Origin of the sequence: Chitinophaga eiseniae (assembly GCF_900167135.1) — a bacterium.
GTDB classification, from domain to species: domain Bacteria; phylum Bacteroidota; class Bacteroidia; order Chitinophagales; family Chitinophagaceae; genus Chitinophaga; species Chitinophaga eiseniae.
Window position 1 is genome coordinate 1,341,678 of sequence record NZ_FUWZ01000001.1, and the last position, 57,671, is coordinate 1,399,348.

Here is a 57,671-nt window from a genome sequence, read left to right on the forward strand (position 1 = left end):
TGGACCTGAAAGAGACTAAGCGCTTAAATTCGCTCAAAACGGTAGATAGTGTTTTGGTGGAGGTACAATATAACTATCCCGTGAAAACCGCTGTTGTCTCTCTCGACGGAAAAGGCGACAAAGGGAATTATAAAGGCAGCACCCTGAAAGTGGAACGCATCCAGGACAACTTTGTCCGTGTTTCTATGGAGAAAGAAGCTTACAAAGACTACCTCGAAATAGAAGCGTTTAACAAAGAAGGAAAACTCATCAGCCGCAGCAGCTATACAAAAGCGCCTGAAGGCGGAGAGAAGATCGGCGTACTGCTGAAAGACTACCAAAAAATATTGGAGGGATTTTTAAAGCGGCTGGAGAAAAAAGAATACAAGGACATCGCGGCCCTTCAGAAAGATATCCTGGAAAAGATGCCGGCTGTTACGCCTTTTGATGATGTGGAGGAAGGAAATGTAGATGCTTATTTCTACGGCAATGTGGCGAAGGTTAAAGTACATCTGAAAGACGAAGAGAAGGAAGGAAAGAAGACAATGGTACTGCGTAATCTCGCCCCCAACTATACCGGCCTGCTGCTGGTAGAGGACGAAGCCACCCATAAAGCCGGCTTTATATCCGCCGCTACCGGCCAAACGGTGATTCCCTTTAACTATGAAGGGATACACCAGGTATCGCCATGGTTCTTTGGCACCAAAGATACTTCCGGGTTTCATTACTTCCGCCTGGATACCGCGGCCCAACAGCTGGTGCCCATGAACGAACATGTGGAAGAACTGACGGCAGACCTCGTGAAAGTGTCTCCTAACCGGCAGGAGGAAAGTAAATTCGGTGTAATGACGAACACCGGCCGCCTGCTGCTGCCGATAGAATTTGATGATGTGACTGTTGAACCTGCCACTAACCTGTTACTGGCCAACAAAAACAGGGAGGACTGGCCGCTGGGCGGAATGACCTTCATTTATGATAACACCGGTAAACAAATAGCAGGACCTTATAAAATTGACGGCGGTTTCGACCACGGTCTCATGCTGGTAAAAGATGTCAGTGGTAATGGTTTCTTTATCAATCCTCAGGGCGCGAAGGTCATCGACCTGAAAGGCTATTACAACCCGGAACCCTTTACCGAAGGCCTCGCCTCCATGGAAAACGAAACCGGTAACACCGGGTTCCTGAATACGCAAGGCAAGGTGGCTATTCCTTTTGAGTACCGTTCCGCTACGGCGTTCAACCAGGGCATTTCCATGGTGGTGCGCACCAACAGCAGTAACGTGAACGAAGCGGCGCTGATTAATACTTCCGGTGCAACGGTGGTGCCGTTTGCCGCTTCGCCAGATACCGATACGGATGGTGACGGGCCATCCAGGATCTATACCCTGCAGAACAAAAAGTTCGATGCATGGGGCAAAGAACTAAAGAAATAATGCAATAAGCATAACAGGAAAACGGGTTGCAGCGGCTGCAACCCGTTTTTTTATTGCCCGGGCCTGCCCACAATCATGTAAATGTTTCTGAAAATTGTATAACATATCCCGGGCAGCGTGTAAGATTTTTGCATAAACGCCATCATTGGGTCTTATGCTTAGCAATTATAAGGTTTTCATCAAAGGGATGGTCTGCGACAGATGTATCCTCACCATCAGGGACGCTTTCCGTGACCTTGATATCCCGGTTGTCAACATCAGCCTGGGGGAAGTAACTACGGTGTCTGCCCTGTCGGCCCCGGATATTGTTGCTCTTGGTAAAAGCTTGTCCGTGCTGGGTTTTGAGCTTCTGGAAGACAGGAAAACCAAACTGGTGAGGGATATCAAGATGCTGGTGGAACAGGTGTACTCCGGGAATTATGATTTCCCGGACCGCTTCCGTTTCTCCGACGTGGTGGTCCGTAGGCTCAACAAAGATTATGATACCGTGAGCAGTATATTCTCCGCTGCCGAAGCCACTACGCTGGAAAGATACATTATGGAGTACCGTATAGAAAAAGCAAAGGAACTGCTGGTATATACCGATGAAACACTGGCAGACATGGCCTACCGGCTGGGCTTCAGCAGCGCGGCCCATCTGTCGCGCCAGTTTAAGGCCACCACCGGCCTGAATACTTCCTGGTTTAAAGAAATCCGCAAAACAAAACTATCCCTTTCTCATAACGAAGATTCCCTGTCTTAAACGATATCCTTATGGAAAAAGTCAGCGTAAAAAATATGGTCTGCAGCCGCTGCGTGATGGTGGTGACACAATACGTTGCGCCACTGAATGTCGGATTGCAGCAGGTCACGCTGGGAGAATTGGTTTTTAAAAATAAAATCACGGCAGCACAAAAGGACCTGGTAAGAAATACGTTGATACCCTTCGGGTTTGAAGTGATTGACGATGATAAAATGAGGATGGTGGAACGGATCAAACATATTATCATCAACCTGGTGCATTACCAGGAAGAGGGCATGAACAACAATCTCTCGGAGATCCTGAGTGCCGACCTGCACTGTGTTTACAATTACCTGTCCGGCATTTTTTCGGAAGTCACCGGGAAAACGATCGAAAAATATTACATCGCCCAGAAGATTGAGCGGGCAAAAGAACTGCTGGATTATGACGAGCTGACCTTAAGCGAAATAGCGCACCGGTTGAATTATTCCAGCGTTGCTTACTTAAGCAACCAGTTTAAAAAAGTGGCCGGGCTGGCGCCGAGTGTGTATAAACAACAGAAGAGCGAAAGACGGACATCTCTCGATAAGCTGTAATGAGTCGGGGCGCGCGGCAAGGTAAAGGTTTGGTGTACACCAAACCTTTTTTGTTTCCCTGCGGTGCTATAAAATCTTACAAACCTTTAGGCCTATAGTATAATAGCCAGGGCTGTTGCCGGATCTACTTTTGTGGTCAAAGAAAACAATAAGCATTCACATCAATCAAAATGTTATGTTTCGAATTCCCATTCATCCGATCCTGCTCTCACTGGCTGTTTCAGCAAGTTTTCTTGCTGCCTGCAGCAGCGGTAAGTCTGCACCGCAGCAAGCTGCTGCGGCGCCTTCACCAGCGGTCCCCGTTGATATAGTGCTGGCACAGGAGGAGACATTGAACCAGCATGAAAGCATTACCGGCACCACCCTTCCTTTCAGGGAAGTCACTATCAGAAGCGAAGTCCCCCAGCGTATCCTGCACGTAGGCTTTCAGGACGGGGCGCATGTAGCCCAGGGACAGCTTTTATATAAACTCAATGATGCTGACCTGCAGGCGCGGCTGAAACAGCTTTCAGCAGAGCTGCAGCTGGCGGCGCTCAATGAAAAGCGGCTGGCAGACCTGCTTAAGACCGAAGCGGTCAGGCAGCAGGAATACGACGAAGTAGCTACGAAGCTGAATATGTTGCAGGCACAGAAGGAAATACTGCAGGCTGAGCTGGCGAAAACAGCCATCCATGCGCCTTTCTCCGGCAACATCGGCATCACCAGAATGGTGGCTGGCGCTTATGTAACGCCGAACGTGGAGCTGGTCAGCCTGCAAGACCTTGCACAGATCAAAATCAACTTCGCGGTACCGGAGAAATACCTGCCGCTGATTAAGGCCGGCAGCACGGTGCATTTCATAACGGGACTGTCTGCCGATCAGTATACCGCTACCATCAAAGCCACAGAACCCGGTGTGGATGCCGATAACAGGAGCATCCTCGTGCAGGCGGTGGCAGCCAATCCCGGCGGCAGGCTGAAAGGAGGGCTGTCTGCCAGAATATTCTTCTCCACCACCGGTACAGACACCAAAGGCATTACCATCCCTACGGAAGCGCTGATACCCGGGGGCAACGGTTACGCTGTTTTCGTGAAGAAAGGCGGCGCGGCTAAAATGTCGCCGGTAACTATCAGCAGCAGAACGGAGACACATGCCGTGATCACCTCCGGCCTGGCTGACGGGGACAGTGTGATCGTTTCCAACATCCTCCGGTTGGGCGATGGCGCACCGGTACAGGCTGTGGCATCCAAATAAGACTTCAAATCACTTACGATCATGAACTTACCAACACTAAGCATAAAAAAACCTGTACTGGGAGGCGTCTTCTCCGTCCTGATCATTATCATGGGACTGGTAGGATGGAAGAACCTGGGTATCCGGGAGTTTCCGCTGACGGAAGCGCCGGTCATCTCAGTCGTCACTTTCTATCCCGGCGCCAGCCCCGATGTGATCGCATCAAAGATCACCCGGCCCATAGAAGAATCCCTGGCAGAAGCGGGCGGTGTGCGTACCATCTCCTCTGAATCAAGGGAGCAGGCCAGCGTTATCTCCGTGGAATTCAACCGCGACGTAGACCTGGAAGATGCCTTAAACGATGTGCGCGACAAGGTCGCGAAATCCCGTAACCAGCTGCCGGCAGACGTAGACCCGCCTATCGTGGAGAAAGCCAGTTCTGCGGACAACCTGGTGGCTTTTCTCGAAGTGGAAAGCGATACCAAAGATATTAAAGAAGTGAGCCACCTCGCTGCCACGGTTATCAAAGACCGTATGCAGTCTATTCCGGGCATCAACCGGGTAGCCGTGGTAGGGGAGCATAAATATGCCATGCGCCTGCGTTTCGACCCGGTAAAACTGGCCGCCTACCGGCTGACGCCGGAAGATATCCGCCACGCCCTGCTCCGGGAGAATATGGACCTGCCCTCCGGAAAAATCGAAGGCAGCACCACGGAACTGAGCGTCCGTACCATGGGACGGCTCACCACCACTGCCGAGTTCAATGAGATGATCATCAAACAATCCGGCACTTCCGTTGTCCGCCTGAAAGACATCGGGTTTGCAGAACTGGGAGAACTCAACGAACGCACGGCCATCATCAATGAAACCGGCAATGCCAACCGTATCGGCGTAGGTATCGCCATCCAGATACAGCGCGGCGCCAACGCCATCGAAGTGGTGGATGAATTCTACCGCCGCCTGGAACAGCTCCGTAAAGAAATCCCGAAAGACTACCGGCTGATCGTTGGTTTCGATTTCACCAAACCGGTCCGCGAGTCCATCAAAGAAGTGGAAGAGACGCTGTTCATCGCGTTCGCGCTGGTGGTACTCATCATTTTCCTGTTCCTGAGAGACTGGCGTTCTACCATTATCCCGGTGCTGGCCATCCCGGTATCGATCCTGTCCGCGTTCTTCATCATGTACATCGCCGGCTTCTCCATCAACGTACTGACGCTGCTGGGGCTGGTGCTGGCCATCGGACTGGTGGTAGACGACGCGATCGTAGTACTGGAAAATATTTACAAGAAAGTAGAAGAAGGCATGACACCGATACAGGCGGCCTTTAAAGGATCAAAAGAAATTTACTTTGCGGTCATCTCCACTACTATCACACTGGCAGCGGTGTTCCTGCCCATCGTGTTCATGGGTGGTATCAGCGGGCAGCTGTTCAAAGAGTTTGCCATCGTGGTATCCGGTTCAGTACTGGTATCTGCGTTTGTGGCCCTCACGTTATCGCCCATGCTGAGCGCTTACCTGTTGAAAAGACAGGAACGCCCCAATTGGTTCCAGCGTAGCACAGAGCCGTTTTTTATCCGGATGAATAACGGTTACGCCTGGTTGTTGAAACGTTTTATGAAAGTGCGTTGGATGGCCTGGGTGGTGCTGCTGGCAGGTGGCGCCGTGATTTACTTCGTCGGCAAAAAACTGCCTTCCGAGCTGGCGCCGGTGGAAGACCGCTCCAATATGAGCCTGATCGCGATAGCGCCGGAAGGCGTGTCGTTCGACTATATGAAAAAACAGATGACGGAAGTAGGCAAGTATGTCAATGATTCCACGGAAGGTCTTTACCAGACCTACTCCATGGTGGCTGTTTCTTTCATCCCTGCACCGGCGCCTACCAGTTTCGCCGTGCAGAGTATCTATCTGAAAGAGCCTAAAGACCGTAAGGCATCCGTTCAGGACCTGTATAATAAATACGCTGCTGCCTCCGGCAATTTCAGGGGACTGTTATTGTTCCCTTATCTGCCACCGACCATCGGCACCCGCTACGGCGGCGGTATGCCGCTGCAGTTCGTATTGCAGGGTCCCACGCTGGACACGGTGTCGGCAGCGTTGGATAAATTCCTGCAGGCAGCGCGGCAAAGCCCCAAGCTGATGTTTGTGGATGCCGACCTGAAAATCAATAAACCGGAACTGCAGATCAGCATCGACCGGCAGAAAGCGGCGCTGATGGGCGTATCCATCCAGGAAGTGGCAAAAGCGCTGCAGCTTTCACTGTCAGGGCAACGGTATGGTTATTTCCTGCGCAACGACCGGCAATATGAAGTGATCGGTCAGCTGGAGCGGGAAAACAGAAGTAAGATCAGCGATCTTAAAACCATCTATGTAAAATCCACCGGGGGAGAAATGATTTCGCTGGATAACCTGGTGACTATCAAAGAGAGCATCAGTCCTGCTTCCATCTACCGGTACGACCAGTATACTTCTGCCACCGTATCAGCGGGACTGGCGCCGGGGGTAAGTCTTGCCGAAGGAATTGACGAGATGAAACGCATTCAGCAGGACGTGCTGGGCAGTAATTTCAAAACTTCTCTGGCGGGGCAGTCGAGAGACTATGAAGAGAGCCAGGGTAATATCACCTTTACGCTGATACTGGCGCTACTGCTCATCTACATGATCCTCGCCGCGCAGTTTGAGAGCCTCCGCGATCCGCTGATCATCATGCTGACGGTCCCCGTGGCCGTGACGGGCGCTTTGCTGAGCCTCGACTGGTTCAGCCAGAGCCTGAATGTGTTCAGCCAGATCGGTATTATCACGCTGGTGGGACTGATCACGAAGAACGGGATTCTGATCGTGGAATTCGCCAACCATCTGAAAGACACCGGCCTTTCGAAATTCGATGCCGCCATCCAGGCGGCGGAGCAGCGTTTTCGTCCCATCTTAATGACTTCCCTGGCGATGATATTCGGCGCATTGCCGATTGCGATGACGCACAACAGCCGTCAGTCGCTGGGTATCGTCATCGCAGGCGGGCTGATCTTCGCCGGTATCCTCACGCTGTTCATTATTCCCGCCGTGTATTCTTACCTGTCCGGCAGCAAGCGCCGGAAAGTGATGGAGGAAGAACCGGACCCGGTGGTGACCACCGAAGAAGTGGAATATGCCGGTTGATCTTAAAAAACAACATCATGAAACGAAGTAATCTCATCATACTGCTGTTACTGATTGCCCTTCACGGCAGTGCGCAGACAGCCAAACGAATCAGTCTCCCCGAAGCATTGTCGATTGCGGCAACGGGCAACCGGCAGCTGCAGATACAGGCGCTGGAAGAAGCTTACCGGAAGGAGGTCACCAGGGAAACCAGGAGCAGGCTGTTGCCCAATGTGGCGGCGGGCGCCAGCTACCAGCGGTATTTCGACCGGCAGGTCATCTTCCTGCCCGGTTCTTTTGCAGGCACCGCCAAGCCGGTACAGGACGTGGCCGTAGGCGGCAAAAATGCGTTTAACGGTCTGGTGACCGCCAGTCAGCCTATCCTCAACGAAGGGGCGTGGCGGCAGACAAAGGCCGCCGCTTATGACGAAAAAATACAGCGGGAGAAAACGGCCGATCTGAAAGGCAACCTCGGCACACAGATATCCATCGCCTACTTTGACATGCTGCTGATGCAATCGCAGCTGGCGCTTCACCGGCAAAGCCTGGAGCGCAACGAAAAGGCGCTGAAGGACACCCGTTCTTTATTTGCACAGGGTCGCAGCCTGAAGCAGGACACCCTCCGTGCTTTTATTGCCGTGGAAAACTTGCGGTCATCGATCTCTTACCTGCACAACAACCTGGAGGTGGCAGGCATACAACTGAAAAGGCTGATCGGGATGGATGACAGCACCACGCTGGAGCTGTCGGATACCCTCGCTGCTGAAATGCCTGTTGCCGGTGCATATGCGCTGGAAGATGCCATGGCTACGGCAGCATCGCGCCGCAATGATATGGCCGTGCAAAAACTGCTGACCGAAAAGAGCGTGCTGGACATTGCGGTGGCCAAAGCCGAAAGACTGCCGCAGATCACGGCAGTAGGGCAGTACCAGCTGCAGGCGCAGGCAGATAACTTCCGTCAGGGCCAGTATGTGTGGCCGCCCACTTCTTTTGTCGGACTGCAGATCGCGATGCCCATTTTTACCGGCAACCGGCTTAAAGCCAAAATCAGCCAGGCCGGCGTCCGGAAACAACAGGAGCTGATTGGGCAGGATGATCTCCGGCAGTCCGTCAGAGCAGAGCTGGCGTCGTTGCTGTCTCAATGGAAAGAAGCCAATGAGCAGCTGCGTATACAGCAAAGGACGGTAGAGCTGGCACAGATCAGTTACGGTATGATGGATGACCGTTACCGGAACGGCCTCAGCACCCGGCTGGAATTAACGGATGCCGAGCTGGCGCTCACACAGGCCAGACTCAATCATCTGCAGGCGATCTATCTCCACAAAGTGGTCCATGTACGGCTGCAACGGGCACAGGGACTGCTGCAGCTGCCGTAATACATTCACACAAAAACATTCGATCATATGATTTCAGAAACAATGGTTGTTCCCATACAGGCTGCCTACAAAAAAAGGTGGGCAGCCCTTTTTGTACTCTGCATGGCGGAATTTATTGTCATCATGGACACGTCTATCATCGGGGTGGCGCTGCCAGCTATTAAGCGTGATCTTGGTTACTCTCAGTCGGGGCTGCAATGGATCTTCAATGCTTACGTGATTTTCTTTGGCGGTTTCCTGCTGCTGGGCGGACGGCTGTCCGATTTGTTTGGCGCCCGTAAGATATTTATGTGGGGCTTTGCTATTCTCTCCGTCGCCTCGCTGCTGGCGGGCGTAGCGTGGTCTGAAGCTTCGCTGAACGTGGGCAGGGCGTTGCAGGGCTTGGGTTCAGCTCTGATAGCGCCGTCGGCGCTGACGCTGGTGCTGACGAAATTCACCGACCCGAAAGAGCTGAACAAAGCGCTCGGTTTTTGGGGTGCTTCTGCTGCCGCCGGAGGCTCGGCGGGCGTGTTTCTAGGGGGCGCTATCACACAGTGGCTGTCATGGCATTGGGTGTTCCTGATCAACATTCCTATCGGTTTGATTGTGCTGGCGCTCAGCCCTTCGCTTTTGCTGAAAGGCGCGCACCGTAAAGGTAGCATCGACCTCGGTGGCGCTGTACTGGCCACTGCGGCGTTTGTACTGATGGTGTACGCTATCGTGGCAGCGGAGGGCGCCGGCTGGCAATCGGTACAGACATGGGGTTTGCTTGCATTGTCGGTAGTACTGCTGATCGCTTTTGTCGCGTTACAGAAGAAACGGAAAGAACCGCTGATGCCATTATCCATTTTTAAGGCGTTTAATCTTTCTGCCGGCAACATCGTGATGGCGCTGATGGCGGCAGCCTGGATACCCTTATGGTTTTTTCTGAACCTGTATTTACAGCAGGTGCTTCACTTTCCGGCTTTCAATAGCGGACTGGCATTGCTGCCGATGACGATCACCATTATGCTGTTTATGGTGATCATCACCGGAAAGCTGATGGCGAAGTTTGGTATTAAGCCTAACCTGGTGGGTGGTTTGCTGGCGTTGGCGGCGGCGTTGTTTCTTTTCAGCATGGCGCCGGTCAACGGTAGCTTTATGACGCATGTATTGCCGGCATCGTTGTTAGGCGCCGTGGGCATGTCGCTGGCTTACATCCCGGGAACGGTGGCATCCATATCCGGCGCAAAGCCGGAGGAGTCAGGGCTGGCATCCGGTCTCGTTAACACCAGTTACCAGATCGGTTCCGCATTGGGACTGGCAGTTATGGTAGCGATATCCTCGGTGAAAACCAGTGTGCTGAAAGTAGGGGAGATGAGCGACGTGGAAGCATTGAACGGCGGCTTTCAGACAGCGTTTCTGGCCGCGGCAGTGGTGAGTCTGGCAGGAGCGCTGGTGGCTGCCGGTGCGATAAAAAAGGCGCCGCAGGCGTAACGATAAAAATGCTTGCCTTACAGGCAAAACGACGGAAGCGAAAAGGGCTGTCTTTTTTAAGACAGCCTATGCTATGTTTGGATGTGAATAAAAGAGCTTAGTAGTTCGCCTTCAAAAACACCCTTATCCTTTCTGCGATTTCCACCACATATTCTTCCAATGCAAAGTGACCTGTAGGGTAAAAATGTATTTCACTGTCAGGCATGTCTTTTTTGAAGGCAAGTGCTCCGGGCTTCAGGAACACGGGATCGTTTTCTCCCCAGACGATCAGCACTTTCGGTGCGAGTTTCCGCAGGGTTTGTTGCCATTGCGGATATTCCGCGATATTGAAACGATAGTCGTATTTCAGCTGGTACTGGATCTCCTTGTTGCCGGGCCTGTCCATCAGTAGTTGATCGAGCTGGTAGGCCTCCGGGGCTATCTTTGACGGATCGCTGACACCGTGGAGGTATTCAAACTTCGTGTAGTCCAGTTCGAATGCCTGGTAGACTTTAGCACGGGAGGCTTCCGTGTTTTCGTCGATGTTTTTACGGTAGGACTTCAGGATGTCGCTGAGTCCTTCTGCGTAAAGGTTGCCGTTTTGTATGATCAGGTGTTCGAGGATAGCGGGATTGCGCTGGATGATACGCATGCCTACCGGCGCGCCGTAGTCGAAAAAATACATGCTGCATTGCTGAACGCCTTTCAGCTGAAGGAATTTTTCGATGTAGCGGGAGTAGTTGTCGAACGTATAGTCGAATGCTGACATCGGTGGCATATCGCTGAACCCGAAGCCCGGGTAATCCGGCGCGAGCAGGTGAAAGTCGTCTTTCAGCAGCGGGATGAGCGTCCTGAAGTTATGGGAGGAGGAGGGAAACCCATGCAGCAATAGCAGCGCGGGTTTTGCGGGATCGCCGGCCTCCCGGTAAAAGATGTTGATACCGTCGACTTTGATGGTCCGGTGATACACCGGGTATTCTTTGGCATTGGCAGAAAGTGTGCTGATCATAAACAGGGAGATTAAAAAAGGCTGAAAGGATAAGGAGTGTTTCATGTGAGGGGGGTTATCATACGGTAGGCAAAGATTTGCCGGCGACTTTTTTATGGAGGAACGTTCTGATGGTGGCGGCAATTTCATCACCATGTGTTTCCAGGGCGAAGTGGCCGGTATCGAATAAATGATATTCGAGGTTCTTCACGTCTTTTTTATAGGCTTCTGCGCCGGCTACCGGGAAAATGTAGTCGTTCTTGCCATATACGATCAGCATTTCGGGGTTGTAGGTGCGGAAGTATTCCTGCCATTTGGGATACAGGGCAACATTATGCTGATAGTCGTAAAACAGCTGAAGCTGTATGTCGTTATTACCGGGGCGCAGGATGTGACGCAGGTCATGTTCCCAGTTATCCGGGCTCACGAGGGCTGCGTCGGCAACGCCGTTGGTGTACTGCCATTTCAGGCCGTCGATGCTGTGGAAGCCTTCCAGGGCATGCGTTGTCGCTTTGTCGTCTTTGTTTTTCCAGTAGGCTTTGATGGGGTCCCAGAACTGCTCCAGTCCTTCGTCGTAGGCGCAGCCGTTTTGTACGATCAGCGAATCGATTTTTTCTGGATGGGCGGAGGCGATACGGTATCCTACAGGGGCGCCATAGTCCATCACATACAGGCTGTAGCGTTCCAGGCCAAGTTGTTCCAGTAAACCTTCCACGATGCCGGCGAAGCTGTCGAAAGAGTAGTTGAAGTCGGCCATGGGTGGTTGCGCACTTCTGCCAAATCCCGGGTAGTCGGGAGCGATCAGGTAGAAGTCATCTGCCAGCTGCTGCAGCAGGTGGCGGTACATATGGGAAGAGGTGGGGTATCCATGCAGTAATACCAGGGCTGGTTTACCTTTCTGACCAGCTTCCCTGTAGAAGATCTCAATTCCGTTTATCAGGGTGGTGTTGTGTCTTACGGTATTCATGATATTTTGTTTTAAGTTTAATTTATTTTATTACCGAACGTTCTGTAAAATTATGATGAAAAAAATTTTACTCGTTGATGAAAAGCTGTTTCAGATCTGTCAGCGCTTTATGAAACTGGGTCGGATCGCCCAGGCCTTTGGCCAGTACCAGGCTGCCTTGCACCTGGATAAGCGACTGTCTTGCTTTGGCTTTAGCCTGTGCGGTGCTGAGGCCCATTTCAACGCCAAGTACGGTAAAAGCATCGAGCCATAGATGCATGGCCTTACTGATTTCATCGCCCAGCACTACCAGGCCTGAATCGAGGGAAAGCGCATTAAGGATACAGGTCTTTTCACCATTGTGATACACCTGCCGGATGTGTTGTATAGCCCTTTGTAATTTAGTCGCAGGTGCTACGCCCTTCTCTGTCAGCACCAGGTAGATGTTTTCCCGGATCCATTCGTGTATAAAAAGAAGCACGGTAATGGCGATTTCGTTTTTTCCGCCGGGAAACCGGTGGTAGAGACTCGCTTTCTGCAGGCCGCTGGCTTTGGCCAGATCGTTGAGACTGGCGCCCTCAAACCCTTTGGATTGAAGTACGGACATCAGTCCTTCTATCAGCCTTGCATCATCTATTTTTTGCGGTCTCATGGAACAAAGGTAGGGGAATATTTTTAATTACCAAACGTTCGGTAAAATAATTCCAGGAAATATTTTTCACCTGGAGGGATAAACGATGTGCTATTTAAATTGCTGAAAGATAATATATATTTACCCGGATATTTTAAGCGCTTTAAACAGTGAGGATAAATATGCCCTGCCCGCCGAAGGAGAAATTTCCGGAGCTCCGGCGATCGCCTGGGAAGATTTAATAATGGTCTGATGGAAGTTCAGTTTTATAAGCCGTTGCATGAAACATTGAAGCAATACATTGAAGGCTTTTACTTTATAAAGAAGAGAGAAATCACTGCGCCGGTAAAATACCAGACTTTCCCGAATAACTACTGCATCGCTGCCGTTTACCAGCATACGGACCTGGAACTGACGCAAAACAGCATTACCGTGTCGGCCGCTAAACACGATAATATCAGCGCCAGCCTGGTGAGCCGGTATGTAAGGCCTATTGAGATCGTACAATATGCGGTGACGGATGAAATTACCATTTATTTCAAGCCGCTGGGGATAAACCAGTTTATTGACGATGTCCGGCAGTTGTTCAAAGAAGGCATTACCCGTTTTAATCCTTTTGTGGACTACCGGGATACCATGAATACCATTTTTAATACCCCTGACAGACATTCCCAGATCAGCCAGCTGGAAAGCTACTGGCTTTCAAAATTAATAATGAAAGATTTTTCCTTCATGGAACAGCTCCTCGCGGATGTCGTGTCAGATGTAAAAATTAGTGACATCGCGCGAAAGCACAGTATATCGAGACAATATCTGAACAGGGTTTTTGTCAGCCACATAGGAAAGTCGCCCGCAGAGTTCAGGAAAATACACCGGTTCAGAAACTCGATTGCTGAAAAACAAAAAGCAGGTAGCCTGACAGCATTATCCCATCTTACGCAGTTCTACGACCAGTCTCATTTCATCCGGGATTTTAAGGGTTTTACGCATTTTACACCCTCCGATTTTTTCAGTAAAGTAGATACCGAAAAGGAGAATGTATGGTTCGTTTTTTAGCCTGGTTTACATTTGTACAATTCTACTTCCTCACATTGCTGTTTCTTTGTACTAAAATATTAGTATATGAAATTGTATGTAGCCCTGTCTATAGCGCTGATGTGCCTCACCGGCGGTGTGAATGCGCAGCAACAGAAAGAGACACTGTTGATTGGCGTATTCCATTTTAATAACCCGGGCGCTGATCTGGCCAAATCAGAGGATTTTGATGTAATGAGTAAAAAATCCCAACAGGAGCTGGCACAGATAACAGATCATATCAGGAAGTTCCGGCCCGATAAAATATTTGTGGAATGGGACTATAATGATCAAATGGCGTTGGATACGCTATATGACCTGTACCAGAAAGACGCTTATTTTGACTATGTACAGACTAAGTTTCCGAAAAGTAAATTCTATCTGCAGAATGAAATATTTCAGCTGGCTTTCAGGGCGGGTAAAAAGGCCGGCCTGCAAAAGATACATGCGATAGATTACCAGATGGACTGGCCATATGACAGTCTGCAATCAGCCATAAAAAAGGCTGGTCAAACGACTTTGCAACAGGAGATAGACGCGCAGATAAAGCAGGTTGGCGAAGAGGATAACGCTCTGAGAAAGAAACTTTCCCTTACGCAGCTGCTACTGGAGAAGAACACCGCGGCTAACAGGAACGCTAATCTGGGGCTCTACATCACCCTGCTGAACAAAGGCGGCGCTTTGCATGACTTTACCGGCGCCGACGTGGTAAACGCCTGGTATAAACGGAACCTTTATATGTATTCGCTGGTGCAGAAACTCACCGAAGCAAAAGATGAACGGGTGATGATCGTGGTCGGCGCCGGCCATGCAGCTGTCTTTAAGCACTTCATTGACATGGACCAGCGAAGCAAAGTCGTTGAACTCAGTGAGGTACTGAAAAACTAACGTAGCTGTTATTGAAGGAAGTCACCGTCAATGATCAGCAGTTTTACCCCGGATTCCGTGCTGGAGCGATGATTACTCAGGTCATCGGAAACGACGTAGGTCATACCCTGGTTTAATACGAACTGTTCTCCGTTATCCAGTTCGCTGACGAAGCTGCCTTCCAGGCAATGTACAATATGTCCCTTGCTGCACCAGTGGTCCGCAAGGTATCCCGGAGAATAGGTGACGATCCGCAGGCGTAAGCCCGGTAGTTGGAGGGTTTGCCATAAGGCGCTGCCGGTGATGCCGGGATGGGTGGTGGGGGAGATGGTGCTCCAGTCGATGCACTGAAAAGGATGTTTCATCATATAAAAATACAAAAGTCCGGCTGTCATACAGCCAGACTTTAACACCGGGGCCTTTTATTGGCGTGTACCTGGTTCCCCGTGCCGGATATTTTGATACAGGTCTTCACTCATACCGGATTTCCAATACACCGTGGCGCTTACATTTGTTGCGCCGCCGGGTCTTTGCTGCCGCAGCGCAATACCATTTTGTTCATCACCTTTGTCGTGATCCTGTTTACCCTGATTGTACAGGGGCTTACATTACCGACGCTGCTCACCAAACTGAATCCACAACATGCGGACCATGACAACGAGCGGGAATTGAACGCGCTGCTCACAGAACGTTCCATACAGTTTCTGGACGGATATTCCGGTAGCGACGGGGTACATGTCAAAATGAAGGAAAAACTGACTAGGACGTATGCGCAGTTGCAAAAGGAGAATGCGCTCACAGCGGAAAGCGACCGGCAGCAGTCGGCATGGTTGAAAGATTATCTCGAAATGGAGTTGAAGGTCATCGCAGATCAGCGGACCGCGTTGATCAGGCTACATAAGGAAGGGAAGTTCTTCCTGGAGGCCATACGCCTAAAGGAAACGGAACTGGATTTCTGGATATCCACTGTTTACCATGAGTTAAGCAGGTTGTGATATCTTTCCTGTAATCCTTTTTTTATGCTTTAAGCCCCAGTTTCCCAGCACGGCTATTACTTCTTTCAACGTTTCCGCATACTCGGTAGGCAGGTATTCCACCACTACCGGCGTCTGATCGGCTTTTACCACTCTTTTCAGCAGTCCGTTCAGTTCCAGTGATTTTAGTTCTGACGATAATACCCTTGCAGAAATACCTTCAATGGCACGCTGTAATTCGTTGAAACGATGATAGCCGGTGACCAGGGCAATCATAATACGCAGCTTCCATTTGCCTCCGAGCACGTAGATCGCATCTTCCACGGAAGCCAGATGGGTGGCACATTCCACCTGGCGTGTATCTGTTTTCTCCATATGCTTAATGCGGTTTAAATAACAAAAAGGTTACTACTAACCTTTGGTATACTACTAACCTTTTGTTAGCGAATGTAGGTAGTTTTGGTTTGTCAAACTGCAAAAAAATATGAAAAAGATACTCCACATTATTTCAAGCCCGAGAACGGAAGCCTCCGTCAGCAGAAAATTAGGAACTGCTATCGTAGAGAAGATAAAAGAAAAGCATGGCGACTGCATCGTGACGGTGCGTGATCTCGCTAAGGCGCCACCGCCTCACCTCGACGAGTCTCACATTCAGTCTTTTTTCACACCCGCTGAAAACCGGACAGCAGAGCAGCTGGATAATATCCGGTATTCAGATGACGCGATCAGAGAGCTGCTGGATGCAGATATCCTGGTTGTAGAAACACCGATGTATAACTTTGCTGTTACTTCTACCCTGAAGGCTTATTTCGACCATATTACCAGGGTGGGCATCACCTTTAAGTATACGGGGAAAGGGTTGTTGCCCGAGGGGTTGCTGAAAGACAAGCAGGGATATATCGCTACTACGTCGGGTGGTATTTATTCGGAAGGTGCGTTGAAAACCTATGATTTTGCGGAACCTTATGTCCGTTCCTTTCTTACTTTAATTGGCGTTGATGTGGCCGGTGTTTTCAGGGCCGAAGGGCAGGCGGTGATAGGGCCCGAGGCGGCGCTGGAGAACGGGGAGGGGAGTATAGCGATAGCGGTGTGAAAGTAACGTTCCTGAGACTTTCTCAGGAACGTTTTGAGCGTTACAGTCCCAGCAATTTTGCCGCATTCCCGCCTGCTATCTTCGCTACTTCCCCGGGAGGCAGCGGAATGCTGTCCAGCAGCTGTCTCCCCGCTTCGTTTGTGCTGAAAGGATAATCAACCGAAAACATCACATTATCGATACCAAAAGTTCCCAGTGCGGCCATCAGCGGTGGTAAGGTAAAAATACCGCTGGTGGTAATGTGCACCTGGTCCCGCAGCGTTTGGCTGACGGAGCGCTGATGGTGACTGTTGCCGGTTACCGGGAATTTTTCATCCAGCCGCGACATCATCATGGGTATCATCTCTCCCATATGGCCGATGATGATTTTTAACCGGGGATACCGGTCCAATGTTCCGGTGGTAATCAAACGTAACACCTGCAGGGCTGTTTCTGTATGCCATCCCCAGCCGCCGCATGCCAGCATGACACCGATGGGTCCGGGGAGATCGTTGTAATACGCGTCTGCCACGCCTGCCGGTGGCGGCCCGGGGTGCAGGTAAAGCGGCATTTGTAGTTGTGCTGCTTTTTGCAGCAGCGGCCCGAATTCCGGCTGGTCTAAAAACCTGCCGTTGGTAAGCCCGTTGATCAGAGCGCCGCAGAAATGATGTTCCGTTTTTGTTCTTTCCAGCTCTTTTGCCGCCAGGGCTGGAGCGGACATGGGCAGGTGTGCGAACGCTTTAAACCGCGTAGGATGGACGCTCATCCTCGCAGCGAGGAGGTCATTATATCTCCCGGCAAACGTCTGGGCTTTCGCGGGCGGCAGACTTTCAGCCCCTCGTCCTACTACGGACAATACCTGCATGTCAATGCCGTTATCGTCCATTGATTTTAACCGCCTATCGCTGGTATCGGCAAGGTATTCCATGGCCTGGCCAGGCAGGGGCCATTGTTGTATTTCTTGGTCAAACTCAGGCAGAACAACGTGCTCTTCTAATGTGATAATACGCATAGCTGATTGGATTGAATGACAAAAATCCAGCTATTCCATGTGTATAACATTGATCGTGATCAAATAATCACATGCCGGATTTTATCCGGCTGAGCGCTTCCTGGGTGATATTAAGATAGTTGGCCACCAACTTATTCGGCAGGCGCAATACCATCTCTGGGTTTTCTTTCAGCAGCAACTGATAACGTTCCCGTGGGTTGAGGGTAATAACATCTTCCAGTCGCTTTGTGTTCGTTAAATAGGCATATTCGAGAAAACCACGATAGAATATTCCCCAAGCGGGGATCGTATCCACCAGGGCGTAAAAATCTTCCCGGTGCATATACAGCAGTTCCGATGGCTCAACAGCCTGCGTGTCTTCTTTGAGTAATGAGCCGTCAATAAAAGACGTCAGTGAAGTGGAGAAAGAATTTTCGAAAGCGAACCGGCGGGTGGCTTCTCTTCCGTCGGGTTTTATATAGTATACCCTGAGGCATCCCTTATTGACAAAAAACATACGCCTCGACGGTTCCCCTGTTCTTCCCACCAGCTCATTCTTTTTCGCTTTCAGCAGATGAAAGCAGGAGAGCACCCGCTGCAATTCAGTATCGGTTAACCGAACCCTGTCGGCAATGTATGTAGTCAGCTGTGCAAGCATGTTAATCATTTATCGTGACGGCTTAATACCGGACCATTTTGGGCGAAGTCCTCTTTTTTCGTCCTGCGCCCACTGTTTTTTAACTGCCGCTTTAAGTTGCTGGTTATACTCCCGCATCTCTTTACTGCTTTGAAATTCTTTGTGTATGCTGGTGATGCGGTTTGTCGAAATAAGAAATACAGCGACGCCCGCCAGCGTCAGGATAATATGAATAAAGATAAGATCATTATCAGACCTTCCTAACGACATCATCGTATTATATCCGCTGAATGCCCCCACTGCTGCTGCAATTGCCGAAAGTACCAGCAACCCTGATGTTGTTGGCGCCTCCGGTTTTACCGGATAAACTACTTCGCTCATATCCACCTCTTCTTCCTGCACTATCTCCGGTTTTATTTCCTCTTTGGGCGAGATCATAAAAAGGGCGCCGCAATAATTGCAACTGGCCATGTCGTTGCGTTCAGGGACCAGTTTGATATCAGAACTGCCACATTGGGCGCAGGTGAGCGTAAGTAATTTCATAAGGATAGCGGATAAAGTTGGTGCTTTCCGGTCTAAAATACTACATTTATCCGGTAAAATATACTGGTTGTAAGTAGGAAGAAATTACTATCTTATCATCTAAAAAACCATATTGTTATGAAATCCCGGACTTCTACGGCTTTGCCAGAAAACCATGAATTGCTCTCCCACGAACTCACTACTGCGGGCTTACCATCGAATGCCAATGAAAATGCTACTAAGCTGAACATCAGTGTTGAGCACGCGCAGACACGCAACTGGCTATGGCTGGCCTGCGCGGTAAGCGTGCACAATTATTTTTCTCCTGATAGCCCGGTTACCCAGTGCCAGGTGGCATCCCAGATAACGGGACAATCCTGTTGCAGCAGCCCGATGCCGGACGCCTGTAACGTGGAGAGAGATCCTAGTGCCGCACTGCGTGCCCTGAATAACCTGAACCGGGTCTGCTCTGCCAGGGATTTTAACTTTTCCGATGTACAGAATGAAATCCTTGCGGGCAGGCCGCTGATTCTGAGTGTCTCCTCCCCGGGTGTTGAGTCTGGACGGGTCATTGTCCTCTTTGGTATTGATGATGCCAGTAACGTGTATGTCATGGACCCTCAAACAGGAACGGCTCGTGCTAACTTCATGGACATAGCGAACTTCTACTGTGAGCTTTCCGGGGAAGTTAGTTTTACGCAGCGGTAGATCGGATAAAAGCAGCTTGTTAACGCCGAAAGTGACACTGCTGGGTGCTGCAGGCTTCTGTTGTCAGACCACGTCGTTACTTTCACCTACCACATGTAGTATAGAGATAATGTCTATTTTGTCAAGTCCACAGTGAAGGGCTTTATCGCCGTACTACGTTTAGAAGTGCTTGAAGCAAAAAATCCTCCACACTGTTGTTTTAGAACACACGTATGACATTCGTTATGGAAAATATTTTTCCAGTCGGAAATTGATTTTCTGGCGAATTGCCATATATCTTGAGGTGTTGTACAAAGTTGCGCATTATAAAGAGATGAATTGATGCCAAAATCCGATAAATAGGTTATAGCTTCTGTAAGCTCGTTTCCGTAGTCGACCGGATCTATCCATAGTTTTTCTATGTTATGAGGCGTATAGCCTTGATGTTCAAGCCCCATAAATGCTACATGTTCTACAAAAGGTAGATTTTTGTAAATAAATCTGGAGAGCTTTAGAAGACGGGGAATCGTTTGCTTATGTAGGACTATCCTTATTTCAAGCCGGATATTATGTTTAGCGAGATTATATAATCCTTGTACCGTTTGATTAAAAGCCCCTTTGGCTTGAACAATATAATCATGTTGTGCATAAAAATCTGAATATAAGGGTATGCCCAACATGAGTCGAGAAAATGACATTGCTCCCAATTTATCAGAAAATGCGGGCCAGGCAAACGACCGCCCGTTGGTTAAACAATGTACTTCCGTGTCCGGGAGATGTATCTGGATTTGTTCTAATAAGCTAAAAAAACGTTCTCCCAAAAGAGTAGGTTCGCCACCGGTAATTCCCAACTCGAAGCAATCTTTAGGAATTAGTGGGATACTTTGCGAATGTATGTTGTATAGATAATCTGTATCATCTCTATTCTTGGGTGGTTGTGAGCACATCAGGCAGTTGCTGTTGCATCGTTCTGTAAATAATAAGAAATTATGGTAGGAGTTTGTCCTATATAGTGTGTTAATCACTCCGTCTGTATTCACAACAACAATATCGCCTTCAGATAGATGCTCAATTTCGGGAATTGAATGCACGCAGGGTTTGTCAAACGGATCAGGTTGGATGCCAGTTGAAAGAATTATCTTGAAGCGCTCAAGATATTTAGGAATATTATTATCTACAATCAGGATTTCAGCATCGCTTTCCGGGTTAAATGTAACCCTGCCTACTATGAGAGTATTTACTCCTGATGGAACGCCTTTTGTTTTTAGTAACATTAGCTTTTACCTGTTATCCAGCTTCTGAATATTTTTTCTTTTTTTTTATCCTCATCCATGGTGAGGATAAGGTACCTGATTATCTCCATATTTCTCTCGCAGAAAGCGCTTGTTGGTCTATGACCAACCAAATCGCCCTGGGTAGTATGATTAAATACCGGATCGGCACCACAGTATGATTGAAAAGCGCATTCAGAGCACCCGGGAAGAGCTTCATTTATCATCACTTCGCTAAGAGTTGAAACTTTGTTACCATAGAATATCTCTTCATACGTATCCTCGCCAAGTGTCCCTAGTTTGAATGTCAGATCATTCATTTCTGCAAGCATTCTGGCTTCATCAGAAGCATAAATGGCGCCGTCGTAGTTAAATACAACTACATTATTTACAAGACCAGCAGGAGATTGTAGATCAACATATCCTACAGGGAATGGAGTGAGCATTTTTTTAAGGATAATGCTGGCGTAGTCTTCACGGATAAAATAGCCATCCAGATTGTACTGAATAATTCTGGCAAGTGCTTTCTTGTAGAAATCCAGGAATCTTGCTGTTTCATATTTATTTTTATCTGTACTTCTGGTTGCGAAACCATACGGACTAATAGGTCTGAGAAATATATTATGAAAACCTAGCCGAACATATTCATCAACAATTTCTTCGGGGTGTTCCAGTGAAAGCGCCGTTGTTGTAACTAATGCTGAAATACCTTCTTCTCCCAACCTTTGACGGCATCTTTCGATCCCCTCAACTACGAGTTGATGGCTGCTTGCATGGGGTTTGTGCCGATTTCTGTTATGAATAAATGCTGGTCCGTCCAGGGACGTAGATATCAAGATGCCGTTATTGAAAAAAAACTGAATCATTTCATCTGTAAGTAACGCAAGATTGGTACATATTACATAGGTAACCTTTTTGTTGTGTTTTTCTGCTTCGATTTTTGTTTTTTCAACTGCATAGACAATACTTTCAAATGCCAGTAGGGCTTCTCCTCCCTGAAATTCCATTGTCACATGGGGGTTGGGAGATTTCATCATGATAGCAATTCCGGCATCGATATGAAATCTTTTCATGTCATATTTGTTTTTGTCAGAGGTTACTCTCGAAACTTGACAATAATGACAAGTATGTTCACATCGCAGGCTTATAACAAAAATGTGCAGTGATGTAAAATAATCCAGAAATGATTTTTTTGTACGATAGCGAGTGGCTAGAACTTCTATAAGTTCTGGAAGTGGGGTGACCGATATAAAAAAGTTAGCGATTAAATCAGCGAATAACTCCTGATCAGAAATATTGTCTGGATTTATTTCTCCCGCAACAATCCTGCCGGTAGTACCCATCGGAATAACTAGAAGGTCGCCAATCTCATTTACAATTACTTCTTTGCCTGGTGAAAGGCGATGAAATTTGAATGGTAATAAATAATAGCGTTGGGGAGATGCTATATAGTGTGAGAATTCTTTGAATTTTCTGGAATTACTATATGGGCTGCTATCTACGGTGATCATACTTTTACAGATTGAGGATTAAATCCCACAGGATCAGTAATTTCCGAAACTGGGCCTTCCTGCTGATCATAGTATATAAATGCTTTAGCGATAATAAGTTCCCTGATGGTTTTAGTCTCATCAGTTATATGTTGTCTTAACTTAAAATCAATGAGATCTTGTTTTAGTTTGAGAAGGATGATAGCCCAGTCCACTTTATCCGGGTGACGAATGGCCTTTAATGATATTTCATACTGAGATGTAGATGATTTTCTAACATCTACTTCAAAGGTATTACTATACCAATAAAGGCATTTTAACAAAACAACCTCAGGATATATTTCTGCATCAATAGCAACCTTTAATATCTTGTCATTTTGCAGGACTTCCATTTGCCTTATTTATTAAAGTGTTAAGTGTTTTATGATCAACAATTCCGTTGGGTCTGAGTTCATTATCCTGTTGGAATTTGATAACAGCGATCTCGGTTTGAAGGCCGAAGTAGCCAGTTACGTATATATCTCTCTTAAATACCATTAATATACGCTGTAACATCTCCACATCCGTTCCTTCACAACCCTTGGAAAGAAGACGATCTCCTAATTTCAGGTGTAGTGAATCGGCAATGGCAGTGGTGCTTCCAGCTTTAGATATTTTAACTGGCGTTGATGCCGCATGTCGGTTATAAAATGAGTTGGTATTCGAAATGGCATTTTTATTTGTAATTCCCGGGTCAGAGGATGTTCTTGTTGAATTTCCTGAAGGTGTTGTATTTTCAACAGGAGATGATGGAATATAAGTAGGGGTTGTTGCAGGCGTATAACTGCTACGAGAACTATAAGATGAGGAATAGTGCGAGCTATGGGAACTATGTGATCTGTGAGAGGAATGAGACCGGTGTGAACTATGCATTAGCACAAAGCTGTTCTCCGGATTTATTACGTTTAACTTGAGGATTAGCTTAGGTTTAAGCACATTTCTGTGAATGTTTTCATAACTGACGTTTTTATCTTCATCTAAGTTGTAGTCCTTAATAATGGCTTCTCCTTTGGTGTGTGAAAATGCACTGAGAGCTGCTGCAATTACTGCGAGACTTTTTTTAGCAAGATTCTGAAACCCAAATCTGTCTTTGTTCATGGGATAGAGTTTGAGGAGGAACAGTAAGAGTTAATAGGCTTGTTACCAAAGGATATGGTCAAATTTTGAGTCCTAAAGGGATGGATTTATAACTAAGTTATGTAATTTTCAGCTATGATACGTGGTTTTATACTTTATTTACGCAAATAGGGATTAAATAAAGATATAATATATCCGGATTGCCTACAAACAAAAAAGGCACCGCTTTCGCGATGCCTTTTAGCAACTTTCAGAACGCCAGTTCTGATCTGTACCGAGAATGAGGAATCATTAGAACCGCTTTTTCACGCAGCTGATTTTGTTTTACAGCTTTATGAAGAGAATAATATTCTATAGCAGTTTTCATGTAATATGTCTGTTGTATATTCAATTAGTATAGAATTATACTTAAAAGGGCTGCAATTTGCTGAAAATAAATGAAATATCATTGTTTTATTTTGATTTATCATAATATATTGATTTGTAGCCTATTATGAAATTTATGTGTATGGCCCTCTCTCATTTCCTCATCAGAGCTTAGTTTTTTGGTAAATAATTGATAATGTGACACTTAAATTAAGTTGGAATATTTTTTCTTGATTTGGAAGAATATTTTTAGGAATAAATTTTGTTGATTTGGAAGAAATACATATATTTGAGTATAATTTGTAAGTAATGATCTTATCACAGAGCCAAGTGGAGAACATAGCACGGCAATATTATCCGAAAATTGCCACCGCTATTACGGCAGCGTTTGCTGATTATATGGAAGTTAGAGCACAGAGGTCTGCTAATGGTGTAGTTGACTTTAAGCCGAGAACCTGTGCATCACTTATTCATGATTTTACTAAAGTGAGGTTGAAAAACGAGATCGGCGAGGACCCGGAGGTCCTTATCGGTGAGTTCAACGGCATTTTTGGAATGCTTATTCAGGGAAGCGTATTTATTAGGTTTAAGAAGTTAAATGATGACCTGTCTACATCAAACGTGCAGACAGGGCAGACAGAGAACTATAACAATCAGGCGAATTTTGCGGGTTTCGGTGGCGAGCCGACGCTGCTTACGGCAGGCTACCGTCCTGATAAATCCTGGACCTCTATCCAAAATATTCATCTTGTTTGCCGTTCAGGGGACGCCATCGTATGGCAAAAAGACCTGACCTCTGAAGTGAAGCAAACCTCCATCTTCACTATGGAAGAAGAAGATCAGACATCAAAAACCGGTCGTGTTTCAGTTAAAAAAGGAATACAAAAGACAGGAACAGACGATAATTGATCTTATTTTCGCGTTTTTAATTTTTAGCTTATGTTGGCCATTAACCCGGAGATGATAAAATTGGCCAGGGAATCTCGGGGACTTAATCAAGGTGATCTTTGTGCTTTGTTAGGAGTGGCGCAAGGAACTATTTCAAAAATTGAGAATGGTCTTATTCAGCCGTCCCCTGAATTAGTACAAAACCTGTGTAACGTCCTAGATTACCCTGCTTCGTTCTTCAGCCAGAGCGAGAATATATATGCGTCCAGTTATATATACTATCGTAGGCGGCTAAGTATGACGAAGAAGAATCTTTCTGTGTCGGAAGCCAAACGAAATATCATCCGTATCGGAATTGAGAAATTATTGAACAGCATCGACCTGCCGGAAACAAATTTGTTTCACTGGGATGTCTCCCAGCACGGCAGTCCGCAGGACGCAGCGCATTTACTTCGTGAGAGGTGGAGGCTGCCGAAGGGAAAAGTTGATAACCTTACCAAAGTAATAGAAGATAACGGTATCATCATTGTTCCTTTTGATTTTGGTGGAGATAAAATCGACGGTATTAGCCAGTATACCGAGAAAAACCATCCACTTATTTTTGTCAACAACAAATTAAGCCCTGACCGCTACCGGCTCACGATAGCCCATGAACTCGGGCACCTTATTCTGCATTTCGGAAACCCGATTGCGGAAGATCGTGATGTGGAAGCCGAGGCATTCATGTTTGCCAGCGAGCTGCTTGTTCCTGCAGATGACTTTAGAAAAAGTTTTGAACATCTGGATTTCAAGGTACTTACCAATCTGAAGTTATATTGGAAAGTGTCTATGGCAGCGCTGGTGATGAAGGCAAAGCAAATAGGAAGCATTACGGAGAATCAGGCAAAGTACCTGTTCGCGCAGCTATCGGCTTTGGGATATAAGTTGCAGGAACCTCCTGAACTCAGTCCGCCGAGGGAGTATCCCATGCTGATAAAAGAAATTCTGCAAGTATACAGAGAACAGTTGGGATATACTGCTGAGGAAATGGGCAGTCTTTTACACCTGCACTATACTGACTTTCAGAATTATTTCAACCTGGATACAGGTAGGCTACGAGTAGTGAGAGGTGCGCATGGTTGATTCTCTGCTTTAAGATTTTGCTGGCGGCCTATCCAATGGATTGACCGCCAGTTTTGTTTATGTTTTCCGGAGAAGTGGGCTTCGTGAGCAGGCCCCTTTGTACGAGAAGGCTTATCCTCCAGGTATAAAATGGATATTGTAAGCCCAAATCTAACGCTGGAGCAATTAGACAATTGTGTGCTAAAAGCTATCAGGAAAAAAGGAAGAGAAGTCTATAAATTTGATTTTGTATTTAAGGTATATCTGGAAGGGAAGTCAAGGCCAATCAAAAGAAAAGTGTCCGATACAATGCAGGAAAGACTCACCTCGCTGGCGTAATGACCAAGACTTACTTGATACATGATAAATATAAAGCCAGTTTTAAATGGACAGCCTAAGATTGCTGCATTTACGATCTAGGGATTTTTCTATGGAATGGTAGTGATGAACTACTAGTTCTTTGTTATAAATGTGAATTTTTGTTAATTTTATATAATTATTGACAATCAACCATTATCGGTAATGGAAGTGCAGCAAGTAGCAGCCAGTTATAAAATCGGTGGATGTGTATACACGGATTTTAGCGGCATACAAATTATAAATAATTTATATTCATTTGCGTCTAAATATAACAATTGCGATATCTATGTAGATTTTTCCGAACTACGATTTATGGATGCAAATCTTTTTGCACTTTTTAATGCCTGTGTTTATCGGCTAAATAAAGAAAAGAAAGTTCGTCTTAGGACAAATTTTGACCATCTATCTCGTAAATTCGATATTTTCTTTAAAAATGGGGCAATTAGGGATAAGCAATATGAATTCGTTGATTCCAATGGGACTACTATTCCTTTTGCCATCTTTTATGGCTCGCAGCAGGATGAATTTTACCAATATGTACAATCTAAGTTGTTACCTAACAATGGTTTCAATCCTATTCCCGAAAATATTAAGGTAAACATTCAAGCCGGATTAAGTGAGATTCATCAGAATATTAGGCATGCTCAGACCGAAGATCCATTATTTATTTGTGGTCAACATTTTCCAACTAAGAAGGAGCTCAAACTGACCTTGGTGGACCTTGGTTGTGGATATTTGGAACCAATTCGTAAGTTTACCTCCGGGGCAATTTCTACAGATATTGAGGCTATCCGGTGGGCTTTAACAGGTTATAATAGCATTGATTTAGCCGAGTTTAAAGGTGGAATGGGATTAAAAGTGATACGTAATTATTGTTCGGGTTCCGGTGGGACTTTTCAGATATGTAGCGGTACCGGCTTTTGGGATAGCTATCAGGAGAGGGGAAACTTTAAACCCAATTACGTTATTGATTCCAGTTTTAAGGGTACTATCACCAATATAATTTTCAAGACCAATTAAAAAAATGCAAAAATTATTCAGACGCAAATACACGGCGTACCTTTTGCTTAAATTTGATATAGTATACCAGTTTTAAGATTTAACATTGTATATTTGCAAAATTTTTAATTATATTGTAAAAATTATACCACTATAAACAATTATCATTCTTTAACTGTTTTTATTAAATACCACCGGATTAAGCCAAACAAAAGCGTCAATTATGAATACTACCCTCCAAATGAGTGAATTACTGAGCAAAAATTATGCTCTGACCCAGGAGGATGCGCTCGCTATGTATTCCCCTGCGTTGCCAATAATTCAAAATCACGAAGAAATTACCATATCGTTTAAGGGTATGGAAACTTGTTCTACTATGTTCTTCAGGTATTTTCTTGGCAGACTCTTCTCTGAGTTTGGTAACCAAGTTAGTGAACTTATTCACTTTGAAGGAATAGAGAACGACTCTATCCGAAATCAACTTGATTTATACCTTGAAAGGGTATTAGGGGACGAAACATATAAAGCCATTTACCTCAATCACATCTAGTTACTTTTTCCCTGTGTACAATATTACTGACATTCAAAAGCAAACGCCGCAAAGCGGCGTTCGTTATTTATTCGATACTAACATCTGGATGGAAATCCTAAGTCCATATTATGATCATGAACCTGATCCTGATTATAATCCCTATATTAATTTTCATGATCGAATAGTGGGGAGCTCTCAAAAAGACGGGATAAAGATTTTGATGCCAGCCATTGTAATGTCTGAGCTCATTGGCAAGCATGTCGCGATTGGATTTGATGAATATCTGAATAATCTGAAAATTAAAGTAACCTTTGAAGGAGCCAAAGAGAGGAAGAAGTACTTTAAGGAAACCTACAGGAAAACGGACCACTATTTAGGTCGCCTTAAAGGGATTTGTGATAGTATAAAAGACTATTATAGGCATTTGGATTTTCTTTCCGATAACTTGCAGAGCTTTAAACTTTCTGACATATTGAAGAATCCACCCCTCCATATGGAGTTTAATGATCATCTACTGGCTCGTATAGCAGGTTTCTACCAATGTCCCTTAATAACACACGATGGAGATTTTTCAGTAGAAGATGTTCCAATATTTACAGCTAACCGGCAGTTGCTTTCACTTGCTAAAGCGGTTAAGGTATAAAGCCGTTAAATGGATAAAACTAAGCAGTTAATTTTATTGTATGATAAATTAACTTACTTTGATTTTTAACTGTTCATCTATATTTCCCCAAAAAGAATTGCTTGTAGAAGCAATCCTTTTAGTTTTTAAACCCGCTTGATTATTATCTTGGGAAAGTAACTTTCCAATATAATGATTTTAAAGATTTATGGGCTGCCGTGGCTTTAATCCTTGCCTATCTTAGTATGCAATTTAGAATGGCTGAAAGTTTTTCTGATATTGGAAAATTGGTAGAAAATCTTGAGACCCTATAAGATAATATGCTTTTTTATATGATTAAAGGTTGAAATTTTTGACGAGCTTTTCAATAATAACTTTATTCTTTTTGTTCGTTTCTTCAAGGGCCTGCTCAACCCCGTCCGTATCTGTTTTTTTTATCTCATACAGAACAAATGTACAACTGTTGAGGATAGAGTAAAGGGATTCCTTTTCTTTGTTGGAACAGTACATAATAAGAAAATTAAGTTTTTCCTCAAGCTCCTTTTTAGAGTTATTCATTGTTATTTCAAATTCAGAAAAAGATGTACCGTTATGCTTATACTTATATGCTTCTTGAATTAAAAGGGTTTTGAAATTTTGATAACAAATCAAAAAACCTTGAAAGGAGCCGGCTTTTTCCTTGTATAGGTATTCAAATTTAATTTCCTTTTTTCGGATGTTGAAGTCAAGGATGACTTTTAGTAAATACCCAATTGCTGCAATCACAACTGTAATCTGAGACCAATTCTTCGATAAAAAGTCAAGAAAGCGCATTTTTATAGTTTTGTTTAGAATTTAGCGGTGCCGGTGGTAATTTGTAGCAATCGTTCGATCTTAGTTCCCAATTCATCAAAAGTCAAGATTTCTACGTCTCTACTGTTCGATCGGATTAATTCAAAGCTAGCTTTCTGGTCTGCATTTAATGAGTTTATAGTGCCAATTAATATTATCGCTTTACTATTAAAGGTCTCGATATCTTTACTCTCTTTTTTCATTGTTAGCATGGCCCACTGTTTCTGAAAGGTGTCACGCTGTTGCAGAACCTGGGCGATACATCCAGAAAGCTCTTTTGACGCACCAAAAACATCTGAGCCGCGATAGGGCCTTGATTCAACTATATCTGTTAAATGTGTTTTTATTTCGAGGAATGCAGCATTTGAGCTTAAATTGTTTTGTATCAAAAAATCTCCAAATTTGCCGTCCTGATTTTGGATTGTTTTCCCTCCTACGTAGGCTTCCCTTTGGTAAAGAATTACAGGCTGTGCAAAAATGGTAGAGAAAACCCAGCTATTGTCTCCGAGATACTCCTGCCATCTTTTCTCAAGTGAATCACCATCCGTTTTAGCTTTCATTAGGCCCCTGAATTTTTCCAATGCTTCAGCAATGTATTGATTGTCGATTATCTCCTTTGTTTTGGAGATATTCGCCAAAGTCATAAAATTGGGAAGAAGGGCTAGTTTTTCAAAGAGGTCTTTTAGAGCTTCCTTATCCAAATCCGAAAATTCCTCCATAGAGTTCTGCCAGAGCGCGAAGGATGTTGCTAATGAGTTAGGGACATACTTTTCACTTGGCTTTTGTATATCCTTGGGGAACAGTGAGCTTAATAGGCGTTGAGAAGTATTGAGCAGTTCTGAACGGTGCTTCTCGTATACCGAACGTAAGGCTCTTGTGAAGAAGCTCATATTTTTCTCATTGAGATATAAAATATGCTCCTTCTTGTCAATTTTCGTTAAACCACCTTTTTCAATTACTATTTCTTCGATGCCTATCTTTTCTTCCAATATTTGTTTTATAGGATTCAGTGATTTGTGTAGACCATACCAGCCATTCTTCCATACGCCGAGAGGCAATTTACCATCAAATCCGAGAAACGTTATTGTTTTAATGTATGTAGTACCTACATCCCCGTCTTTTACGATATAGTGAACCTCTCTATCAGTATTAAAATAAAGTTCCCTGCATCTTTGATCTATTCCCCTTTCTGAATCTCGAAAGTGATAGATTTCCATTGTTTTCGTTGTATGATGTAAATATTCTTCGCGAACAGGTTTGGGAATTGCTTGTGTCGCCTTCTTTTTGGGAGAAGCAGTCGCCGCTTTTCTTACTGCTTTTTTTGCGGATTTAGCCATAATCGTTAAGTTGGGTGCGTAATATCTACCAATACAATATTAAATACACTTAACACATAACAAAGTGGTATCAAGTCGTGCTCAGTAAATAATGATAGATCTAGTTCTTCGAGAAGATAGGGTTGAAATTTTGCGAAAGAATGAATATAAATATATGAATTTTCCAGAAATTTTACTTTTTGACTATTCGTTCTGATAATATTGGATCATTTATTATCCTTTCCAGCTCTGCTGAAATAATATCCTGCACATCCTGTTTAATCTGCAGATAGTTCTGCTGTACTGCATTGTTGTCAAGGTTCCTGACTACCGGCAGGTCCTTATACCTGTCATGTTCTTTCTTCAGGGCAGCGGGGTCGTTCTGTACCCGGCAGTAAAATACCTTCTGTTTAATCTCCTGCCCCGGATTATCTGCAACGATACCGACAAACTCTCCGGAAGATAGCCCCGATATAGTGGAAGCCGGGACGGCAAGGTCCAGCTGCTGAGAATGATTGACGGACGTATCCGAGCTGTTAACGGTAACGCTGGAACGCTCCTGCATGATCTTGCCTATCCGTTCACTCATCTGTTTGGCGGTATCCCCGGAAACCTGCCCGCAGATGATATTGCCGCAAAGATTCATCAGTACATCTGCCATTTCCCGGGAATAATCTTTCCTTACCTGGTCCAGATTCTGGATGACAATGGTAGTTGCTATAAGATTTGATCTGCCAGTACCGACCAGGGCATCAATACCGTTTACTGTCAAAGTGGGGAACTCCTCGAAGTTCACGCCGCACTTGATTTTCCCCTTTTTATTGATCTGTTTTATCAGGCGGTTTATATATAAGGATAATACGGCGCCGTATACGGTCTGCTTTTGTGGGTTGTTTCCCATGCAGAGTATCTGCGGTGCATCGGGGTTGTTGATGTCCAGGCTGAGGTCCGAGCCGGATAGAACAAAATAGAGTTCGGGAGATGACAGGCGGGCCATCGCGATCTTGGCCGCGGCGATCTGCCCTTCCAGCTGCTCCATCACATCGTTTTCAAAAGCGGTTACGAAAGGGCTTATCAATATCTCAATTTCCTTTTCACATCGGAGTAGGGTGAACAGCTTTGAGTACTCCACCTGCATTAGCTCTACAACATGGGGCAGGGTGCAGAACTCTCCATTACGGTACTTCCGCAGATACCATATAATGGCGGTGACAAAAATAATTGGGCTCTCCACGAAGAAGTCCCCACTGCGCTGTAACCACGTCCTGTTCAGCCCCAGGAGGATAGTGCGGGCGCTTTCTGCGGCGTCAGTAATATCGGTCATTCCCGCTGGTTCCAACGGGTTGCACCTGGCAGTCCGGCTGAGATCTTCAAAGATTATGGCATTGAATTGCGGAGGAACTTTATACCGGTGCTTATACCTGAGAAAGTGGTTATAGGCGATCTGCGACAGGTCCGGGAACTTGTAGTCATATATAAATTGGGCGTATCCCTTTTCAATCTGCTGTTTGATGATGTTTTCCAGGATATACCAGGTCTTACCGCTTCCGGGCTGGCCGCACACCAGGCAGCCCCGCATGGGGTTGATCAGGTTTATCCAGGACTTGCGAGTACGGGTCTTGAGCTGATAGGTGGCGGGGATATTGATGGAGAACTCATTGGTGAGCAGGCGCTCTTCCTGCGGGAAGGACTGGCTTTCCTTATTGAAGATATCAGCGTGGTTGATCTTCAGTTTCAGGACACGGGATAGCAGAGTACCTCCGGTTAAGATCAGGATGTAGCCGGCCGCCGTGATACCTATATATAAGGTACCCCGTGTGAGGGCGTCGGCCGGCAGCAGGAAAATCAGGTAGGTGATGAAGTACAGCAGTAGCCCGCAGGTCATATATGCCAGCGCGGTCCCATACTTTATCTTTTCATCTTTTCGCCCTTGTGCTCCCAGCAGGGTGATGCCCAGGAAGCCGAGGGAAATCAGCTTCGATTTATGGAAGTAAGAAAAAAGACCTGTTTTGGAAATATTTTCCAGCAATCGGTCGGTGATCTCCGCTGTCCAGTGCCAGGCGTGAAAGGCACCATAGCAATAATAATAGAAGTGCATCACCAGTACAGCGATGCTGATCAAGCGGGTAAGGTCCAGAATCTTCCGCAGACCTTGTTCGTTCTCTCCTGTGCGCATTTTCCAATCCCTCCATTTCCCTTCTGCACAAGCGCATGGGTGCTTTAATCGTCAACAGATGGGCGTTTCCGCCTCCTTTTCTTCTTATGTTGTTCCGGTCCCTGAAAGTTGTATTCAGGTTGGAACAGTTGTTCTATAAGGTTGCCGGCCACACCTGCCGGTGATTTATCGGGGATAAGAGCTGTGTCCATCTTATGCAGGCTGTTATCAGGTGCTTGCCCGGTCTTCGCAGATGCAGCTTTTTCCGGGGTGGTGTTTTGCCGCTGCTGTGCGGCCTGAGAAGGGCGCTGGCCTTCCTGGTCAGGTGAAGCACATCTTTTTTGCAGGCCGACAGCGCTGTATTGTTTGCCCAGGTCGCTGCCGTTAAAGACACACCTGGTCCGGTGGTCAATAAAGGTGATACCGTAAAGCTGTCCGGCGGCGCTCTGCCTCCTGACGGTGGCAATGCCCTGTTTCTCCAGAGCAGCGATCAGCTGGGGCAGGGAGAGCTGCTTTTTTCCGGCAAGCGCCCAGTCTATGGCCGTCTTCAGTCGCCCTGCGTGGCCTTCTTTTAGCGGCTGGTTTTTCTGAAACTGATTTTCCAAATAGGCCAACGTGGGTTTACTGTGAATGGAACTGGCTTTGATGGGAACGCCTACTTTGTTTCCCTGGGCATCCAGGACACGGTAGAGGAGCCCGCCTTTCTGAAAAACACGGGAATCCTCCTTTCCCCGGTCTGCTGCAACGTTATAGAGGCGCAGGATGGCATTTAGTTCCGGTAGAGAGCTGTATTTATAGGTCTTCAGTACAGCATCCAGCACATTGGTGATACCTCTTTTGGTTTCCACCTGGCCGTAAATCACCTTCTGCGCATTCACAGGCAGAATATCCTGATGCTGCCGCTGCTGGTCTTCGGCCCGCACAAGTCCGTAGCGTGATTCGATGGCTTTGCGTGCTGGTTCTGACTTGTCCCTGCCGATATTATGCAACGGTATACGGCGGCCGTTTGCCTGTATGCAGGAAGTAACAATATGGATATGAGGATGGCCGGCGTCAAAATGTTCGTAGACCAAATAGGGTTGTTTGCCAAAGCCAATGCGCTGCATATAGTCGTCTGCGATGCTGGCCAGCTTTTCAGGAGAGAAGGTTTCGGTCGGATGGAAGTTCAGGGAGATATGAACCGTTTTGTTTGTTGTCCGCTGGTTAAGTGCGTTGAGGTGCTGGAAGCGGTCCAGCTTATCATAGAAATTCATATCCTCTTTTTCCTGCAGGAAATTACCAGCATGTATCAGCCGGGCGTTTCCTTCTTTCACTTTATTCTCGTTATAGTTGAGTACCCGCAGGATGCTTTTGGGTGTTTTTATTTTTGTGACCATTGCTGATAGATTTGGTTCATACGCTGGTTTATCTCCGCTATCTTCTGTAACAGGTCCCGCTGCTGTCTTTCCTGTGAAAGAATCCAGACCAGGTATTCGGGTTGCTCACGCAGGGTATGCAGCTTTTTTACAGCCTGGTTAAAGTTGTTGCCGATGGCGCTTAGCTCATTTTTCATAGTGATCAGCTCTGCCAAAAGGTCATCAGCAGACTGATTACGGTGCTTCACCGTAACGGGTATACGAAGTAAAACTGCCCTGACATATTCACTTAACTTGCGACAGGTGGTTGCTTGAAAGAGCTGAAATATCTGCCGGTATTCAGCCGGCTTCACCCTTATGCTAATCCATTTTCTTTCCTTGATGTCCATAAGTATCCTGTTCTTTTCTTGAAGAAATTCCGAGTTCCGAGGAATTGGGAGGTATACCGCTGCCGACTTTGGAGGCGTGCGGCGAGATTCCGTTGTGCAACAACGGTACATCTCGCCGGGTGCGATCATAGGCACCCTGCCTCGTCTTCCGGAAGTACTGGTAGTCTTGCAGGGCAGCTATCCGCTGTCTGATAGAGATATGGAGGTAGGCTGCCTGGTGGATGGTATCGAACGGCTCTGCCACCCCCTGAAAAAAACTGCCGGGAAGAAAACGGCGGCCGGGAGTATGCAATAAGATAACCGGGTGGGTCTTCGTCCTAAAATCAGGCACTGTAAAGATGGCAGTAGGACTATATAAGAGCTGGCCTCGTCTGTGGTCTGGTATCGTTTTACTGATCATCATAGGTCATCAATTTCAATTTTCACCAATCAGTATATTCTTTGCAAAGCTACTGTTGCACAAGGTGCCGGAGATCACCTGTGTCAATTCTATACAGGCTACCAATGCAGCTTTCCGTTAGTTTTGTAACAGATTTTGTTCACTAAAATGATATGTGATGGATGGAAATGTGCAAACCTTTAATGAGGCGATAGCCGCCGGTCGTGAACCACGTGACTACCTGTTTGACACCGCCCAGCTACCTACCGGTACAGTTCAGGCTTTCCTCGATTTTAAGATATGGACGAAGAGCGGCGCAGGCATTACCTGTTTTTTCCGGGAAGAAAAAACGGGTAAAAAATTTCGGCTGACTGTCTTCCGGCGCAAGGATACAGAAGAATACAAGCTGGCCGACGGGAAAATTGATTTTACGATATGTCGCCTGAACATCCTATATCAACTCACCTCGGACAAAAACAGTAACGGTAATGTGGTACTGCGACAGGCAGAAATGGTAGCTACCGCAGCGGATGGCGTATAAGTAGGGAGCCATTGGCTTCAGGGGATAAATAGGTTTCGTAGTTTCAGTTGTAGATATAGTAGTCCGGGCATTTTTGCCCGGATTTTTATGCCCTCAGGAATACCTATATCGAAATATGCGACCCTTAAATATTTTTACTTTCAGGACGTTGGTCGCTAAAAGAATGTTGCTGTTCGAAAGACAGAATGAAATCTCTGGTGCTGATTTCGCCCGTGAACCAACTACAAAATAACTTATATCTTTCAACAATGGACTTTTGATCGTCGCCGTGTCCAATCTGTATTCTAGGGAACCAGTCATCGGGCGCTAATTTTTTTTCCAGTACTATCTTAGTTGAAGCACTCGAGAGCCTTTGAAAGTCCAAAATGGACGATTTTTTTGCATAGTAGTCCACATCCAAATAGTCAAAAAGGTGCGATAAAAATGCAGCAGTCTGTATATCTCGCCCTCGGCTATCACTAACAGAAAATAATATCGGAAGCAAATTACCCGGAGCTTGTTCCTGCCCCAATCTATCGTACTGCGTCCATAGACAGTACTTACCCATTACACAGACGCTGCTAATTTCGTGAGTAAGATACAGGATATCCCGTGTTGTATTGGCCTTCAGTTTATCGTTGTAGTAGGGCTTGTTATAAAAATCATCAATGTTTTTTGCGATTGTTGATGATTGAACGTAATCAGTGTCGAAAGCAAATAAACCGGTGAATATTGGTAGTTTTGTGCTCCGAAAACCTGGCAGGGAGATCTCATGGAACATTTCCAGTGTCTCAAAGAGCGTAGTGGAATCTAAAGTAGTTTTGACTTCGATTACAGCTCTAACCGCTTCTTGTTGGATTACGACAAGATTTCCTTCATTGAAGGCTATAGGGAAATTTTGAGAATCATAAATAATGATATCCAATTGGCGGGAAAATCCCTGAATAAAGCCAGTTGCGATCGAAAACTTTAACGGTAGGTGTTTTTTTAGGAGATCACGTAACAGCAGTTCACGGTAATTACCAACAGTCTGGTTGTGCGATACAAGAAGATTAATCTTATTGCTTTTAATTTTCAATTCATCTGCTAATGAACAATTATAAATGATATTATTTTCTACTTTTTTTCTCAAATCAGAAAAGGTTAAATATTCTCCCGACTCTAGTCGCTTATATTTATAAAATAGGCTGTTACCTGCGCATGCTTTGAGTATTAATGTTGCATCCGCCGCGTCAATGCCTTCATTTGACGTGAGATGTGCTTCAATATCTCCAATGAGTGCGGTGAATCCATTTCTTTCTAGAAGCAGATCATCTATTAGCGTTGTGATTTTTCTGTAAAGCTCATAAAAAGGTGTTAGCTCGTCGCGATGCTTTCGTATACCTAAAAAAGCTGGGAAAAATGGCTTCGGATAGTCATTCACCGGCTTTTTGACGGGTTTCGCCGTTTCAGAGTCCAGATACCAGCCAAAGAGTTTATCATTTTCTTCCTCGTTTTTATAGGCTTGGATAATCCTGGCATTTTCATAGGTATCGCCAGCTATAAAAAGATCGCCCGGTTTGGGATAGAAGGTGAGTTGCATTTTTGGGAATTATTTAATTGACTATTCTAAATTAACAAACAGTCGGTTTTTTTGAAATTATTTTTAGCCAAATAAAATTTGCTTTGGTTAATTGCATTGAGAAATGAAGATTTAGCGGAGCATACCTTTCCAATATCCACAACGGCCTGTCCCGAAGGGCAGGCCGTTTTTTTAAGCAAAAAACCACTTCATCCCTGGTTGTAAGGATGGAGAAAAAGAATACAGGGGGCTAGGCCCCCGTATCAGGTGTACTAATTCAATATCAAACCATCAGCGCCCTTGCTGGCGAAGGTTTCGCAAAGATTAAAGGCGCTTTGTGTGCGCAGCTGTGCGGTGCCGTTCATAATGGAATTTAGTTTCAGTTCCTGCGTTTTATAGGTACGCACGTTCTGAAAGTACCCGCTGACGGCGTTATAGGTGCCAAAGAGGGTGCCGCGTGTGGTGTCGGTCTGCTGGGTGCTGTCGCTCATAGCATATTCGTAAGCCCGTTCCACGATGTTGTTAAAGGCGGTGGAAAGCTCGTCCATTTTACCGGCCTGTATGTTTTGTAACACCTCTTTGTTGGGTACCATTGCCAGCTGAATCAGTTTTTTTACTTCCGGGTCTGATATACGCACTTTTGCCCAGGTGTTAAAAATATCCTCCAGCTGTGCGGATAGCTTATTGGCAAGGCCCATTACTTTGTGTGCCTGCGCCAGCCGTTCCTTTGCATTGGCGGTATGGCGAATTTTAACACTGTTGGAGTGGCGGCGCATAGCAGCGTTTAAGGTGTTATTGCAGACTATGCGGATAGGTGTAAAGGCTGCGGTAATGCTACCCATGCCATTGTGTGAGGTCGTAAGAAACAGGTACTGTTCTATCAGGTCATCTTTCCCCACTTTAATATAATCCGGTAGTTTGGCGGTGATAAATATCCGTTCACCTTGTCCCAGCGCGCCGGCGGTTTCATAAAATATGCCGTCGCCGCCAACAATGGAATCAAAGAAAGTAAAGGCGTCTGCGTTCTGTACTACCTGATAATCTTTTCCCACTACACCTAACACGGTGTCCGTGTCGGTGCGAACGGTGGCGCAATAGCCGGGCACGTCTATTTCCGGGATGATAATATCAAAATTGTTGTCCTGATCTTTTAGGCTGTTTACCTGGTTTTCTGTATCGTAGGTAAACAGAGGACGTTTTTCTACTTTATAATCCAGTCCGGCAAAACGGATAGCCTCGGCGCTGGTGGGATAGCTTTCCACGATCTGGCCCAATCCGTGCCATGCCTTTTGTTGTACAGAAAAGAAACTATATTGTCCGGTCTGTTCGTTGAAATGAATATTATGTGCCATAAAATACCCCAGTGTTGATTTATTGGCCGCAGGTGGGGACGCTGCGGTATAAGGTGAAATAAATGATGTCATACGGAAGGGGGTACACGCCCGGATACCGGGCGGGTACCGGGAATTAAAAGGGCAGATCATCTGCCACGGATGCAGAAACGGCGGTACTTGCTGCCGCTGGTGGCGCACTCTTTACCGGATGAATTTTTACCGTGTTTACATGCAGGGTAATTTTTGCGCGTGGTTCTCCTGCTACCGAGTAAGCAGCAACGCCGAGCCTGCCGCCCAGCTGCACCAGTGCGCCCTTTTTCAGGCGGTCGGCTACTTTGGTGCTAATCCAGTACGCGCAGGAAATGAAGGTGGTGAGCTTCTTTGTTTCTGTGCTGCCCTTTGGCCGGTAGTAGTCATTAATGGCGATATTAAAATTTACTACCTGCCTATCTCCTGAAATAGTGGCTACTGTTGCGTCTGCGGTTAATCTTCCAATGATTTCCATAACAAATAATTTTGAAGGTGAGTAAATGAGGTACCCGGCTCAATCGACTAAAAGCGTAAGCTGTTCCGGGTTTACACGGTTGGCATAACTGGAATGACTATGTTTTTTTACCAGAAACCAAACGGTAATGTCTTCGTTTAACAGAATGGCCCATGCGGAAAAAAGGGCTTTGGAACGTGTTACACGTCGCTGGCGTTGTATCCGCCATGAAAGCCGCATCAGTCGGGAAAGATGGCTTTGTTGCATAATCGCTATTTTTTATGGTGAGTAATCTTGTATGCTCGGCATCCCGCCTCGCATTCACCCGTAGCGACCAGCCAGTGGGCCGTGAAGGAAGGAGAAAGTTTGAGGAAAAAAAATACGACCGCGGCCACTGAAAAATCATCATGTACGTGGTGGAGATTATTTTTGCTCAACCGCAGGCCAGCCGCAGCGCAGCGGAGGCGCAGACTTTCGTATGAGCTGAACGGCACCCTAATTTTCGGAGGGAAGAATCAGTAAGTATCCCTTTCTTCAGAAAAGGTTAATGGGTAGATGGAAGATGAACGGAGCGTCGCAACGGCTGTCACATGGGTTTACACCCTGCAGGTTCAAAAAAAACCTTGCTTTCGCGGTGGATCTTTGGAATCGAAGGAAAGTCAAGTTATGAGTTTATTGTTTAAATTGCTGGATAGAAATGTATTTTTGGGGCAGGCAGCAACCATAGTAGTGCATGTATTCAACGCTATATGTTTTAGTTTACTTGCCGGTACAGACCCTTTTTACAGAGAATATCTCGAACGACCTACATATATGCTAAAATCCAAAAGAGAAAGATTGATCGATGAGATTTGTGAAAATGTACAACTACAGCGATATCGCACAATAGTTAATGAAATTGTGAATATGATTGAAGCTGATGGTTGTAAGGTTTACACGGATTACTCCCGCACTGCATCGTCTTATTTATCAACTACAGAGCAACCTATTATTAGAATAAGCCTTTTAGGAGTGGATAAACCGTTAAGGGTGATTTGGCGATTGTTGCATGAATATGGGCATCACCTCTCTGGCCCGAGGAAAGCAGAGGATACCGACATAAGCCGTGAAGAACTGGCATGGAAATATGCCGAAGCTACGTTGCGGAAATACCCTGCACTATTGGAAATGAAAATGGAGTTTAAAGAATGCAAAGATCATGATTTAGGAACATACTATGCAAAGTATGCAAAATAAGAGAATGTACATGTGCATTTAAAAATTCGTTTAATTAGGAAATTGTGAGAATATGGTGAATTTAATACTAGATACAAATCAATGGGTTTATCTGGCCAATGCGTTAGACCCACACACTAATCACCTGCAGCCTGGTCATCACTTCAAACTACTACAAAAGATATTGGAGATGGTGGAAGCGCAGGAAATCACTTTATGGAAGACTGACTTAGTACTGGTGGAATGGAATCGGAATAAGGAGCATGCGTATGATCTAACCAAAAAACTCAAGAATCAGCGAACAGATGCTATTACCAAAATGAAGAAGTTGAATGAGGATTTAGGAAAGGATGCCGATACGCACGTTGATTGGCTAATTGATGCAATTAAAAAACATTATACTGCACTGATCAAACAAAATAAGGAACATATTGCGAAGGTTGAATTTCTAGTTTCCAGTGCACGAACCTTTTTTATACGTGACAAGGTTTATTCTGAGGTGACCAGGTGGGCTATTGAAAAGAAAGCTCCTTTCAGAGGAGACAAAAGCAACAGCAATGCCGATGCCGCAATCCTATTTGGAGCAATAGACTATTTCAACCGTATGCGAACAAATGATGAGCCTCCACCTGCAACTGCGTTTGTTTCTGCTAATATCCGCGATTATTGTAGCACGGCGCAGGGTAAAACTCAGACGATTCATGAAGATCTTCAGGATAAGCTCGAAGAAATTGGAATGCAGTTTTTTGTAAGCCTCCCCCAGGCTTTACAACACATAAACGATTCCTTAATGCCGAAAGACGAATGGGAGGAGATAGACCGATTATTTAACAGGCGCTTTGGAGAAATGAAGTGTATGAGTTGTAGTCCCAATGACAGTTTTGCTTTAGACGCTTGTGTAGGGTTTCGTGAACCTGTCATCATTTTTCCAGCGGATTACACGGAGGCTCAAAACGAGGATGAACAGGAGGAAATAGGCGGAAAGGAAGTATCTGGAAACATAGACAGCGCCGTTATCCAAATTGGCTTTTGTGGAAGCTGTAGTATTGCGCATATCAGATGTGCCTGCGGAAATGTGCTTTGCGCAGAAGATAAAGAAGATGAATTGCTCACCTGTAGAGAATGTGAAAGAAAGTATTCGCTTGATTATGATTTTGATTCCTCTGAATTGGATACTGTATGGTTGGTGGTAGATAATGAAAATACCGGCGAAGAGGATGAATGAGTTGGTATGAAGAGTAGAACTGCCATAAGCCCACCAACTGTTGCCCAGGTAAATGCTGTCATTAAAATTAATAACTGGGCTGGTCATGAGATCAGCTCCGCTTGCCATTACGAAGCATCTGTTCATACACCTGGTCAAAGCCCTCGAAAGTATGCACCATCTCGACAAGATATGAGATAGTGCCTTGTTCAGTGATGAACATAGTGGTGATTTGTATCTGCCCTCCAATTCCTACCTGTTCAATTACTGGCAGCTCCCTGTCTTCTGCCACCTGCAGGCCCATCATTTCGATCATCTTCTGTTTAACAAATTCCAGTTCCCCGATCTGCTGTGCCAGATGAATATCCCTGTTCATTACCTCACTGGTGTTTTTTATTTCCGGCTTCAGGAAAAATTCCCGTTCCCCTTTTTCTTCAATGTCAATAGCTGATTTCGTGATAGTGAGACGGAAGTTTCTCAGCCCCTTTTTAACCGTACAATACCCAAACAGGTAGATGGTACCCACATGCTCCCCGGGGCAGGCGCTGGCATCCAAGAACTGTAAAAAGGATTGCTGACAGATACTGATGAGGCTGCCTACATCTTTTGCGACGATCTTTTCATTAGCGAAGGTGTAAAACTGTGCAGCAAGCCCGAGAAATCCCAGAATAGCAAAGCACGACTGCTGTTGAGGGAGATAATAGGTCTTTGAGGTAAAATTACAAGGTATCAGTGCATCTTTTCCCTTTGTATGAGACAGTGTATCTGTGGCAATAACAATGTAGTTTTTCGTTGTATAGGCGATAATAGCAGACATAAATATATTTATATTTTATTTAATTTAATTGATAGGATTAGCCTTGCCGTTCATGGAAAAAAGTGTTAAAACTCCCTCTTTATTATCTAGGTACACATTAATACTGAATTACAAATACAGTATTTTGTTATATTCGTACTGAATGGGTATGGGTACAAATATAAAAAAAGTTAACCTGATCTTGTTTGAATGCCAATAATGGATACCATGCCATTATCTTTCCAATCGACACATCATTGTTCTGTTTGCTGTACCTGTGAGAGTGAGGCGTGATCCTGCGCCAGTAACCAAGTAACCATTAATAGCGTTGAAATGCGTTGTCAATTAACCTCTGCCGCTAACTTTCCAATAAAGTTTGTAAGGGACATTCCTTTGGTGTTTCATTCGATGCAGCTGCCGGCAATCAGGCGTTATGCCGCCCGCTATAAAAAGGGACAAATGTTATTTCAGTGTATCGAGGAAGATAGTGATTGCTCCATCTGGCATAACGTTTTCCGGCTACATGAGACGGATACACTGGTTTCTTCCTGCCAGGGTCCATTACTGTTATTACGGGTTTGCCTTAATGGCCAGTTTCGTTTCAGTGCAGGAGGATTGGGGGACTTTGAGTTGGCGCCAGGGCAGGCGATGTTGTTGTTCCAGCCCCGACCGCAAAGTGATCTGCACCTGGAGGGGGGAGAGGAGTATGCTGTTGTCGATATTGTTATGCCAGGAAAATACATGCAGCACTTTCTGCTGTATTATGCTGTGCTGGCTGATTTTTCAGAGAAGATAACCGATCAGGCAGCGGCATGTCTGACCACTTTCCCTATCCGGCTGCCAGTAACCACACTTCATGGTATAGATAAGCTGTTGAACTGCACCTATATGGGAACTTTGCGCAGCATGTATGTGGATGCCAGGCTTATGGACATTATAACTGAAGTATTGTCTCTGGCTGAGGGTAATGGCAAAAAGGAAGTATCCCTTTCGCAGGATGAGATTGAACGCATCCTGGAAATCAGGAAAATGCTAATAGAAAATATTGATAAGCATTACCGGATAAAAGACCTCTCTAAGATGGCGTATATGAACGAGTATAAGCTAAAGCGCGGTTTTCAGCAGATTGTGGGGGCCAGCATTTTCGACTACCAGCTCAATCACCGGATGCAAGCGGCTCAGGCGCAGTTGCTGGGTACGGAGATGTCGCTGGAAGAGATAACTGAGGCCACCGGTTATCAACATCTTTCCAGCTTCATCAATGCTTTCCGGCAGCACTTTGGAGAGACACCCGCGGCCTTCCGAAAAAATAAGCGACGGTAGAACACTCCTGATTGCAATATTTTGGCTCCCGTTTGCTTATAGCTACAGGCTATAATAAGCAGTAATTTAGTTTTTCGTATATAATGTTTATCGAAAACTCATTTGACCCATGCAGAGGAAATTTTCGCTGGAATGGTTTGAGGTTTTTATTTCCAAAACTTTGCTATCGGCCAACTTAAATACTGCCGCCATTACTGCCAGCTTCATCAGAGAATCTCTTCGGAAAGCCGCCGCAGAGAAGGACCGTATCAGAATGGACCTGCTACGGGAAATGTTCAGTGCTACTAATGAGGAGCAGATGCGTGTATCCGTTAAACGGTACCAGCTTCTGTTGATTCACCTGCTCGACGAACTGCATCACCAGGACGTGGCCAATGGCTATAACAGGCTGCTACGGAAGCTATATAGCTGTATCCGAGAATACCTCAAAGAATTGCTGATGCTTATTGAGAATCATTTTTCCCGGTATTTTGACCTGGAACAGAAAGTACCCGAAAGCTATTTAAGCCTATGCCGGGAGGAGTTGAGTAAGGGCATAACGTCTTTGGAAGAGCGGCTGTATAAGGCTAAGCAGGACGACCGTTTAGTTCAGATACTGATAAATCACCTGTGGGCGTTTGTTAATAGCCACCGGGTACAGATGACCTACAGAGATTTTATGTATGTGAAGGATGCCTGGAATGAGCTGCAACATTCACGCTTATATGAAAAGCATGGCCGCAGCCTGCCGCTGCTGGTGGAGCTGCTGATAAGAATAAATTACAATACCCCTGTGTTTGTATGTTATTTCATCCATGACTACATGGCCGCGCAGTTGAGTACTGTTACTACTACTGATGAAAAGATAGCCATTGTCCACCGGCTGAAAAGCAAGGTGAGAAAAGTAAACAGGCTGCCTAACCTGCGGATGCTGTCTGATCTGCCGGATATAGGAGATCAAATCATGGATATGCTATCAGAAGAATTGTCTTTTCTGCAGCCGGTCGCAGCTACGGTGGTTCATGACAGTTCCGGTAATGAATATAAGGTGCAAACCAATCTCCCTGTTCCTATGCTGGCGGCAATTTTCCGCCTGTTTAAGGAAAGCGGCGTTATCCTCAATTCCAATATAAAAAAGCTGCTGGAATTTATTTCCGCACATTATAGCAGCATGAAACAGGAGAAGATCTCCTACACTCATCTGCATAGTAGCTACTATGATATTGACCAGCGCAATAAGGAACGCCTGTATGATATGCTAATGCAGTTGGCGAAGGAGTGCCGTAAGCTATAGATGTTAATCCGGATTGCAATCAGATTGGAAAATTGTAAATTGCAGAAATGCAGTACAATCCCCTGTTAAAACTGATTTATCCATGAAAAGAACGGTCCCTGTAGCCAAAGTAATTATAGGATATAAAGATGTGCTGGATGCGGAGCCCCCAGCGGATAGAATTTCCTTACTGGATGGCATATGCAGACATATTGTATTGGCTGAGATTGCGGGGCTTAATTACAGAATTAAGCCGAGAACGCAGATGTATCACAATACCTCCTTTGATTTCCAGAAAGATGAGCTTTTATATTTTTGCGGGTTTAATAACGCTATTTATCGGAAGGTGACAGTTCCCATTAGTAAATTTGCGGCGAAGATTCATGCTGAACCACTGATATTCACTCGTCCGGCGTGTTTGTTTGCAATAGAAGAAATACTTCAATCAGATCTCCCGGAGGTGCCTGGCTTTACAATGAGGGATAGCTGGGAAAAGCTGTTTCATTACCTGCTTGCTGTGAACACCCGCATCACCGCATTAAGTGATAAGAAAGAGCCAGAGGAAGACGCAGATCAGGGGGAAGGCAAGTCTTCTGTAGGGACTATTGAGAAATTGAATCCCCGTATGCTTCCTCTTAATGAGTTAGAAGTGGAAACAAATCCCGTCTATACTCCTTATAGAGGATATCGGTTAATGAAATACATTTCTACCCATGCTACGTTGTCTGCACATTTTATTAGGTATATAAAAGAGAAATATGACATGGAGTGGCCCCGGTTTATTTTTGAGATACTGAGCATGTATTTCGCAAATAATGTCGGTGGGGTCAATGATGTGGTAGTAGAAGGCGTAAATAGGAAAATAGATACCTCTTTTATCTTTCACGCAAAGGATGATACAGCTAAGTTCTTGAACACCTTATCTGGTGTAGTGGCAAACGCGAATCCGGAAACGTTGTTATCGATCAAAAAGAATCCGTTATACCTGTATGAGCCAGGTAGTTTCGCTCTTGTTGATCATGTGCTCCTGCTGGACAAAACTTATTATCAGCTTATTAATGATTTTTGGTTTGACGCCATAAAGCCGCTTAAAGGTCCATCCGGGAAGGATTTGTTTACGGTGAAGGATTATCGGGCCACTATTGGTTTGTTCTTTGAGTCGTATCTGAGGGAAATTTTCAGCTATTCCTTTGAAAAGGCAAATTACAATGTGCTGAAAATGTTTGATGATCTGAAAGTGAAGTCGGGAAAGAATGTTGTTGAATTGGCGGATGTATATATGCGTGATAAGAAGCGGATTTTTCTGGCACAGGCAAAAACGACAGGGATATACGATAAGGAGAAGTATTCGGGTAACCTGGATGGATTATATAGAAAAGACCGGGACGAATTTTTCAAGTCATTCGGCCTGGAACAAATAGTATCTTCCATTAAGAGCCTGGAAGACCTGGCTTTGCAAATAGACCCTAAGTTCCCTATCGGCAAGGTATACAAAATTTATCCGGCTATATTAGTCAATGAGAAGGCTATGCAAACTCCTTTAATGGCGCATATTTTTAATAAACGTTTTCAGGAGATGATCAGTGAGCTAAAGAACAATAAGGTAACCATCGCACCCTTAGCAATCATCCATGTGAGTGATCTGGAATACATAGAGGAAGCCTTGCATGATGATCACAGCCAGTTTTTTAAGATATTGGATTATCATAATCGTTTCCCCACTTTTATGCCTCCTTTTTACAATTCCCTGAAGCATTTGAACATTAAGCAGAAACTGGATAACAGGGCAATGAAGCAAATAGAGGAACTCATAGGTATATATAATCCCGGCTCTGATGAAGCTAAAACTGCATAAGCCCCTTTTAGGGTTGGTTGCACGCATCTTTTCAGTTTTAATATCAATTGATAGTGAAATAGTTAACGAGGCTACTACTAGGTGTGGTAGCCTTTTTTGTTGGGCTGGTATCCTTTCTTTGCATCATATGGTTATTGCTTGTAACCGTGCCAATGACAGTATGAAAACCGAAAGATATTACACGTGTAATGCAGGCTATGCCTGTCGCCTGCGTACAGAAGACAGACGTTAACCATTTTAATCACCATCAAAAAACTGCAAGTATGAAAAACGTAAGGTTACTGCTGGTGGGACTGGCGGTTGTAGCAGCGGCCGGAGGTGCCTATGCTACCAGGTCTACCCACGAAGGCGGAGCACGCGCCCTGGCCTGGTTTGAATATCAACCAACGCAGCCAGGAGGTACGACAAACCCCGCTAACTATCACGAGGTGGCTTCTACAGGATGCCTTAATGGCGGCCAGCTATGCGCTATACGGGTGGAGAAGAATATGAGTACAGGACGACCGGAACAAAGCGCGTTGAACGACGTACAGGATGAAATTGATGCAGGGACGGCGATTCCCGGCAAGGTTGTGTTTAGACCGTAAAGAAGATGGCAGGTGCAAGCACCTGCCATTCTTCTATCTGGGGTTTTTGGATATGGATGCTGTATTAAGGACGCTGTTAGGTATTTGCAGCGTGTACCGTAGATCGTTTGGCGGTAATGTATATTGTTGCCCATTCAACTGCCGAGTGATGGTGATTGCTGTCTGAGGGTTTTTATTGAGCCGGCGTAGGTCGGACCAGCGAATGGCCCTGAAGGGCAGCTCTTTTCGCCTCTCCTGTAAAATGCGCAGCAGTACCTGTGTAGCATCGGTCCCGGAAGCCGGCTGAAAAGCAGCAGTACTATACCTGTTGGCTAAAAAACTGTTCAGTACCTTCAGGGCAGTGCTTACGCGGCCCTGCCTGACATGGCATTCTGCCAATGTAAGGAAGACTTCATCTGTAGCAAGGCCAGTGAATAACTGATAGGAATTGCTCCCGTCGTAATTTCCCCGAAACCCCGCGCTGCCATCGGCATTTTCACGAAAGAATAACTGCCGCCGGAGATCTCCATTGTCATACAAGCTATACAAAGCGGTATCTACCTTACAGGTAGCCGGCGCGAGTGCATAGGAATAATTGGCCGCACAATGAAATATTACTTCAGCGTTAAATCTGACGAAGGGCTCATCTGCTGCAGGAGATAGAGAACGATAATCCAGCAGCTGTGCGCCCGCTTCTATGCAGGAATCGGCAAAGCCACCGGCCTTAGTATAATCGTTCATATTCAAATGAACCCGGGATAGCAGGGCAAAGGCAGCAGCTTTACCCGGCCGGGTCTTATATGGAACGGATGCCGGTAGTAGCTCGGCTGCCGCTTCCAGGTCTTCCACTATTTTGCCGTAGGTCTGTGCAACGGTGGCCCGTGTACTGGCTTCGTTAATATCCGCTGCCAGTCGTAGCGGTATGCCTGCATCTGTTGTAGCAGATGCAGGGTCATACGGAGGGGCGAACTGCTGTGCAATCATAAAAAAGACAAAGGAGCGGTAGAACAGTGCAGCGCCTTTAATAGCTCTCCATTGGGCAGCCTGTCCCGATGAAGGAATGATATTATCTAAGGTTTCCAGTACAACGTTTGTTTTGAATACGACCCGGTAAGCGGTGCTCCAGTCCATATCATTGCTGACATCACTTTTCCAGATGTAGTTTTCTTTATCGGTAACTATTGCCAGGCTGGCCCAGCTATCATACGGCAGATAATAGTTGTCCGCCGCTACTTCTCCGGCAATCGGCCAGGAAAGGTTCATGGTGGCAACATCATCCATCATGGCCTGAAGGTCCTGTAAGGTGGCTGGTACCACCATTTTTTTATCAGGCTTGGCGTCCAGGTACTTGCTGCAGCTTATCAGGAATATCAGCAGGGAGAGCACCAGACAAAGGGCTATGATCAGTTTAATACATCTCATAAGACTGAAGTTTAATGTTTAAAAGGAGGTTCTTATACCAATAGATGCACTGCGCGGAGGAATGGCCGCCCCATATTCAGGGTCAAGATGGTTGGCGTTGGCGCGGTATAGGGTACCTATATTATCCAGATACAGGAAACATTGCACCTGACCAAAGAAGGATTTCTTTCCGCTCGCTGCCGGTATGGTGTATTGCAGGCTAATGTCCTTCCAGCGTATGATACCCGCCTTTTCCACCAGCGCAGCAGATTGCAGGTAAAATTCATCCCGGTAGCTGTTGGCGGGGTACATAATCGAAGGGACAGACGTGTTTTTTTCATCGCCCGGCTGCATCCAACGGCGTGCATAGTCGCTATGGCCGTTCCATGTCTGAAAGAGTGCTGAATAATTGATGGAGTTGCGCCGGAAATAGTGTCCCAGCTTAAAGAGGATGTTGGCACTCAGGCTCCATCGCCCATACGATATGGTGGGTCTGAATGCACCGTATACGGGAGGCAGGGACCTGCCACTATACACAAGATCGCTTAAAAGGGATTTACTGCGTATACCGGCATAATCCTTACTGACTTTACCATTCAGCCATCCTTGCGGGTTTCCTTCATTATCCAGCCCTTCCCAACGGTAGCTAAGTATAGCATCGGTTGGTTTGCCCTCCAGTGGGTTTATGCCATTATTGATATAGCTGCTGGCCCTGTTGTACTTGTAATTGTACTGTGTAATGCTATTGGTGTTATAACTAAGCAGGAGGTTGGCTTCAACCTTTATTTTCCTGTTTATTATGGTACTATGCAGGGAAACATCCAGACCGTGGCCCTTTATGGCAGCAGAATTTTTATCCATTGTACTAACGCCGGTGGTTGGGTCAACGGGTGTATTGCCAACCAGGTCCGTGCTTTTCTTCAGGTAAAATTCGATACTGCCGGAAAGAATATCCTTTTTAAACCTGAAGTCCAGTCCCATATTAAACATGGCAGTCTTCTCCCAGCGCAGGCCCGGGTTCGGAGGTGTGCTGATGGTGGCGAAAGGCTCATTTATATAGAAATTGCTACCTGCAGCACCATAGCTCATAATGGTAAGGGCGGACAGCCTGTTGTTTGTGTTGCCACTATAACCATAGGTGATGCGGGCAGCAAGCATAGGGAGCCATGTGGTTTTAAAGAAGTTTTCCTGTGATATGTTCCAGCGCAGGCCGGCGGACCAGAGCGGTACTCCCTTTTGATTGCTTTTTACCCCGAAGAGATTGCTGGCATCTTTACGCGCACTGAGAGACAGTATGTAACGGTTGTCATACGTATAGGTGGCATTGGCATAATAAGACACAAAGCGGTATAGCCGGTCTGTGAAGTCCTGCGGGTTGTATACCTGCTGGTTTCCCTTTAAGTTCTGGAAGGTGGGCAGATAAGATACATAGTCCACGTTACCGAAGGTGAGCAATGCAGGGTCATAGCCGTAGGTACGGTTGCTGTTGTACCTCGACCGGGACTGTTTTATTTCCATACCTGCGAGCGCCACCAGCTCATGCCGGTTGTTCCAGGTACGATTATAGTTCAGTTGGCCTCTGCCGGTATGTGTAAGAAGATCATCGTTAGCCATGTCCAGGATACCACCTTTGGGAATGCCATATCCGGCCTGTCCGTCTTTTACCTGCGTGAAAAGATTTACAAGATTTCGTGCGTAGTAAGTCCCACTGTTATACAGGTTCCACATAGCACCAGCCTGCCTCTCATACTGATAACTTACCTCTGCGGTCAATGAAGGAACAATATGATACTTTGCCCCCAGGTTCAGGCGGTAGGTATGTAGATCATATTTATTGTCCATCTGTTGCAGCTCCTGAAGGGGATAATACTTCCAATCCTGCAGTAGTCCCCGGCCAGCGGTGTCTGTGAAGGTGGTCCGGTAGTCCTTTACCAGGGCCAGGGGAGCGCCGTCCTTGTCGGCAAGCGATGCGTAAGGGTAATACCGGGTTTTGCCGCCGCCTGGGATGATCATTTCCTGACCAGGATTGTTAGCGGCCGTTCTGCTGTAGGTGTAGATAAGACCCAGCCGCAGTTCCAGTCGTTCAGACGGTTTGAATGTATTATCCGATCTCAGCGTTATCCGTTTTGTTCCATTACGGGTAAGGCTGCTTTGCTGATCGTCATAGCCGGCGCTCAGAAAATAGTTGATAAAGGGAGTGCCGCCGCTCAGGCTCACCGCGTGCTGCTGACTGATAGCGGTACGGTACAGAAATTTCCGGAAATCGTTTCGGATATCATTATTACGTAGCGCTGCTATCTGACTGGCAGCCTGATCATGGGAGAGCAGGCCGCTTTTTTCCTTTTGCAGAATTTCTACAACCGGTGATAGTGGAGGGTGTTCCAGTGTGTTGTTAATATCATTATTATAGAAGCCCTTCTGAAAGAGCTGCGTTTCAACATCAATAAAATCAGCTGATGACATTGCGTTATCCCGAAACAAATCCGGTTTTTCTATGATCGTTATATTTGAACTGGCCTCCACTCTTAACGGCTGGCTGAATCTTCCTTTCCGGGTGGTTATGACGAGTACGCCGTTTCCTGCCCGTGCGCCCCATATGGAAGCGGCGGCAGCATCTTTCAGCAGAGTAACACTTTCAATATCATTTGGATTAAGTTGGCCCAGGTCCCCGTCGAAAGGGAAATTATCTACCACTACCAGCGGGGCGTTGTTACCGAACAGGGTACTGCGTCCGCGTACCAGCAGTTGCCTGTCCTTGTTCCTGTTGTCGAAAAGTACGGTAGTGGTACCTTCCAGCCTGGAAAGGAGATCTTCACCGGTGCTGCGGTTGAGCAGGTGCTGATCGGCCTTCTCAAATGAGCCCGTTGCCCGTTCTTTGGGCAGGGACTGATACCCGGTGGAAACCACTACTTCCTGAAGCCCGGTGCGGGCAGGTGACAGGAGAACCGTTAGCGGCGCCGTCATGCGGCTGTTCTTCAAGGCAATAATGGAGGGGATATACCCGACATATGAAACAGACAGGCTATCACCCGTAGCAGAGGCATTGATGGTAAATCTTCCATCCGGCCCCGTATGTGTGGTATATGTTGCTGTTCTATAGCGGATAGTCGCACCAGGCAGCACCTGCCTGGTGTCGGCATCCAGAACCTGTCCATTTATGAGGCTATCTCCTTTCTGCCGGGCGGATGCCGGCAGGAGAATAACAAGTAAAATTAGGTACAGCAACACACCTCGGCATAGGCAGGGCCATAAGTTTAGTTTTTTATTCATAATACTGGAATTTGATGGCGGGCAGCAGCCCAATGGGTTGGTGATTTTCTACGAAGCGGAATTTTCTGTAATGACGAGCAATTCAATTTCCTGGACCTGCTCTTCCAGCACAAACCCGTTTGCCAGCAGCGCTTTGCGGAGGGCAGGCAGGTCGCCGTAGTGCATGTTCAGGGATAGATCAATATTGGAGCTAATGCCGGTTTTATCCACAATGGGCGGTATTCCCACCATATTATTAAGATGGTAGAGCAGTGCGGCAATGGTGGTGTTGCGCGTATATATCAGAGAGCCATCTGACCCTGTCTTTATTTCAGGTACGCCGCCCTTTGAGGCAGGGATGGCCCGCAGCGATGCTGCTTTTAGCAGCAGGCATGATACCTGACGTTTTTCCAAACGGCCGTTGATGTTCAGGTACCGGTTGAGGTCCATAACCATATAGCGCTGTAGCTGCTCCTTGCTGGTAGCCAGAGGACAGCGTAGCTCATAGCAGTGCCCATACAGGTGCTGCCAATCATAGAAATATCCATCTTTAGGAGTATGCCTATACTTAACAGGGGCCGCAACCTCCAGCATCACCCGGTTTCGAGGAAAGTTGATCAGCTTTCCATAAGCCATCAGGTATAGATCAACCACAGACCAGTTGGTAGCGTACCTCCTTACCGTGCCGGCAGTACTGTCTTTATGGATACCGGACATCATTACCAGACCCGGTGCGTAGCCGGTGATAGTGCTATAATACAACGGTGCTTTATCTGCCAGTGGAAGGGCCGGTTTTAAAAAGGCCGCTTTATAGTCATATATTATGTTGTCCTGTTTGATGGGAAGCCGTTCAAACCTTCCGGCTATCGCTGCTAGTATATTCTCCGGTGTTAAATATTCGGAATAAGTGATTGCAGATATAATGCCGGCAGTATCAATCCATACTACATGCGGGATGGCAGCATGTGGAAACAGCCGTTGAAGCAGGGTGTCTTCCGCCAGAATGGGCACAGCCGGGAGGTTGGGCCTGCGGTGAAAAAACTTCCGCACAGTAGCTGTATTTTCCCTGGTAACCGATATGATCTGTATATTGCCAAACTGTTTTTGCAGGCTGTCCAGCTTTGGCAGGGAGGCAATGCAGCTGCTGCAGTTCGTAGTCCAAAAATCCAGTATGAGTAGTTTTCCCTTGAACGAGGTAAGATTCGTTTGTTTGCCGGAGAAATTAATAAGAGGGGCCAGCGGCACGGACGGTACTGGCTGGCCGATTCCCAAAGGAGCCTGGGCTGTTTGCGAATATAGCTGCAGGAATGGCAATAGCATTCCTGCCAGGAAAAGAAATCTTTTCATGATGTACGTTTTTGGTGTGTGAGAGATGTTATCTATGGACGGTCCCGGTTCGGTGATCTGTTACGGATGTTGGGTAATGGTTGATATATCATAGCAGGTGGTTTTTGTTGTCAATGAATGAGCCCAGTGGATAGACATCCACAGGCGGTCCTTCTAATTCTTTCCCTTAAAAAAAGTCTTTCAGCAGGGCGATTGCTCCTGCGGCCTATAAAAAGAGTAAAATGCGCTGCTTGATAACTAAGTGGGGTGAGGTAGGGGCATAAAAAAGACGTGGGTTAGTCCCTACCGATTAACAGGGCTACGACACCCAGGCACCGGATAGAGACGCCCACGCCATAAAAAACGTGGGTTAGTCCTTACCGGCTCTACTGGGCTACGACACCCTGGCACACCGATTAGAAGACGCCCACGTAATAAAAAGACGTGGGTTAGTCCCTACCGTCTCCGAGGCTGCGACACCTGACAACGAATAAGAACGCCCACGCCATAGCGTGAGCGATTTACCTTATTACTCGTTGTCTACCAAGGTCGCAGTTCGGAGACGAGAATAAAAGCAAACGCGCTTAAATTAATTTTATGTAATAAACGGCTAAATTACAAAATCCTATGTTGAGTTCATAAAAGATGACTTTACATCAATAGAATCTATAGATCAAAATTTTAAATATTTCAAATGCAAAATAGCATAATTATATCAATAAACAAAATAATTATAGTGTTCAACAATATTTAAATATCGTTTTGATATTTATATTGTTAATTCTCAATTCGTTACATGCCTTATATTTGTTACAACACAATAGTAAAAGCATGGCAAAAATTGGCAGAAAGCCAGATAGTAACATCCGAATAAATAGAATTGGTGCTGTGTTAGCGGACAAAGGAAAGAAAAATAAGGATTTAGAGCAGCACTTTGGTGTGGCGCAATCAACCGTGTCTAATTGGGTGACTAATAAATCTCAGCCATCTGTTTATGACTTTTATGAGATCGCAAAATTTCTCGGATGCGATATAAGAGAACTATTTGTGTCAACAAAACAATTCATTAAATAAACCTGAAAGATACGAAACCCCAAATTACCTTTGCTTGCTTTTCCGTTATCTGGTTGATAAGTATACGGGATTTTCATTTGGTGTGATAATCATATTAACGTACATTAATTTCTCAATTTAGATACCTCAAGGTAACCTGTATATGTTTGTTAAACTTTAAACCGGAAATTATGAGGATACTATTTATGTCCCTTGTACTTGCCTGTCTCATGGCATGTGGCACAAAAAAACTCACCCGAGAACAAGCTGCGGAACTAATAAAGAAAGCATACCCGAATACAGTTGATTGGAATATTTACACCGCTGACCCGCAAGAGGCTGCCAAAGCCCTCGACACTAAATTGGAGGCAGAAGGTTATATTACTATCCAGCGTAAGCAATCACTGGCAGAAATCGGAAATCCATTTATATTCTTTACAGAAAAATCGAAGCCCTTTCTGCTACCCACGCCGGAAAAAGATAAAGAGCTGAAAATTCAGAAGGTAAAGCTGGCAGAACAACACTTCAACCGGGTAACCGGAATGCAGCTGTTGAAAAATGATAAAAAGGCCATCGTTGAATATACTGTAGTGTATAAAAATGTTAGTCCTTTTGTGCCACTTTCTACCCTTGAGATTGAGCCTGAGCTGAAGCGAAAGGCATATTTTGCCTTGTATGATGATGGATGGCGTATAGTCGATAAGCCTGATATGGATTTCTTGGTTGAATAATAAGGCAGGTTCCAGGAGTGGAACTTGCTGTATATTTAACGTATTAGTCGCTTGTTGCAGCAACAAGAGTGCGGCTGCCTATCTATTTCTAATTTCTAACCCTGAAAAATTATATGTTCTGATCGCGTAATAGTTGCAGGTGGCTGGGGATATCTTCTTCTGAATCGCAGATCAATTTCACCCTATACAATGCTTTCGCGTCTTCCGTCGGAGCTTTGATAGGTTTTCCCGTTCGTATATCGCATGTCCAAAGTATTCCGTTGGACCTTCTGCCGGCAAAAAATAGCTTTCCTCCGTTATTATATCCCAGCATAAAAATGTCCGAGGTAACCTCCATGAAACTGCTGATCGGTATTTCTTCCAGGAAAGCATAGTTTCCCTCCATCATGAACGGAGGCACCTTATCACTGTTGATCTTCATGAAGTGTGTACATCGCTGTATCAATTTTTTTCTTCTTGTAGGCATATAAATAAGTTTGGGTTAATAATTGTCTTACCTGGTAAGCATTCCAGAGCCAAAACCTATGCAATCGTGACTTTGGGAAGAGTTTGTCAACATCTTAAAATATTTATTTGCTTCCCTCTTGGTGCCGGGCATCGGCGTGAGAGGTCTGATTATGATCTTATTATTTTGAACGTGGACCTCCACTTTTTCATCTGCGAAGAACCCCGCATCTTCTAACCACTTACCAGATAGTTCAATGCGCGGAACAAATATGGTTACTGACTTTGCCCTTCCTGATCGGTAGGCCCCAATACTATATTCTCTCACTTCCTTTTTCATATAGAGTAATTAAGTTTTGTTAAAAAATGTTTGTGTATTTCCTTTGGACTTTTTAATCTGTAGGCTGTTTCGCTTTATTATAATAGTGATGTTATCGCCTATCCGAAAACCCGCTTTTGCCAGCCAATGACCCGAGAGGTTAATCCAGGGGACCGTTATGTAACTGTCGATACGCGGAACTGATTTGTAGTGTAGCTTTGCCTTACGTATATTATGCGTGCTCATACTAATCATTTATTATATCAGTCTTATAGGCACTATGAGATAATTTCCCATGTTGCAGGATGATATTGGTAAAGGTTCCCTTTATCTTGCATTCCAGATCAGATACTTTGTCAAACAGCGTTTTGATGTCTTCTTCGGATACGATATAGTCGTTGCAGATGTTGTATCGTCCTTTTACGTAAGACAGGTTCAGTATCTGTAGTAGCCGCAGGTCATTTTCATCATCCTCCTGAAATACCCCGCCTATCTCTTCCGTGAGAAAAAGCGTTGCTTTTAAAAAAGTGTTTAACCTATGGGTATGGGGAGCAAAGCCCATTACAGAAATCAGTAATGCTCTTAATGAATGTTCGGCGACCTGGTGTAAGGAAAATGCCGCCAGTTTTGTATTGCCACATTTACGGTAGTAATCGGCGCCGGAAAGGAAGCCCGGTACAACCGCATATATTCTATCAAATTTATCCACTGCCGTTTTCTTAACATGGTCGACGCCGGTAGGCTCTGGCTTCGGTAATGCTGTGTGCTGAGCGTCGTACTTTATCCGCTCAGTATGGCAAACACGTTCATAGAATAGATGTCCCGTTTTCAAGGCGTTACATACCTCTGTTGCGGGACGTATTAATATATTAACCGGAAATTCCGGTAGGAAGTAACTCTGAATTGATCTTGCGACTTCAGTATGCGGATTTGTGTTATTATGAGTAAGGTATAAAAGGCTGGCGGCATAATCCGACCGATGATGGTGCTTTATCATGAATATTTTATCAATGCCAGGGATGCTGCGTCCTGAATCTATAATGCTCTCATAAATTGGATTATTCTCAAACTCTTTTTCTTCTTCCTCACATGCGATGTTTTCTACACCATCCTTTTTTTCTTCTCCCGGTGGAGAACAGAATAATTTCTTTTCCGACCATAGCGAATGTATCAGGTAGCACGCCTCAATCAGCCTTTCCAGAAGCTCATAAAAGTAGATAATGTTGCTGCGCTCCTTCCGGTTGAGATCTTTTGGGTAGCTTCCTGTTACTGTCGATTTAAGCAATTCCCAGAGGCTATCCCTGTTACCGTAGAGGTAATCGTGTTCAAAGAAATCTTCCAGTACTAAGAATGGATTTTCAATCTCTGGTTCCGTCAACTTATAAGGTTTGTTGAGCCATGTGGGTAATTTTTCTGACCTGTCTAACATAAAAAAGGGTTTTGGGTGATAAATGAGATGCTGGAAGGAAAGAATTGACGGGACTATTTTATTACTCAATCTTACACGTCTGTATGAAGAGATGAATAATTTTTTCCTTTCCTCCACTCCTCAGCTTCATCATGCAGCAGGTCCAGGACAGTTGATAAATACATGCAGAATGCCAATAACCTGATCTTCGCGTTTTCCGGTAGTGGGTTTATTGATGTGGTTTGGGAGAGCGCACAGAGGTCGTCTACCATCATTTTACATTCTGCCTTTGGGAAGATATGGAATAGCGTGTAGAACATATTCCAGGCAAGTCTTTGTTGTTCTTCTTTTTGTTTTCTTTTAAATACTTCGAGTATAATAAATAGTTGTTCATAAGGTTTCATGACCAGTTATTAATAGTAAGGTGCAACAAACATCGTCTGCGCCCGGAGGCGAGCAGAAAAATGAGAATTAAGAAATGCCGGAAAGAATTATGGGGACCTTAACGTAAGCGTGTATACTGTGTTGTGATTCTAAAAATAGCAAAATGATTTTTACGAACAAAAAAAATACATGATTATTTCTGAGCAGGGTAAATCAGAATTTTACAGGTGCCCCGTCCATCTTCAATTATTTTTTTTTAAACGGATTAGTTCTGAAATTATATGTATTGATAGGCAGTACGTTGTCATCCCTACTACTAGGTGTGTAAGGTTTTTTCCGGTTCATTACAGCACATATTTGCAATGTGAACATTCATAGTACCAGAGGCAGACGGGAAATGTGTTGAGTGATGTGTACTTGAAGACATGGGCTGCGTGATGGTGATGAAGTGTGGTTTGAAAATTTACAGCCTATGTTAAGTTCATTCTCATGGGCGAGCTACCTGATGGTGGCCGCCCTTATTATTGGAATTTACTACTGCGTAGTCATTGCCCGTTACTTCAGGCGGGATATTAAGAGACTTTCCCGGCAGAAGACACCGCCGGAGGAACAGGATGATGATACCTATAACCCCCAGCTTTCATTGTTTGACAATACAGAAGTGCAGCCTGACATTGACGCTGATCTGTTTACAGATGCGCTGGGATTATCTGCCCGGATAAGGGAGGTATTGAGTAAAGCCGCCCGTGAGAATTATAGCAAGGCAGGGTTGATATTAATCCTGAAGAAGTTGGTTGCTGAGT

General features: G+C 45.5%; 57 protein-coding genes (2 of these 57 cut by a window edge). 28 read left to right on the forward strand and 29 right to left on the reverse strand.

The features are described from left to right. From B5D63_RS05600 to B5D63_RS05630, 7 genes are all read left to right on the forward strand, one after another. Positions 1-1,412, forward strand: partial view of a WG repeat-containing protein gene (locus B5D63_RS05600; RefSeq protein WP_078667741.1) — the 3' portion only. Its footprint begins 454 nt before the window's first position; the window shows 1,412 of its 1,866 coding nt (coding positions 455-1,866); its start codon lies beyond the left edge, outside the window; the stop codon is at positions 1,410-1,412. Positions 1,413-1,566: 154 nt separating this feature from the next. Next, positions 1,567-2,154: a helix-turn-helix domain-containing protein gene (locus B5D63_RS05605; protein WP_078667742.1), complete on the forward strand. Its 588-nt coding sequence runs from the start codon at positions 1,567-1,569 to the stop codon at positions 2,152-2,154. 11 nt (positions 2,155-2,165) lie between these two features. Further along, positions 2,166-2,729, forward strand: a complete 564-nt coding sequence (locus B5D63_RS05610) for a helix-turn-helix domain-containing protein (RefSeq protein WP_078667743.1) — start codon at positions 2,166-2,168, stop codon at positions 2,727-2,729. A gap of 175 nt (positions 2,730-2,904) precedes the next feature. After that, positions 2,905-3,963: an efflux RND transporter periplasmic adaptor subunit gene (locus B5D63_RS05615; protein ID WP_078667744.1), complete on the forward strand. Its 1,059-nt coding sequence runs from the start codon at positions 2,905-2,907 to the stop codon at positions 3,961-3,963. A gap of 21 nt (positions 3,964-3,984) precedes the next feature. Next, positions 3,985-7,095 (forward strand): efflux RND transporter permease subunit, encoded by a 3,111-nt coding sequence (locus B5D63_RS05620; RefSeq protein WP_078667745.1) that lies wholly within the window; start codon positions 3,985-3,987, stop codon positions 7,093-7,095. A gap of 17 nt (positions 7,096-7,112) precedes the next feature. After that, complete coding sequence (locus B5D63_RS05625) at positions 7,113-8,450, forward strand: TolC family protein (protein ID WP_078667746.1); 1,338 nt, start codon at positions 7,113-7,115, stop codon at positions 8,448-8,450. Between the two features lie 27 nt (positions 8,451-8,477). Beyond that, entirely contained in the window at positions 8,478-9,905 is a 1,428-nt protein-coding gene (locus B5D63_RS05630) for an MFS transporter (RefSeq protein WP_200816921.1), read from the forward strand. A 97-nt stretch (positions 9,906-10,002) separates the two neighbouring features. Here the strand turns inward: B5D63_RS05630 and B5D63_RS05635 are convergent, their stop codons facing one another. The 3 genes from B5D63_RS05635 to B5D63_RS05645 all read right to left on the reverse strand — a co-directional run bounded on the left by B5D63_RS05635 (position 10,003) and on the right by B5D63_RS05645 (position 12,470). After that, complete coding sequence (locus tag B5D63_RS05635) at positions 10,003-10,938, reverse strand: alpha/beta fold hydrolase (RefSeq protein ID WP_200816922.1); 936 nt, start codon at positions 10,936-10,938, stop codon at positions 10,003-10,005. A gap of 13 nt (positions 10,939-10,951) precedes the next feature. Next, positions 10,952-11,839: an alpha/beta fold hydrolase gene (locus B5D63_RS05640; protein ID WP_078667748.1), complete on the reverse strand. Its 888-nt coding sequence runs from the start codon at positions 11,837-11,839 to the stop codon at positions 10,952-10,954. 67 nt (positions 11,840-11,906) lie between these two features. After that, positions 11,907-12,470, reverse strand: a complete 564-nt coding sequence (locus B5D63_RS05645; RefSeq protein ID WP_078667749.1) for a TetR/AcrR family transcriptional regulator — start codon at positions 12,468-12,470, stop codon at positions 11,907-11,909. A 231-nt stretch (positions 12,471-12,701) separates the two neighbouring features. Between B5D63_RS05645 and B5D63_RS05650 the strand changes: the two genes are divergently transcribed. Together B5D63_RS05650 and B5D63_RS05655 are read left to right on the forward strand one after the other, a co-directional pair. After that, positions 12,702-13,505, forward strand: coding sequence for a helix-turn-helix domain-containing protein (locus B5D63_RS05650; protein WP_078667750.1), 804 nt, complete (start codon positions 12,702-12,704; stop codon positions 13,503-13,505). Positions 13,506-13,571: 66 nt separating this feature from the next. Next, positions 13,572-14,411, forward strand: a complete 840-nt coding sequence (locus B5D63_RS05655) for a DUF5694 domain-containing protein (RefSeq protein WP_078667751.1) — start codon at positions 13,572-13,574, stop codon at positions 14,409-14,411. Between the two features lie 8 nt (positions 14,412-14,419). Here B5D63_RS05655 and B5D63_RS05660 read toward each other — a convergent pair whose 3' ends face one another. Beyond that, complete coding sequence (locus B5D63_RS05660; protein WP_235021465.1) at positions 14,420-14,785, reverse strand: DHCW motif cupin fold protein; 366 nt, start codon at positions 14,783-14,785, stop codon at positions 14,420-14,422. A 159-nt stretch (positions 14,786-14,944) separates the two neighbouring features. On the opposite strand from B5D63_RS05660, the gene B5D63_RS05665 reads away from it, so the two are divergent. Beyond that, entirely contained in the window at positions 14,945-15,385 is a 441-nt protein-coding gene (locus B5D63_RS05665; protein ID WP_235021466.1) for a cation:proton antiporter, read from the forward strand. On the opposite strand, the gene B5D63_RS05670 is transcribed toward B5D63_RS05665, so the two are convergent. Continuing rightward, the gene (locus B5D63_RS05670; protein ID WP_078667753.1) at positions 15,371-15,739 is read right to left on the reverse strand and encodes a winged helix-turn-helix transcriptional regulator; all 369 of its coding nucleotides are present in this window, start codon (positions 15,737-15,739) and stop codon (positions 15,371-15,373) included. The two genes, B5D63_RS05665 and B5D63_RS05670, sit on opposite strands and share 15 nt — an antisense overlap. Before the next feature lie 109 nt (positions 15,740-15,848). Here B5D63_RS05670 and B5D63_RS05675 point away from each other — a divergent pair, with 109 nt between their 5' ends. Next, positions 15,849-16,457, forward strand: coding sequence for an FMN-dependent NADH-azoreductase (locus tag B5D63_RS05675; protein WP_078667754.1), 609 nt, complete (start codon positions 15,849-15,851; stop codon positions 16,455-16,457). A gap of 40 nt (positions 16,458-16,497) precedes the next feature. On the opposite strand, the gene B5D63_RS05680 is transcribed toward B5D63_RS05675, so the two are convergent. From B5D63_RS05680 to B5D63_RS05690, 3 genes are all read right to left on the reverse strand, one after another. After that, a complete protein-coding gene (locus B5D63_RS05680; RefSeq protein WP_078667755.1) occupies positions 16,498-17,448 on the reverse strand; it encodes an amidohydrolase family protein in 951 nt (316 codons plus the stop codon). A 67-nt stretch (positions 17,449-17,515) separates the two neighbouring features. Beyond that, on the reverse strand, positions 17,516-18,085 hold the full coding sequence (locus B5D63_RS05685; protein WP_078668558.1) for a Crp/Fnr family transcriptional regulator: 570 nt from the start codon (positions 18,083-18,085) through the stop codon (positions 17,516-17,518). 9 nt (positions 18,086-18,094) lie between these two features. Then, the gene (locus tag B5D63_RS05690) at positions 18,095-18,607 is read right to left on the reverse strand and encodes a hypothetical protein (RefSeq protein ID WP_143312774.1); all 513 of its coding nucleotides are present in this window, start codon (positions 18,605-18,607) and stop codon (positions 18,095-18,097) included. 117 nt (positions 18,608-18,724) lie between these two features. On the opposite strand from B5D63_RS05690, the gene B5D63_RS05695 reads away from it, so the two are divergent. Next, entirely contained in the window at positions 18,725-19,294 is a 570-nt protein-coding gene (locus tag B5D63_RS05695; RefSeq protein WP_078667757.1) for a papain-like cysteine protease family protein, read from the forward strand. Positions 19,295-19,407: 113 nt separating this feature from the next. Here the strand turns inward: B5D63_RS05695 and hxsC are convergent, their stop codons facing one another. Genes hxsC through B5D63_RS05715 form a run of 4 tightly spaced genes read right to left on the reverse strand, consistent with a single transcriptional unit; the run spans position 19,408 to position 23,171 of the window. Then, on the reverse strand, positions 19,408-20,547 hold the full coding sequence (gene hxsC, locus B5D63_RS05700; protein WP_078667758.1) for a His-Xaa-Ser system radical SAM maturase HxsC: 1,140 nt from the start codon (positions 20,545-20,547) through the stop codon (positions 19,408-19,410). Then, positions 20,547-22,055, reverse strand: a complete 1,509-nt coding sequence (hxsB, locus tag B5D63_RS05705) for a His-Xaa-Ser system radical SAM maturase HxsB (protein ID WP_078667759.1) — start codon at positions 22,053-22,055, stop codon at positions 20,547-20,549. Before hxsB ends, hxsC begins: the two co-directional genes overlap by 1 nt. Next, on the reverse strand, positions 22,052-22,426 hold the full coding sequence (gene hxsD / locus B5D63_RS05710) for a His-Xaa-Ser system protein HxsD (RefSeq protein WP_078667760.1): 375 nt from the start codon (positions 22,424-22,426) through the stop codon (positions 22,052-22,054). Before hxsD ends, hxsB begins: the two co-directional genes overlap by 4 nt. After that, complete coding sequence (locus B5D63_RS05715; RefSeq protein ID WP_078667761.1) at positions 22,407-23,171, reverse strand: peptidoglycan-binding domain-containing protein; 765 nt, start codon at positions 23,169-23,171, stop codon at positions 22,407-22,409. Before B5D63_RS05715 ends, hxsD begins: the two co-directional genes overlap by 20 nt. A 654-nt stretch (positions 23,172-23,825) precedes the next feature. Here B5D63_RS05715 and B5D63_RS05720 point away from each other — a divergent pair. The 5 genes from B5D63_RS05720 to B5D63_RS05745 all read left to right on the forward strand — a co-directional run bounded on the left by B5D63_RS05720 (position 23,826) and on the right by B5D63_RS05745 (position 28,039). After that, positions 23,826-24,425 (forward strand): hypothetical protein, encoded by a 600-nt coding sequence (locus tag B5D63_RS05720; RefSeq protein ID WP_078667762.1) that lies wholly within the window; start codon positions 23,826-23,828, stop codon positions 24,423-24,425. Between the two features lie 30 nt (positions 24,426-24,455). Further along, the gene (locus tag B5D63_RS05725) at positions 24,456-25,526 is read left to right on the forward strand and encodes an XRE family transcriptional regulator (protein ID WP_078667763.1); all 1,071 of its coding nucleotides are present in this window, start codon (positions 24,456-24,458) and stop codon (positions 25,524-25,526) included. 501 nt (positions 25,527-26,027) lie between these two features. Then, positions 26,028-26,885, forward strand: a complete 858-nt coding sequence (locus tag B5D63_RS05735; protein ID WP_078667765.1) for a hypothetical protein — start codon at positions 26,028-26,030, stop codon at positions 26,883-26,885. Between the two features lie 202 nt (positions 26,886-27,087). Next, entirely contained in the window at positions 27,088-27,414 is a 327-nt protein-coding gene (locus B5D63_RS05740) for an STAS-like domain-containing protein (RefSeq protein WP_078667766.1), read from the forward strand. 13 nt (positions 27,415-27,427) lie between these two features. Next, positions 27,428-28,039, forward strand: coding sequence for a hypothetical protein (locus B5D63_RS05745; protein WP_143312775.1), 612 nt, complete (start codon positions 27,428-27,430; stop codon positions 28,037-28,039). Positions 28,040-28,354: 315 nt separating this feature from the next. Here B5D63_RS05745 and B5D63_RS05750 read toward each other — a convergent pair whose 3' ends face one another. The 5 genes from B5D63_RS05750 to B5D63_RS05770 all read right to left on the reverse strand — a co-directional run bounded on the left by B5D63_RS05750 (position 28,355) and on the right by B5D63_RS05770 (position 34,193). Then, complete coding sequence (locus tag B5D63_RS05750; protein ID WP_078667768.1) at positions 28,355-28,831, reverse strand: hypothetical protein; 477 nt, start codon at positions 28,829-28,831, stop codon at positions 28,355-28,357. Positions 28,832-28,845: 14 nt separating this feature from the next. Then, entirely contained in the window at positions 28,846-30,186 is a 1,341-nt protein-coding gene (locus tag B5D63_RS05755) for a Shedu immune nuclease family protein (protein ID WP_078667769.1), read from the reverse strand. A gap of 172 nt (positions 30,187-30,358) precedes the next feature. Then, a complete protein-coding gene (gene mobC, locus B5D63_RS05760; RefSeq protein ID WP_078667770.1) occupies positions 30,359-32,341 on the reverse strand; it encodes a conjugal transfer protein MobC in 1,983 nt (660 codons plus the stop codon). A 44-nt stretch (positions 32,342-32,385) separates the two neighbouring features. Then, positions 32,386-33,696, reverse strand: a complete 1,311-nt coding sequence (locus B5D63_RS05765) for a relaxase/mobilization nuclease domain-containing protein (protein WP_078667771.1) — start codon at positions 33,694-33,696, stop codon at positions 32,386-32,388. Then, positions 33,681-34,193 carry a plasmid mobilization protein gene (locus B5D63_RS05770; protein WP_317044756.1) on the reverse strand — a complete coding sequence of 171 codons (513 nt, stop codon included), beginning with the start codon at positions 34,191-34,193 and terminating at the stop codon, positions 33,681-33,683. The genes B5D63_RS05765 and B5D63_RS05770 overlap by 16 nt, the downstream gene beginning before the upstream one ends. On the opposite strand from B5D63_RS05770, the gene B5D63_RS34565 reads away from it, so the two are divergent. Further along, positions 34,141-34,359 carry a hypothetical protein gene (locus B5D63_RS34565; RefSeq protein ID WP_143312776.1) on the forward strand — a complete coding sequence of 73 codons (219 nt, stop codon included), beginning with the start codon at positions 34,141-34,143 and terminating at the stop codon, positions 34,357-34,359. The genes B5D63_RS05770 and B5D63_RS34565 overlap by 53 nt on opposite strands. A gap of 262 nt (positions 34,360-34,621) precedes the next feature. Next, positions 34,622-34,984, forward strand: a complete 363-nt coding sequence (locus B5D63_RS05780; protein ID WP_078667774.1) for a hypothetical protein — start codon at positions 34,622-34,624, stop codon at positions 34,982-34,984. Between the two features lie 124 nt (positions 34,985-35,108). Here the strand turns inward: B5D63_RS05780 and B5D63_RS05785 are convergent, their stop codons facing one another. The 3 genes from B5D63_RS05785 to B5D63_RS05795 form a co-directional block, all read right to left on the reverse strand. After that, positions 35,109-36,545, reverse strand: a complete 1,437-nt coding sequence (locus tag B5D63_RS05785; protein WP_078667775.1) for a DUF6602 domain-containing protein — start codon at positions 36,543-36,545, stop codon at positions 35,109-35,111. Positions 36,546-36,796: 251 nt separating this feature from the next. Next, positions 36,797-37,876: a DUF932 domain-containing protein gene (locus B5D63_RS05790; RefSeq protein WP_078667776.1), complete on the reverse strand. Its 1,080-nt coding sequence runs from the start codon at positions 37,874-37,876 to the stop codon at positions 36,797-36,799. A gap of 115 nt (positions 37,877-37,991) precedes the next feature. After that, on the reverse strand, positions 37,992-38,363 hold the full coding sequence (locus tag B5D63_RS05795) for a single-stranded DNA-binding protein (protein WP_078667777.1): 372 nt from the start codon (positions 38,361-38,363) through the stop codon (positions 37,992-37,994). A gap of 534 nt (positions 38,364-38,897) precedes the next feature. Here B5D63_RS05795 and B5D63_RS05800 point away from each other — a divergent pair. Both B5D63_RS05800 and B5D63_RS05805 read left to right on the forward strand, forming a co-directional pair. Continuing rightward, the gene (locus tag B5D63_RS05800) at positions 38,898-39,578 is read left to right on the forward strand and encodes a hypothetical protein (RefSeq protein WP_078667778.1); all 681 of its coding nucleotides are present in this window, start codon (positions 38,898-38,900) and stop codon (positions 39,576-39,578) included. Positions 39,579-39,630: 52 nt separating this feature from the next. Further along, entirely contained in the window at positions 39,631-40,782 is a 1,152-nt protein-coding gene (locus B5D63_RS05805; RefSeq protein ID WP_078667779.1) for a PIN domain-containing protein, read from the forward strand. A gap of 91 nt (positions 40,783-40,873) precedes the next feature. On the opposite strand, the gene B5D63_RS05810 is transcribed toward B5D63_RS05805, so the two are convergent. After that, the gene (locus tag B5D63_RS05810; protein ID WP_078667780.1) at positions 40,874-41,578 is read right to left on the reverse strand and encodes a hypothetical protein; all 705 of its coding nucleotides are present in this window, start codon (positions 41,576-41,578) and stop codon (positions 40,874-40,876) included. Positions 41,579-42,016: 438 nt separating this feature from the next. On the opposite strand from B5D63_RS05810, the gene B5D63_RS05815 reads away from it, so the two are divergent. From B5D63_RS05815 to B5D63_RS05830, 4 genes are all read left to right on the forward strand, one after another. Next, positions 42,017-42,880 carry a helix-turn-helix transcriptional regulator gene (locus B5D63_RS05815; protein WP_159455903.1) on the forward strand — a complete coding sequence of 288 codons (864 nt, stop codon included), beginning with the start codon at positions 42,017-42,019 and terminating at the stop codon, positions 42,878-42,880. Between the two features lie 109 nt (positions 42,881-42,989). Further along, positions 42,990-44,153, forward strand: a complete 1,164-nt coding sequence (locus tag B5D63_RS05820) for a hypothetical protein (RefSeq protein WP_078667782.1) — start codon at positions 42,990-42,992, stop codon at positions 44,151-44,153. Positions 44,154-44,235: 82 nt separating this feature from the next. Then, positions 44,236-45,987, forward strand: coding sequence for a hypothetical protein (locus B5D63_RS05825; RefSeq protein ID WP_078667783.1), 1,752 nt, complete (start codon positions 44,236-44,238; stop codon positions 45,985-45,987). A gap of 263 nt (positions 45,988-46,250) precedes the next feature. Beyond that, positions 46,251-46,574, forward strand: a complete 324-nt coding sequence (locus tag B5D63_RS05830; protein ID WP_143312777.1) for a hypothetical protein — start codon at positions 46,251-46,253, stop codon at positions 46,572-46,574. 33 nt (positions 46,575-46,607) lie between these two features. On the opposite strand, the gene B5D63_RS05835 is transcribed toward B5D63_RS05830, so the two are convergent. From B5D63_RS05835 to B5D63_RS05845, 3 genes are all read right to left on the reverse strand, one after another. Beyond that, positions 46,608-47,975 carry a RagB/SusD family nutrient uptake outer membrane protein gene (locus B5D63_RS05835; protein ID WP_078667785.1) on the reverse strand — a complete coding sequence of 456 codons (1,368 nt, stop codon included), beginning with the start codon at positions 47,973-47,975 and terminating at the stop codon, positions 46,608-46,610. A gap of 18 nt (positions 47,976-47,993) precedes the next feature. After that, on the reverse strand, positions 47,994-51,182 hold the full coding sequence (locus B5D63_RS05840; protein ID WP_235021467.1) for a SusC/RagA family TonB-linked outer membrane protein: 3,189 nt from the start codon (positions 51,180-51,182) through the stop codon (positions 47,994-47,996). A gap of 90 nt (positions 51,183-51,272) precedes the next feature. After that, a complete protein-coding gene (locus tag B5D63_RS05845; protein ID WP_078667787.1) occupies positions 51,273-52,550 on the reverse strand; it encodes a redoxin domain-containing protein in 1,278 nt (425 codons plus the stop codon). Positions 52,551-53,360: 810 nt separating this feature from the next. Between B5D63_RS05845 and B5D63_RS05850 the strand changes: the two genes are divergently transcribed. Both B5D63_RS05850 and B5D63_RS05855 read left to right on the forward strand, forming a co-directional pair. Next, a complete protein-coding gene (locus tag B5D63_RS05850) occupies positions 53,361-53,603 on the forward strand; it encodes a helix-turn-helix transcriptional regulator (protein WP_078667788.1) in 243 nt (80 codons plus the stop codon). Between the two features lie 170 nt (positions 53,604-53,773). After that, the gene (locus B5D63_RS05855) at positions 53,774-54,313 is read left to right on the forward strand and encodes a hypothetical protein (protein ID WP_078667789.1); all 540 of its coding nucleotides are present in this window, start codon (positions 53,774-53,776) and stop codon (positions 54,311-54,313) included. A 109-nt stretch (positions 54,314-54,422) separates the two neighbouring features. Here B5D63_RS05855 and B5D63_RS05860 read toward each other — a convergent pair whose 3' ends face one another. From B5D63_RS05860 to B5D63_RS05880, 5 genes are all read right to left on the reverse strand, one after another. Next, a complete protein-coding gene (locus tag B5D63_RS05860; protein WP_143312778.1) occupies positions 54,423-54,779 on the reverse strand; it encodes a hypothetical protein in 357 nt (118 codons plus the stop codon). A 27-nt stretch (positions 54,780-54,806) separates the two neighbouring features. Further along, positions 54,807-55,097 carry a SymE family type I addiction module toxin gene (locus B5D63_RS05865; protein ID WP_078667791.1) on the reverse strand — a complete coding sequence of 97 codons (291 nt, stop codon included), beginning with the start codon at positions 55,095-55,097 and terminating at the stop codon, positions 54,807-54,809. Positions 55,098-55,106: 9 nt separating this feature from the next. Further along, a complete protein-coding gene (locus tag B5D63_RS35700; RefSeq protein WP_078667792.1) occupies positions 55,107-55,331 on the reverse strand; it encodes a SymE family type I addiction module toxin in 225 nt (74 codons plus the stop codon). Beyond that, positions 55,324-56,505 carry a HEPN domain-containing protein gene (locus B5D63_RS05875; RefSeq protein WP_143312779.1) on the reverse strand — a complete coding sequence of 394 codons (1,182 nt, stop codon included), beginning with the start codon at positions 56,503-56,505 and terminating at the stop codon, positions 55,324-55,326. Before B5D63_RS05875 ends, B5D63_RS35700 begins: the two co-directional genes overlap by 8 nt. 71 nt (positions 56,506-56,576) lie before the next feature. After that, on the reverse strand, positions 56,577-56,888 hold the full coding sequence (locus B5D63_RS05880; RefSeq protein WP_078667794.1) for a hypothetical protein: 312 nt from the start codon (positions 56,886-56,888) through the stop codon (positions 56,577-56,579). A gap of 452 nt (positions 56,889-57,340) precedes the next feature. Here B5D63_RS05880 and B5D63_RS05885 point away from each other — a divergent pair, with 452 nt between their 5' ends. Next, positions 57,341-57,671: the 5' portion of a hypothetical protein gene (locus B5D63_RS05885; RefSeq protein ID WP_078667795.1), read on the forward strand. 116 nt of this gene lie beyond the right edge of the window; 331 of the gene's 447 nt are visible here — the first part of the coding sequence; its start codon is at positions 57,341-57,343; its stop codon lies off the right edge, out of view.

Coding starts and splice junctions, on each gene's coding strand:
- B5D63_RS05605 (WP_078667742.1), top strand. CDS start 1,567: ATGCTTAGCAATTATAAGGTTTTCATCAAAGGGATGGTCTGCGACAGA.
- B5D63_RS05610 (WP_078667743.1), top strand. CDS start 2,166: ATGGAAAAAGTCAGCGTAAAAAATATGGTCTGCAGCCGCTGCGTGATG.
- B5D63_RS05615 (WP_078667744.1), top strand. CDS start 2,905: ATGTTTCGAATTCCCATTCATCCGATCCTGCTCTCACTGGCTGTTTCA.
- B5D63_RS05620 (WP_078667745.1), top strand. CDS start 3,985: ATGAACTTACCAACACTAAGCATAAAAAAACCTGTACTGGGAGGCGTC.
- B5D63_RS05625 (WP_078667746.1), top strand. CDS start 7,113: ATGAAACGAAGTAATCTCATCATACTGCTGTTACTGATTGCCCTTCAC.
- B5D63_RS05630 (WP_200816921.1), top strand. CDS start 8,478: ATGATTTCAGAAACAATGGTTGTTCCCATACAGGCTGCCTACAAAAAA.
- B5D63_RS05635 (WP_200816922.1), bottom strand. CDS start 10,938: ATGAAACACTCCTTATCCTTTCAGCCTTTTTTAATCTCCCTGTTTATG.
- B5D63_RS05640 (WP_078667748.1), bottom strand. CDS start 11,839: ATGAATACCGTAAGACACAACACCACCCTGATAAACGGAATTGAGATC.
- B5D63_RS05645 (WP_078667749.1), bottom strand. CDS start 12,470: ATGAGACCGCAAAAAATAGATGATGCAAGGCTGATAGAAGGACTGATG.
- B5D63_RS05650 (WP_078667750.1), top strand. CDS start 12,702: ATGGAAGTTCAGTTTTATAAGCCGTTGCATGAAACATTGAAGCAATAC.
- B5D63_RS05655 (WP_078667751.1), top strand. CDS start 13,572: ATGAAATTGTATGTAGCCCTGTCTATAGCGCTGATGTGCCTCACCGGC.
- B5D63_RS05660 (WP_235021465.1), bottom strand. CDS start 14,785: ATGACAGCCGGACTTTTGTATTTTTATATGATGAAACATCCTTTTCAG.
- B5D63_RS05670 (WP_078667753.1), bottom strand. CDS start 15,739: ATGGAGAAAACAGATACACGCCAGGTGGAATGTGCCACCCATCTGGCT.
- B5D63_RS05675 (WP_078667754.1), top strand. CDS start 15,849: ATGAAAAAGATACTCCACATTATTTCAAGCCCGAGAACGGAAGCCTCC.
- B5D63_RS05680 (WP_078667755.1), bottom strand. CDS start 17,448: ATGCGTATTATCACATTAGAAGAGCACGTTGTTCTGCCTGAGTTTGAC.
- B5D63_RS05685 (WP_078668558.1), bottom strand. CDS start 18,085: ATGCTTGCACAGCTGACTACATACATTGCCGACAGGGTTCGGTTAACC.
- B5D63_RS05690 (WP_143312774.1), bottom strand. CDS start 18,607: ATGAAATTACTTACGCTCACCTGCGCCCAATGTGGCAGTTCTGATATC.
- B5D63_RS05695 (WP_078667757.1), top strand. CDS start 18,725: ATGAAATCCCGGACTTCTACGGCTTTGCCAGAAAACCATGAATTGCTC.
- hxsC (WP_078667758.1), bottom strand. CDS start 20,547: ATGTTACTAAAAACAAAAGGCGTTCCATCAGGAGTAAATACTCTCATA.
- hxsB (WP_078667759.1), bottom strand. CDS start 22,055: ATGATCACCGTAGATAGCAGCCCATATAGTAATTCCAGAAAATTCAAA.
- hxsD (WP_078667760.1), bottom strand. CDS start 22,426: ATGGAAGTCCTGCAAAATGACAAGATATTAAAGGTTGCTATTGATGCA.
- B5D63_RS05715 (WP_078667761.1), bottom strand. CDS start 23,171: ATGAACAAAGACAGATTTGGGTTTCAGAATCTTGCTAAAAAAAGTCTC.
- B5D63_RS05720 (WP_078667762.1), top strand. CDS start 23,826: ATGATCTTATCACAGAGCCAAGTGGAGAACATAGCACGGCAATATTAT.
- B5D63_RS05725 (WP_078667763.1), top strand. CDS start 24,456: ATGTTGGCCATTAACCCGGAGATGATAAAATTGGCCAGGGAATCTCGG.
- B5D63_RS05735 (WP_078667765.1), top strand. CDS start 26,028: ATGGAAGTGCAGCAAGTAGCAGCCAGTTATAAAATCGGTGGATGTGTA.
- B5D63_RS05740 (WP_078667766.1), top strand. CDS start 27,088: ATGAATACTACCCTCCAAATGAGTGAATTACTGAGCAAAAATTATGCT.
- B5D63_RS05750 (WP_078667768.1), bottom strand. CDS start 28,831: ATGCGCTTTCTTGACTTTTTATCGAAGAATTGGTCTCAGATTACAGTT.
- B5D63_RS05755 (WP_078667769.1), bottom strand. CDS start 30,186: ATGGCTAAATCCGCAAAAAAAGCAGTAAGAAAAGCGGCGACTGCTTCT.
- mobC (WP_078667770.1), bottom strand. CDS start 32,341: ATGCGCACAGGAGAGAACGAACAAGGTCTGCGGAAGATTCTGGACCTT.
- B5D63_RS05765 (WP_078667771.1), bottom strand. CDS start 33,696: ATGGTCACAAAAATAAAAACACCCAAAAGCATCCTGCGGGTACTCAAC.
- B5D63_RS05770 (WP_317044756.1), bottom strand. CDS start 34,193: ATGATCGCACCCGGCGAGATGTACCGTTGTTGCACAACGGAATCTCGC.
- B5D63_RS05780 (WP_078667774.1), top strand. CDS start 34,622: ATGGATGGAAATGTGCAAACCTTTAATGAGGCGATAGCCGCCGGTCGT.
- B5D63_RS05785 (WP_078667775.1), bottom strand. CDS start 36,545: ATGCAACTCACCTTCTATCCCAAACCGGGCGATCTTTTTATAGCTGGC.
- B5D63_RS05790 (WP_078667776.1), bottom strand. CDS start 37,876: ATGGCACATAATATTCATTTCAACGAACAGACCGGACAATATAGTTTC.
- B5D63_RS05795 (WP_078667777.1), bottom strand. CDS start 38,363: ATGGAAATCATTGGAAGATTAACCGCAGACGCAACAGTAGCCACTATT.
- B5D63_RS05800 (WP_078667778.1), top strand. CDS start 38,898: ATGGAAGATGAACGGAGCGTCGCAACGGCTGTCACATGGGTTTACACC.
- B5D63_RS05805 (WP_078667779.1), top strand. CDS start 39,631: ATGGTGAATTTAATACTAGATACAAATCAATGGGTTTATCTGGCCAAT.
- B5D63_RS05810 (WP_078667780.1), bottom strand. CDS start 41,578: ATGTCTGCTATTATCGCCTATACAACGAAAAACTACATTGTTATTGCC.
- B5D63_RS05815 (WP_159455903.1), top strand. CDS start 42,017: ATGTTATTTCAGTGTATCGAGGAAGATAGTGATTGCTCCATCTGGCAT.
- B5D63_RS05820 (WP_078667782.1), top strand. CDS start 42,990: ATGCAGAGGAAATTTTCGCTGGAATGGTTTGAGGTTTTTATTTCCAAA.
- B5D63_RS05825 (WP_078667783.1), top strand. CDS start 44,236: ATGAAAAGAACGGTCCCTGTAGCCAAAGTAATTATAGGATATAAAGAT.
- B5D63_RS05830 (WP_143312777.1), top strand. CDS start 46,251: ATGAAAAACGTAAGGTTACTGCTGGTGGGACTGGCGGTTGTAGCAGCG.
- B5D63_RS05835 (WP_078667785.1), bottom strand. CDS start 47,975: ATGAGATGTATTAAACTGATCATAGCCCTTTGTCTGGTGCTCTCCCTG.
- B5D63_RS05845 (WP_078667787.1), bottom strand. CDS start 52,550: ATGAAAAGATTTCTTTTCCTGGCAGGAATGCTATTGCCATTCCTGCAG.
- B5D63_RS05850 (WP_078667788.1), top strand. CDS start 53,361: ATGGCAAAAATTGGCAGAAAGCCAGATAGTAACATCCGAATAAATAGA.
- B5D63_RS05855 (WP_078667789.1), top strand. CDS start 53,774: ATGAGGATACTATTTATGTCCCTTGTACTTGCCTGTCTCATGGCATGT.
- B5D63_RS05860 (WP_143312778.1), bottom strand. CDS start 54,779: ATGCCTACAAGAAGAAAAAAATTGATACAGCGATGTACACACTTCATG.
- B5D63_RS05865 (WP_078667791.1), bottom strand. CDS start 55,097: ATGAAAAAGGAAGTGAGAGAATATAGTATTGGGGCCTACCGATCAGGA.
- B5D63_RS35700 (WP_078667792.1), bottom strand. CDS start 55,331: ATGATTAGTATGAGCACGCATAATATACGTAAGGCAAAGCTACACTAC.
- B5D63_RS05875 (WP_143312779.1), bottom strand. CDS start 56,505: ATGTTAGACAGGTCAGAAAAATTACCCACATGGCTCAACAAACCTTAT.
- B5D63_RS05880 (WP_078667794.1), bottom strand. CDS start 56,888: ATGAAACCTTATGAACAACTATTTATTATACTCGAAGTATTTAAAAGA.